The 57,206-nt window shown below is 53.4% G+C and carries 51 protein-coding genes, 1 tRNA gene and 2 pseudogenes (2 of these 54 running past the window's edge); 28 read left to right on the top strand and 26 right to left on the bottom strand.

The features are described 5' to 3' along the window. From ABU178_RS03345 to pepA, 3 genes are all read right to left on the bottom strand, one after another. A protein-coding gene (locus ABU178_RS03345) for a valine--tRNA ligase (protein ID WP_397211972.1) crosses the window boundary here: on the bottom strand, positions 1-2,727 show its 5' portion. 129 nt of this gene lie to the left of the window's left edge; the window shows 2,727 of its 2,856 coding nt (coding positions 1-2,727); it begins with the start codon at positions 2,725-2,727; its stop codon lies beyond the left edge, outside the window. A gap of 5 nt (positions 2,728-2,732) precedes the next feature. Beyond that, positions 2,733-3,191: a DNA polymerase III subunit chi gene (locus tag ABU178_RS03350; protein ID WP_397211974.1), complete on the bottom strand. Its 459-nt coding sequence runs from the start codon at positions 3,189-3,191 to the stop codon at positions 2,733-2,735. Positions 3,192-3,295: 104 nt separating this feature from the next. Next, on the bottom strand, positions 3,296-4,807 hold the full coding sequence (gene pepA, locus ABU178_RS03355; RefSeq protein WP_397211976.1) for a leucyl aminopeptidase: 1,512 nt from the start codon (positions 4,805-4,807) through the stop codon (positions 3,296-3,298). 268 nt (positions 4,808-5,075) lie between these two features. On the opposite strand from pepA, the gene lptF reads away from it, so the two are divergent. Both lptF and lptG read left to right on the top strand, forming a co-directional pair. Further along, positions 5,076-6,176 (top strand): LPS export ABC transporter permease LptF, encoded by a 1,101-nt coding sequence (lptF, locus tag ABU178_RS03360; RefSeq protein WP_397211978.1) that lies wholly within the window; start codon positions 5,076-5,078, stop codon positions 6,174-6,176. Continuing rightward, entirely contained in the window at positions 6,176-7,252 is a 1,077-nt protein-coding gene (gene lptG, locus ABU178_RS03365; protein ID WP_397211980.1) for an LPS export ABC transporter permease LptG, read from the top strand. The genes lptF and lptG overlap by 1 nt, the downstream gene beginning before the upstream one ends. A 69-nt stretch (positions 7,253-7,321) precedes the next feature. Here the strand turns inward: lptG and ABU178_RS03370 are convergent, their stop codons facing one another. Together ABU178_RS03370 and ABU178_RS03375 are read right to left on the bottom strand one after the other, a co-directional pair. Further along, positions 7,322-8,587, bottom strand: coding sequence for a DUF445 domain-containing protein (locus ABU178_RS03370; RefSeq protein WP_397211982.1), 1,266 nt, complete (start codon positions 8,585-8,587; stop codon positions 7,322-7,324). A gap of 39 nt (positions 8,588-8,626) precedes the next feature. Beyond that, the gene (locus tag ABU178_RS03375; RefSeq protein ID WP_397211984.1) at positions 8,627-10,129 is read right to left on the bottom strand and encodes a helicase HerA-like C-terminal domain-containing protein; all 1,503 of its coding nucleotides are present in this window, start codon (positions 10,127-10,129) and stop codon (positions 8,627-8,629) included. Between the two features lie 573 nt (positions 10,130-10,702). Here ABU178_RS03375 and ABU178_RS03380 point away from each other — a divergent pair. The 3 genes from ABU178_RS03380 to ABU178_RS03390 are packed head-to-tail and all read left to right on the top strand — an operon-like array spanning position 10,703 to position 14,514. Then, complete coding sequence (locus tag ABU178_RS03380; protein WP_397211986.1) at positions 10,703-11,428, top strand: gluconate 2-dehydrogenase subunit 3 family protein; 726 nt, start codon at positions 10,703-10,705, stop codon at positions 11,426-11,428. 40 nt (positions 11,429-11,468) lie between these two features. Further along, a complete protein-coding gene (locus ABU178_RS03385; protein ID WP_397211988.1) occupies positions 11,469-13,238 on the top strand; it encodes a GMC family oxidoreductase in 1,770 nt (589 codons plus the stop codon). Between the two features lie 4 nt (positions 13,239-13,242). Further along, the gene (locus ABU178_RS03390) at positions 13,243-14,514 is read left to right on the top strand and encodes a c-type cytochrome (protein WP_397211990.1); all 1,272 of its coding nucleotides are present in this window, start codon (positions 13,243-13,245) and stop codon (positions 14,512-14,514) included. Positions 14,515-14,616: 102 nt separating this feature from the next. Here the strand turns inward: ABU178_RS03390 and ABU178_RS03395 are convergent, their stop codons facing one another. Together ABU178_RS03395 and ABU178_RS03400 are read right to left on the bottom strand one after the other, a co-directional pair. Further along, positions 14,617-15,255 carry a hypothetical protein gene (locus tag ABU178_RS03395; protein ID WP_397211992.1) on the bottom strand — a complete coding sequence of 213 codons (639 nt, stop codon included), beginning with the start codon at positions 15,253-15,255 and terminating at the stop codon, positions 14,617-14,619. Between the two features lie 106 nt (positions 15,256-15,361). Next, complete coding sequence (locus ABU178_RS03400) at positions 15,362-16,486, bottom strand: GntR family transcriptional regulator (RefSeq protein ID WP_397211994.1); 1,125 nt, start codon at positions 16,484-16,486, stop codon at positions 15,362-15,364. Positions 16,487-16,900: 414 nt separating this feature from the next. Between ABU178_RS03400 and ABU178_RS03405 the strand changes: the two genes are divergently transcribed. Genes ABU178_RS03405 through mak form a run of 7 tightly spaced genes read left to right on the top strand, consistent with a single transcriptional unit; the run spans position 16,901 to position 23,478 of the window. After that, entirely contained in the window at positions 16,901-17,473 is a 573-nt protein-coding gene (locus tag ABU178_RS03405; protein WP_397211996.1) for an SIS domain-containing protein, read from the top strand. 17 nt (positions 17,474-17,490) lie between these two features. Further along, positions 17,491-17,964 (top strand): VOC family protein, encoded by a 474-nt coding sequence (locus tag ABU178_RS03410; RefSeq protein ID WP_397211998.1) that lies wholly within the window; start codon positions 17,491-17,493, stop codon positions 17,962-17,964. Between the two features lie 28 nt (positions 17,965-17,992). Then, positions 17,993-18,979, top strand: a complete 987-nt coding sequence (locus ABU178_RS03415) for an autoinducer 2 ABC transporter substrate-binding protein (RefSeq protein WP_397212000.1) — start codon at positions 17,993-17,995, stop codon at positions 18,977-18,979. A 49-nt stretch (positions 18,980-19,028) separates the two neighbouring features. Then, positions 19,029-20,507, top strand: coding sequence for a sugar ABC transporter ATP-binding protein (locus ABU178_RS03420; RefSeq protein ID WP_397212002.1), 1,479 nt, complete (start codon positions 19,029-19,031; stop codon positions 20,505-20,507). A gap of 21 nt (positions 20,508-20,528) precedes the next feature. Then, entirely contained in the window at positions 20,529-21,536 is a 1,008-nt protein-coding gene (locus ABU178_RS03425; protein ID WP_397212004.1) for an ABC transporter permease, read from the top strand. Between the two features lie 11 nt (positions 21,537-21,547). Then, complete coding sequence (locus ABU178_RS03430) at positions 21,548-22,570, top strand: ABC transporter permease (RefSeq protein ID WP_397212006.1); 1,023 nt, start codon at positions 21,548-21,550, stop codon at positions 22,568-22,570. Beyond that, positions 22,567-23,478, top strand: a complete 912-nt coding sequence (gene mak / locus ABU178_RS03435) for a fructokinase (RefSeq protein WP_397212008.1) — start codon at positions 22,567-22,569, stop codon at positions 23,476-23,478. Before ABU178_RS03430 ends, mak begins: the two co-directional genes overlap by 4 nt. 65 nt (positions 23,479-23,543) lie before the next feature. On the opposite strand, the gene ABU178_RS03440 is transcribed toward mak, so the two are convergent. Both ABU178_RS03440 and ABU178_RS03445 read right to left on the bottom strand, forming a co-directional pair. Continuing rightward, entirely contained in the window at positions 23,544-24,434 is an 891-nt protein-coding gene (locus ABU178_RS03440) for an Rpn family recombination-promoting nuclease/putative transposase (RefSeq protein WP_397212518.1), read from the bottom strand. Positions 24,435-24,618: 184 nt separating this feature from the next. Continuing rightward, positions 24,619-25,131 (bottom strand): DUF2501 domain-containing protein, encoded by a 513-nt coding sequence (locus ABU178_RS03445; RefSeq protein WP_397212010.1) that lies wholly within the window; start codon positions 25,129-25,131, stop codon positions 24,619-24,621. 618 nt (positions 25,132-25,749) lie between these two features. On the opposite strand from ABU178_RS03445, the gene ABU178_RS03450 reads away from it, so the two are divergent. From ABU178_RS03450 to ABU178_RS03465, 4 genes and pseudogenes are all read left to right on the top strand, one after another. After that, complete coding sequence (locus tag ABU178_RS03450; RefSeq protein ID WP_397212012.1) at positions 25,750-26,145, top strand: DUF2382 domain-containing protein; 396 nt, start codon at positions 25,750-25,752, stop codon at positions 26,143-26,145. Between the two features lie 26 nt (positions 26,146-26,171). Then, complete coding sequence (locus ABU178_RS03455; RefSeq protein WP_397212014.1) at positions 26,172-27,293, top strand: YsnF/AvaK domain-containing protein; 1,122 nt, start codon at positions 26,172-26,174, stop codon at positions 27,291-27,293. Between the two features lie 256 nt (positions 27,294-27,549). Continuing rightward, positions 27,550-27,634, top strand: a tRNA-Leu gene (locus ABU178_RS03460). Positions 27,635-27,834: 200 nt separating this feature from the next. Further along, a pseudogene (locus ABU178_RS03465) lies at positions 27,835-27,930 on the top strand (Arm DNA-binding domain-containing protein); the annotation flags it as partial. A gap of 52 nt (positions 27,931-27,982) precedes the next feature. On the opposite strand, the gene ABU178_RS03470 reads toward ABU178_RS03465, so the two are convergent. The 5 genes from ABU178_RS03470 to ABU178_RS03490 all read right to left on the bottom strand — a co-directional run bounded on the left by ABU178_RS03470 (position 27,983) and on the right by ABU178_RS03490 (position 38,579). After that, on the bottom strand, positions 27,983-31,192 hold the full coding sequence (locus ABU178_RS03470) for a type I restriction endonuclease subunit R (RefSeq protein ID WP_397212016.1): 3,210 nt from the start codon (positions 31,190-31,192) through the stop codon (positions 27,983-27,985). Positions 31,193-31,206: 14 nt separating this feature from the next. Continuing rightward, positions 31,207-32,442, bottom strand: coding sequence for a restriction endonuclease subunit S (locus ABU178_RS03475; RefSeq protein WP_397212018.1), 1,236 nt, complete (start codon positions 32,440-32,442; stop codon positions 31,207-31,209). Between the two features lies 1 nt (position 32,443). Continuing rightward, positions 32,444-35,035, bottom strand: a complete 2,592-nt coding sequence (locus ABU178_RS03480) for a type I restriction-modification system subunit M (protein ID WP_397212020.1) — start codon at positions 35,033-35,035, stop codon at positions 32,444-32,446. 189 nt (positions 35,036-35,224) lie between these two features. Continuing rightward, positions 35,225-36,511 (bottom strand): McrC family protein, encoded by a 1,287-nt coding sequence (locus tag ABU178_RS03485; protein ID WP_397212022.1) that lies wholly within the window; start codon positions 36,509-36,511, stop codon positions 35,225-35,227. Beyond that, positions 36,504-38,579 carry an McrB family protein gene (locus ABU178_RS03490; RefSeq protein ID WP_397212024.1) on the bottom strand — a complete coding sequence of 692 codons (2,076 nt, stop codon included), beginning with the start codon at positions 38,577-38,579 and terminating at the stop codon, positions 36,504-36,506. Before ABU178_RS03490 ends, ABU178_RS03485 begins: the two co-directional genes overlap by 8 nt. Positions 38,580-38,964: 385 nt before the next feature. On the opposite strand from ABU178_RS03490, the pseudogene ABU178_RS03495 reads away from it, so the two are divergent. The 10 genes and pseudogenes from ABU178_RS03495 to ABU178_RS03540 form a co-directional block, all read left to right on the top strand. Then, positions 38,965-39,156: pseudogene (locus ABU178_RS03495) on the top strand (recombinase family protein); the annotation flags it as partial. Positions 39,157-39,311: 155 nt separating this feature from the next. Next, the gene (locus ABU178_RS03500; protein ID WP_397212026.1) at positions 39,312-39,725 is read left to right on the top strand and encodes an ASCH domain-containing protein; all 414 of its coding nucleotides are present in this window, start codon (positions 39,312-39,314) and stop codon (positions 39,723-39,725) included. A gap of 278 nt (positions 39,726-40,003) precedes the next feature. Then, the gene (locus tag ABU178_RS03505) at positions 40,004-40,597 is read left to right on the top strand and encodes a DJ-1/PfpI family protein (RefSeq protein WP_397212028.1); all 594 of its coding nucleotides are present in this window, start codon (positions 40,004-40,006) and stop codon (positions 40,595-40,597) included. A 273-nt stretch (positions 40,598-40,870) separates the two neighbouring features. After that, positions 40,871-41,116, top strand: a complete 246-nt coding sequence (locus ABU178_RS03510; protein ID WP_397212030.1) for a DUF2543 family protein — start codon at positions 40,871-40,873, stop codon at positions 41,114-41,116. A gap of 164 nt (positions 41,117-41,280) precedes the next feature. Beyond that, a complete protein-coding gene (locus ABU178_RS03515; RefSeq protein ID WP_397212032.1) occupies positions 41,281-41,763 on the top strand; it encodes a cold-shock protein in 483 nt (160 codons plus the stop codon). Positions 41,764-41,868: 105 nt separating this feature from the next. Then, positions 41,869-42,408: a DUF2058 domain-containing protein gene (locus ABU178_RS03520; protein ID WP_397212034.1), complete on the top strand. Its 540-nt coding sequence runs from the start codon at positions 41,869-41,871 to the stop codon at positions 42,406-42,408. A 293-nt stretch (positions 42,409-42,701) separates the two neighbouring features. Further along, positions 42,702-43,466 (top strand): hypothetical protein, encoded by a 765-nt coding sequence (locus tag ABU178_RS03525; RefSeq protein WP_397212036.1) that lies wholly within the window; start codon positions 42,702-42,704, stop codon positions 43,464-43,466. Positions 43,467-43,490: 24 nt separating this feature from the next. Next, positions 43,491-43,760, top strand: a complete 270-nt coding sequence (locus ABU178_RS03530) for a hypothetical protein (RefSeq protein ID WP_397212038.1) — start codon at positions 43,491-43,493, stop codon at positions 43,758-43,760. Between the two features lies 1 nt (position 43,761). Continuing rightward, the gene (locus ABU178_RS03535) at positions 43,762-44,091 is read left to right on the top strand and encodes a hypothetical protein (RefSeq protein WP_397212040.1); all 330 of its coding nucleotides are present in this window, start codon (positions 43,762-43,764) and stop codon (positions 44,089-44,091) included. Between the two features lie 66 nt (positions 44,092-44,157). Next, positions 44,158-44,337 (top strand): hypothetical protein, encoded by a 180-nt coding sequence (locus ABU178_RS03540; RefSeq protein WP_397212042.1) that lies wholly within the window; start codon positions 44,158-44,160, stop codon positions 44,335-44,337. A gap of 79 nt (positions 44,338-44,416) precedes the next feature. On the opposite strand, the gene ABU178_RS03545 is transcribed toward ABU178_RS03540, so the two are convergent. Further along, the gene (locus ABU178_RS03545; protein ID WP_397212044.1) at positions 44,417-45,085 is read right to left on the bottom strand and encodes a YecA family protein; all 669 of its coding nucleotides are present in this window, start codon (positions 45,083-45,085) and stop codon (positions 44,417-44,419) included. 213 nt (positions 45,086-45,298) lie between these two features. Between ABU178_RS03545 and ABU178_RS03550 the strand changes: the two genes are divergently transcribed. Continuing rightward, the gene (locus ABU178_RS03550; RefSeq protein WP_397212046.1) at positions 45,299-45,739 is read left to right on the top strand and encodes an RcnB family protein; all 441 of its coding nucleotides are present in this window, start codon (positions 45,299-45,301) and stop codon (positions 45,737-45,739) included. Between the two features lie 91 nt (positions 45,740-45,830). On the opposite strand, the gene ABU178_RS03555 is transcribed toward ABU178_RS03550, so the two are convergent. The 6 genes from ABU178_RS03555 to ABU178_RS03580 form a co-directional block, all read right to left on the bottom strand. Continuing rightward, entirely contained in the window at positions 45,831-46,910 is a 1,080-nt protein-coding gene (locus ABU178_RS03555) for an ABC transporter ATP-binding protein (protein WP_397212048.1), read from the bottom strand. Between the two features lie 22 nt (positions 46,911-46,932). Continuing rightward, positions 46,933-47,772 (bottom strand): carbohydrate ABC transporter permease, encoded by an 840-nt coding sequence (locus tag ABU178_RS03560; RefSeq protein ID WP_397212050.1) that lies wholly within the window; start codon positions 47,770-47,772, stop codon positions 46,933-46,935. Continuing rightward, a complete protein-coding gene (locus tag ABU178_RS03565) occupies positions 47,762-48,673 on the bottom strand; it encodes a carbohydrate ABC transporter permease (protein WP_397212052.1) in 912 nt (303 codons plus the stop codon). The genes ABU178_RS03560 and ABU178_RS03565 overlap by 11 nt, the downstream gene beginning before the upstream one ends. 9 nt (positions 48,674-48,682) lie before the next feature. After that, the gene (locus ABU178_RS03570) at positions 48,683-49,924 is read right to left on the bottom strand and encodes an extracellular solute-binding protein (RefSeq protein ID WP_397212054.1); all 1,242 of its coding nucleotides are present in this window, start codon (positions 49,922-49,924) and stop codon (positions 48,683-48,685) included. Positions 49,925-50,044: 120 nt separating this feature from the next. Next, positions 50,045-50,971 (bottom strand): ROK family protein, encoded by a 927-nt coding sequence (locus tag ABU178_RS03575; RefSeq protein ID WP_397212056.1) that lies wholly within the window; start codon positions 50,969-50,971, stop codon positions 50,045-50,047. Next, the gene (locus ABU178_RS03580; RefSeq protein WP_397212058.1) at positions 50,968-51,984 is read right to left on the bottom strand and encodes an SIS domain-containing protein; all 1,017 of its coding nucleotides are present in this window, start codon (positions 51,982-51,984) and stop codon (positions 50,968-50,970) included. Before ABU178_RS03580 ends, ABU178_RS03575 begins: the two co-directional genes overlap by 4 nt. Positions 51,985-52,163: 179 nt before the next feature. On the opposite strand from ABU178_RS03580, the gene ABU178_RS03585 reads away from it, so the two are divergent. After that, complete coding sequence (locus ABU178_RS03585) at positions 52,164-52,943, top strand: DeoR/GlpR family DNA-binding transcription regulator (protein ID WP_397212060.1); 780 nt, start codon at positions 52,164-52,166, stop codon at positions 52,941-52,943. 32 nt (positions 52,944-52,975) lie between these two features. Here ABU178_RS03585 and ABU178_RS03590 read toward each other — a convergent pair whose 3' ends face one another. The 5 genes from ABU178_RS03590 to ABU178_RS03610 all read right to left on the bottom strand — a co-directional run. Continuing rightward, positions 52,976-54,094 carry an NAD(P)/FAD-dependent oxidoreductase gene (locus ABU178_RS03590; protein ID WP_397212062.1) on the bottom strand — a complete coding sequence of 373 codons (1,119 nt, stop codon included), beginning with the start codon at positions 54,092-54,094 and terminating at the stop codon, positions 52,976-52,978. Positions 54,095-54,132: 38 nt separating this feature from the next. Then, complete coding sequence (locus ABU178_RS03595) at positions 54,133-55,209, bottom strand: Gfo/Idh/MocA family protein (RefSeq protein WP_397212064.1); 1,077 nt, start codon at positions 55,207-55,209, stop codon at positions 54,133-54,135. Next, the gene (locus ABU178_RS03600) at positions 55,209-55,982 is read right to left on the bottom strand and encodes an amino acid ABC transporter ATP-binding protein (protein WP_397212066.1); all 774 of its coding nucleotides are present in this window, start codon (positions 55,980-55,982) and stop codon (positions 55,209-55,211) included. Before ABU178_RS03600 ends, ABU178_RS03595 begins: the two co-directional genes overlap by 1 nt. Before the next feature lie 2 nt (positions 55,983-55,984). Beyond that, the gene (locus ABU178_RS03605; protein ID WP_397212068.1) at positions 55,985-56,803 is read right to left on the bottom strand and encodes an amino acid ABC transporter permease; all 819 of its coding nucleotides are present in this window, start codon (positions 56,801-56,803) and stop codon (positions 55,985-55,987) included. 77 nt (positions 56,804-56,880) lie between these two features. Further along, positions 56,881-57,206 carry the 3' end of an ABC transporter substrate-binding protein gene (locus tag ABU178_RS03610; RefSeq protein WP_397212070.1) on the bottom strand. The gene runs 496 nt beyond the window's last position, so 326 of the gene's 822 nt are visible here — the last part of the coding sequence; its start codon lies off the right edge, out of view — the gene reads right to left on this strand; the stop codon is at positions 56,881-56,883.

Genomic DNA, 57,206 nt, shown 5'->3' on the forward strand with positions numbered 1-57,206 from the left:
CTTGGCCTGAATTTTTTCAATCTCTACGTCGAGCTTGCCCAGCTCTTTCGCCAGACGATCCAGCTCAGCTTCCTTATCCACCAGACCCGCCATCGGAATCAGCAGCTCGGCGCCTTCCACAATCTTGGTGACGGAAATCGGACCTTTCTCACCGGCAGGCAGCACCGTCAGGCTCTCCAGACGCGCCAGACGCGCCAGGAAGTTGCGGTTCTCCTCGACACGACGCTGGGCTTCCGGCGAAGCGTTGCGCAGCAGCACGTCCAGCGGCTTGCTCAGCGCGATGTTCATTTCAGCACGAATATTACGTACCGCCACGATCGCCTGCTTCATCCACTCGATATCCGCCTGCGCTGCCGCATCCTCTTTCGCCACGTCGTACTGCGGGAAAGGTTGCAGCATGATGGTGTCGTCGCTGATGTTTTTCAGTGCCTTCACGCGCTGCCAGATGGTTTCGGTGATGAACGGGATGATCGGATGCGCCAGGCGCAGCAGCGCTTCCAGCACCGATACCAGCGTGTGACGCGTGCCGCGCAGTTCCGCTTCGCTGCCGCTGGTCATGACCGGCTTGGTCAGCTCCAGATACCAGTCGCAGAACTGGTTCCAGGTGAAGTCATATAGCAGGTTCGCTGCGATATCGAAACGGTAGCTGTCCAGCGCTTCGCGATACGCTTTCACCGTGCTGTTGAACTCGGTCAGGATCCAGCGATCCGCCAGCGACAGCGTCATTTCGCCGCCGTTCTGACCGCAATCCTGATCTTCGGTGTTCATCAGCACAAAACGGCTGGCGTTCCACAGCTTGTTACAGAAGTTGCGGTAACCTTCCAGACGCTTCATATCCCAGTTAATGTCGCGACCGGTTGACGCCAGCGCCGCCAGAGTAAAGCGCAGCGCATCGGTGCCTGACGGCTCAATGCCGTTCGGGAACTGCTTTTCGGTGCGCTTGCGGATTTTTTCCGCCAGCTGCGGCTGCATCATGTTGCCGGTACGTTTCTCCAGCAGCGCTTCCAGAGAAATGCCGTCGACCATATCCAGCGGATCGATGACGTTACCCTTGGATTTCGACATCTTCTGGCCTTCTTCATCGCGGATCAGGCCGGTCATGTAAACGGTTTTAAACGGCACCTGCGGCTTGCCGTTTTCGTCCTTCATGAAGTGCATGGTCAGCATGATCATGCGCGCAATCCAGAAGAAAATGATGTCGAAGCCGCTCACCAGCACGCTGGTGGGATGGAAGGTGCGCAGCGCCTCGGTGTTTTCCGGCCAGCCCAGCGTGGAAAAAGTCCACAAACCGGAGGAGAACCAGGTGTCGAGCACGTCGTCATCCTGACGCAGCGCCACATCGGCGGCCAGATTGTTCTCGGCACGCACTTCCTCTTCGTTACGACCTACATAGACGTTGCCGTCGTTGTCGTACCAGGCCGGAATGCGATGGCCCCACCAGAGCTGACGGGAGATACACCAGTCCTGAATATCGCGCATCCAGGAGAAGTACATGTTTTCATACTGCTTCGGCACAAACTGAATGTCGCCGTTTTCTACCGCTTCTACTGCCACTTTCGCCAGCGGCGCGGTGCGGACATACCACTGATCGGTCAGCATCGGCTCGATCACTACGCCGCCGCGATCGCCGTAAGGAACGGTGAGGTCGTGCGGTTTGATCTCGTCCAGCAGGCCCAGCTCGTCAACGGCGGCAACAATCGCCTTACGTGCGGCAAAGCGCTCCATTTTCTGGAACTGCGCCGGGATCTCGTCGGAACAGGCGTCGGTTTCAATACCGTTGGTATCGTAAACCTGGGCGCGCTCGCGGATATCGCCGTCAAAGGTCAGAATGTTGATCATCGGCAGCTGGTGACGACGACCCACTTCGTAGTCGTTGAAGTCGTGCGCCGGGGTGATCTTCACACAGCCGGTGCCTTTTTCCATATCGGCATGCTCGTCGCCGACGATGGGAATGCGGCGATTCACCAGCGGCAGGATCACTTCTTTGCCGATCAGATCTTTGTAGCGCGGATCTTCCGGGTTAACCGCTACGCCGGTATCGCCCAGCAGGGTTTCCGGACGGGTGGTGGCGACCACCAGATAATCTTTGCCGTCGGCGGTTTTCGCGCCGTCCGCCAGCGGATAGCGGATATGCCACATCGAGCCTTTCGACTCGCGGTTTTCCACTTCCAGGTCGGAGATGGCGGTGCGCAGCTTGGGATCCCAGTTCACCAGACGTTTGCCACGGTAGATCAGGTTCTCTTTATAGAGGCGAACAAAGACTTCTTTCACCGCGTTGGAGAGACCTTCATCCATGGTGAAGCGCTCGCGCTCCCAGTCCACGGAGTTGCCCAGACGGCGCATCTGACGGGTAATAGTGCCGCCTGATTCCGCCTTCCACTGCCAGATTTTGTCGATAAAGGCGTCGCGGCCATAATCCTGGCGCGTCTTGCCCTCTTCAGCAGCGATTTTACGCTCAACTACCATCTGGGTAGCGATACCGGCATGGTCGGTACCCGCCTGCCATAGGGTATTTTTCCCCTGCATACGCTGGTAGCGGATCATGGTATCCATGATGGTTTGCTGGAAGGCGTGACCCATATGCAAGCTGCCGGTGACGTTCGGCGGCGGGATCATGATGCAGAAGCTTTCCTGGCTGGTATCGCCATTGGGTTGAAAGTAGCCCTGCTTTTCCCAGTGCTCGTAAAGCGGCTGCTCGATATCTTGCGGGTTATATGTCTTTTCCATTTTTGCTATGTCGTTTGCGGCTGAGGCGGCGTTGCCGTATTCAATTGGAAACCGACGCTGCGATAGGCTTTATAGCGGTCGCGCGCCAGCTGTTTTTGAGATTCTTCGAACGGGACGAAGTCTATCACTTCATGGAAAGCAGTAGCAAAATCTGCAAACTGCGGCAGCAGGCTGATCAGCAGATCGCGCGGCGCGTTGCCGCGGCGCTGCGGCCAGGCCAGTTCTACCGGCGCGCCGTAGCGCGGACCTTCACCTGCCAGATTGTGCGGGACAAACGCGTTGGCCGGACGCTGCCAGAGCGCTTCATCCAGCCGAATCGCCTGCTGTTCATCCTGGCAGGCGATCAGAATACGTTTGCCCGCGCGCCAGCGCGCTTCGGCCAGATCGCACACCAGCGCTTCCACGGCGTTCAGGCCGTCTGCGTGCGTATCATGATCGAGCAGATAAAAGGTGGCGTTTTTCATGTCGGTGCCTGAAGTGAAAAAAGAGACCAGATTCGTCTCTTATTATGCCGGATCGCACAAAGAAAATCCGCCCCGGATGCGGAGCGGAGCGTTGCGCGGCTGAATCAGTCGTCGCCGTTCAGTCCGGCGCGGTTCAGCAGGAACTGCGACAGCATCGGTACCGGACGCCCGGTCGCGCCTTTCGCTTTGCCGGAACGCCAGGCCGTACCGGCAATATCGAGATGCGCCCAGTTATATTTGCGGGCGAAGCGCGCCAGGAAGCAGGCGGCGGTAATCGCGCCGCCCGGACGGCCACCAATGTTCGCCATATCGGCAAAGTTGGACTCCAGCTGCTCCTGATACTCATCCGCCATCGGCAGACGCCAGGCGCGATCGCCAGACTGCTCAGAGGCGCCGATCAGCTCGTGCGCCAGCGGATTGTGGTTCGACAGCAGGCCGCTGACGTGATGGCCCAGCGCGATCACGCAGGCACCGGTCAGGGTCGCGACATCAATCACCACTTCCGGTTCGAAGCGCTCAACGTAGGTCAGCGCATCGCACAGCACCAGACGGCCTTCCGCATCGGTGTTCAGCACTTCAACCGTCTGGCCGGACATGGTGGTGAGCACATCGCCGGGACGCATGGCGCGACCATCGGGCATATTTTCACAGCCCGCCAGCACGCCCACCACGTTCAGCGGCAGATTCAGCTCGGCGACCATACGCATCACGCCATACACGGACGCCGCGCCGCACATATCGTACTTCATCTCATCCATCGCTTCCGCCGGCTTGATAGAGATGCCGCCGGAGTCGAAGGTCAATCCTTTGCCCACCAGCACAATCGGGTGCGCTTCCGCATCGGGATTGCCTTTGTACTCAATTACCGACATCAGCGACTCGTTCTGCGAACCGGCGCCCACCGCCAGATAGGCGTTCATGCCCAGCTCTTTCATCTGCTGTTCGCCGATGACACGCGTGGTAATATTTTTGCTGTACTCATCCGCCAGCTGACGCGCCTGTGAGGCGAGATAGGCGGCGTTACAGATATTGGGCGGCATATTGCTGAGATCTTTCGCCGCCTTCACGCCAGCGGCCACGGCCAGACCGTGCTGAATGGCGCGCTCGCCGCTGGTGAGTTCACGACGCGTCGGCACGTTAAACACCAGCTTGCGCAGCGGACGTCGCGGCTCAGTTTTGTTGCTTTTCAGCTGATCGAAGTTGTAAAGCGCCTCTTTTGAGGTTTCCACCGCCTGACGTACTTTCCAGTAGGTATTGCGGCCTTTGACATGCAGCTCGGTCAGAAAGCAGACCGCTTCCATCGAGCCGGTATCATTCAGCGTGTTAATGGTTTTCTGGATGACCTGCTTGTACTGACGCTCATCCAGCTCGCGCTCTTTGCCGCAGCCAATCAGCAGAATGCGCTCTGACAGAATGTTCGGGACGTGATGCAGCAGCAGCGTCTGGCCCACTTTGCCTTCCAGCTCCCCACGGCGCAGCAGGGCGCTGATATAGCCGTCGCTGATTTTGTCCAGCTGTTCGGCAATCGGTGACAGCCGGCGCGGCTCGAAGACGCCCACAACAATGCAGGCGCTGCGTTGTTTTTCCGGGCTACCGCTTTTTACACTGAACTCCATGCACTCTCCTGAATCTTAAAGACAACGGCGTCTGCTGTCGCTAGAATGTAGCGCGCTCGTAACCCATTATTTAACCGTAATGCCATGACTTTTGGCCATCGGACGTCATAATGAGTCAGGGTGGCAATGTGTTGTTTTTTCACCACCCTAACGCGTTTGTCATACAATTTTAGCTGCGATGACCGCCATTGATGAAGAAAAATGGCGAATAAGCGTTGAAACTATCGATTTTCCTGCAAAAAGACAAGTTTTCACAGGCGTACTAAGCGTGATCATCATTAGATATCTGGTCCGGGAAACGCTCAAAAGCCAGCTGGCTATCCTGTTTATCCTGCTATTAATCTTCTTTTGTCAGAAGTTAGTCAGGATCTTAGGAGCAGCAGTGGATGGTGAGATCCCAACAAATTTAGTTCTGACCCTGTTAGGGCTCGGTGTGCCGGAAATGGCACAACTTATACTGCCGCTCAGCCTGTTTTTGGCGATCCTGATGACTCTGGGACGGCTGTACACTGAAAGTGAAATCACCGTGATGCATGCCTGCGGCCTGAGCAAGGGCGTATTGGTCAAGGCGGCGATGGTGCTGATGCTGCTCACCTCGGTTGTGGCCGCGGTGAACGTGATCTGGCTGGGTCCCTGGTCGTCACGCTATCAGGACGAGGTAACGCAGAACGCGCGGGCCAACCCAGGCGCTGCGGCGCTGGCGGCCGGGCAGTTCCAGACATCCAGCGACGGCAACACGGTGCTGTTCCTTGAGGATGTGAAGGGCAACCAGTTCGGCAACGTTTTTCTGGCGCAGCTGCGTCCCCGAGGCAATGCCCGTCCGTCAGTGGTGCTGGCGGACAGCGGCCACATGCAGCAGCGTCCCGACGGCTCGCAGGTGGTCACCCTGGATAAAGGCACGCGCTTTGAGGGCACCGCGCTGCTGCGCGACTTCCGCATTACCGACTTCGTGAATTATCAGGCGGTGGTCGGCTACCGGGAGGCGACGCTGGATCCGAACGATGCCGAACAGTCTGATCTCGTTCCGCTCTGGCAGAACAACACGCCCGCTTTCCGCGCGGAGCTGCACTGGCGTTTCACGCTGATCTTCTCGGTGCTGGTGATGGCGCTGATGGTGGTGCCGCTCAGCGTGGTGAACCCGCGTCAGGGCCGCGTGCTGTCGATGCTGCCAGCCATGTTGCTTTATCTGATCTTCTTCCTGCTGCAAAGCTCGTTGAAGTCGAATGCGTCAAAAGGCCGCCTCGACCCGGCGATCTGGATGTGGGTAGTCAATATCAGCTATCTGCTGCTGGCTGTGGCGCTGAACCTGTGGGATACAGTGCCGATGCGGCGGCTGCGCGCCCGTTTTAGCCGTGGAGGATCGGTCTGATGTTTGGTGTTCTTGACCGTTATATCGGCAAAACCATTTTCAATACCATTGTGCTGACGTTGTTCATGCTGGTGTCGCTGTCGGGCATTATCAAATTCGTCGATCAGCTGCGTAAAACCGGGCAGGGCGCCTATTCGGTAGTGGATGCCGGTTATTACACCCTGCTCAGCGTGCCAAAAGATATCGAGATCTTCTTTCCTATGGCAGCGCTGCTCGGCGCGCTGCTTGGTCTGGGCACACTGGCGCAGCGCAGCGAACTGGTGGTGATGCAGGCATCGGGCTTTACCCGTATGCAGGTGGCGCTGGCGGTGATGAAAACCGCGATTCCGCTGGTGCTGCTGACCATGCTGATCGGCGAATTCGTCGCGCCTAAGGGCGAGCAGATGGCACGTAACTACCGTGCGCAGCAGCTTTACGGCGGCGCGCTGGTGTCGACGCAGAATGGTCTGTGGGCGAAGGATGGCAATAACTTCATCTACATTGAACGCATCAGAGGCGATGACCAGCTGGATGGCGTCAGCATCTACAACTTTAGCGATCAGCGTCGTCTGCTCAGCGTACGCTATGCCGCCACCGCCAAATGGAACGCGGCGCAGAAGCGCTGGACGCTATCGCAGGTGGATGAGTCCGATCTGAAAGATGCGAAGCAGATTAGCGGTTCGCAGAGCCTGAGCGGCGAGTGGAAAACCAACCTGACGCCGGACAAGCTTGGCGTGGTGGCGCTGGATCCCGATGCGCTGTCGATCAGCGGCCTCTACAACTACAGCAAATATCTTGAGCAGAGCGGCCAGGAGTCAGGCCGTTACCGTCTCAATATGTGGGGCAAGATTTTCCAGCCGCTGTCAGTGGCGGTGATGATGCTGATGGCGCTGTCGTTTATCTTTGGCCCGCTGCGCAGCGTCTCGATGGGCATGCGCGTGGTGACCGGCATCAGCTTCGGCTTTCTGTTCTACGTGCTGGATCAGATCTTCGGCCCGCTCAGCCTGGTGTATGGGATACCGCCGGTGCTCGGCGCGATATTGCCCAGCGCCCTGTTCTTCGCCATCAGCGTGTTTATGCTGCTGAAGCGACGCTAATCAAGCTCAAATGAAATAAACCCCGAAAGTTGGATAGTCAGCGATTCGGGGTTTATTGCTTTTATCATCTCAGAACAACCCCGGCAGTTGCGACAGCAGATAAAGAATCAGCCCGATGGTGCCGCCTACCAGCGTGCCGTTGATGCGGATAAACTGTAAATCCTTGCCAATGTTCAGCTCGATCTGCTGCGACATATCACGCGCGTCCCAGCTTTTCACCGTGTCGCTGATATGGCGCGTCAGGAAACTGGAAAACTCCGGCGCCACGCTGCGCGCTGCCTCTTCCAGATGCTGATTCAGCGAGTTGCGTAACGCTTCGTCCGCCGCCAGATTCTCCCCCAGCCAGAGCGCCGCCAGCCGTACCTTATCCTGCACTTTTGACTCCTCGCTGTTGAGATCCTGTTTCAGCCAGGCGCGCAGATCCTGCCACAGCTCGCCAATATAGCGATTCAGCGACTCATCCTCTTTCAGCCAGGATTTGATTGTCTCGGCGCGCTCCGCCATCTCCGGATCGCTTTTCAGTCTGACAATCAGCCGCTCCACCGCGCGGTTAAAGCCGAGGCGCAACTCATGCCCCTGATCGACCGCCACCTCATCCAGAATAGAATCCACGGCGTTCGCCACCAGATCGGCGCTGTGCTCGCCCAGCCACTCGGTAGGCAGCATTTTGGCTTTCATCGGATGTTCGCGCTTCAGCCAGCGCACGATCTGCCGGGCGATGAAGGTGCGCGTGTCGGGCTTGTGCAGGATATGCAGCAGCTGCTCCACGGCGGCATCCAGCAGCTCCTGATGACGATTATTTTTCGTCAGGCTCTCCAGCATCAGCGCGCCCGACTGGGTAAGATCGACCTTATCGATAGCGCGGTGCACGGCGCGACGGATAAGGCGCTGAATACGTTCATCGTCAGTGAGATCAAGGAAACCGCGCATCACCTGCAACAGGTGGTGGCCCACACGGTCGGCATTGCCGGGCCTGTTGAGCCAGCTTGCCAGCATCTGCGAAGGGTCGTGACGACGAATCAACGCCAGCAGCGAATCGGTATCAAGAAACTTCTCCTGTACAAAGCGGCCAAGGTTATCGCCGATACGATCTTTGTTGCGCGGGATAATGGCGGTATGGCGTGAGATAAAGGGAACCGGCACGCGCCGGAACAGCGCCACCACGGCAAACCAGTCCGCCAGCGCGCCGACCATCGCCGCTTCGGCAATTGCCTTAATGCCGCTAACCCAGAAGTTAGCTGGCAGAAACAGCGTGATAATAAAGATGGCGGCCGCAACCAGCAGTAACAACAGCGCCAGACGTTTGGTCCGTTTCAGTTCGGTTATTTTATCCATCGACTCAGTGTAGCTCCTCCGGGTAAAGCGACTTCCTGTTTAACGCTTGCGTCCGCCGAACAGGCTGCCCAGTACGCCGCGCACAAGCTGGCTGGCGATCTGACGCGTAGCGCTTTTCGCCATGGTTTGCACCACGCCGTCGCGCTTGCCGCCGCGTGGGCCGGTGCTGCCAAACAGAATATCCTTCAGCCCGCCAAGGATCGCGCTGTCGACCGCAACCTTATCGCCTTTCGCCGCAGGGGCGTTGGCCTGTTCGCTGGTCGCCTGCACTCCTTGCTGTAGTTTTTCAAATGCCGATTCGCGGTCCAGCGCCTCATCATATTTACCATAGAGCGGGGAGTGATTGATCAGGCCGTTGCGTTCATCGGCGCTGAGCGGCCCCATACGTGAGCCGGGCGCAATCACCATGGCGCGCTGCACAATGCCGGGAGTGCCTTTCTCATCGAGAACCGAAATCAGCGCTTCGCCGGTTCCCAGCTCCTGCAACGCGCTGAGGGTATCGAAAGCGGGATTGGCGCGCATCGTCTCCGCCGCCGTTTTTAACGCCTTCTGATCTTTGGGCGTAAAGGCGCGCAACGCGTGCTGGATGCGATTGCCTAACTGACCGAGCACGCTGTCGGGCACATCAGCGGGGTTCTGGGTAACGAACCAGACGCCGACGCCTTTGGAGCGGATCAGGCGAATCACCTGTTCTATCTTATCGAGCAGCACCGGCGGCGCATCGTCAAACAGCAGATGCGCCTCGTCGAAGAAGAACACCAGCTTCGGCTTTTCCAAATCGCCCGCTTCCGGCAGCTGTTCATAGAGCTCGGCAAGTAGCCACAGCAGGCTGGTGGCATAAAGCTTCGGCATCTGCCAGAGTTTCTCCGCCGATAAGATAGTGATCCAGCCGCGACCCTGCTCATCAGTGCGCATCCAGTCTTTAATGTCGAGCATAGGTTCGCCAAAAAAGTGCTGCGCACCTTGTTGCTCCATCGCCAGCAGGCTGCGCTGAATCGCCCCGACCGATGCGCTGCTAATGTTTCCGTATTGCGTCTGAAAAGCTTTGGCGTTGTCGCCGATATATTGTGTCATGGCGCGCAAATCTTTGAGATCGAGCAGCAGCAGACCCTGATCGTCAGCGATGCGGAAAATGATTTGCAGCACGCCGCTCTGGATCTCGTTGAGGTTCAGCAGGCGCGCCAGCAGCAGCGGGCCGAGATCGGAGACAGTGGCGCGTAATGGATGGCCTTTTTCGCCGAATATATCCCACAGCATCGCGGGGTTTTGCTGCGGCTGCCACTGGGTTACGCCTATTTTTTGCAGGCGCGCCAGCAGCTTGTCTGAACTTTCCCCTCGCGCTGCGACGCCGCTCAGATCGCCTTTTACATCGGCCATAAACACCGGCACGCCAATTTGTGAAAAGGATTCGGCCAGCTTTTGCAGCGTTACGGTTTTACCGGTGCCGGTCGCGCCGGTAATCAGGCCGTGGCGGTTAGCCATTTGAGGTAACAGATGCAGCTGCACATCGGGCGTTTGGGCAATCAGCAGTGGGGCGCTCATAACAATCTTCCGTTGTGATCAAGGAGAAGGATTGTTCCAAGGATAGCAAGCCGCGCCGCGCGCCGCGTGCAGACCAGGCTGAAAAAGCCTGACACACAGCTTGCCTGTTTTTTCACGGACTTTATTTGCAGCCATTATTACGCTGCAATTTTCATCATAATGAGAATACAGCTCACGCAAATATTTCGCCTGTTAACAGTATATATTTGTCTTTTGTTTTTATATGGTTAATTTAATGTTAAATTAGGGCGTATTCTACTTGTATGGAAGCATGATTTATTTTCATTGATTAATGAATGGGACTATTTCTTTCAGAAATTAAATTCAGCGCTTCTTTTGGTAAATTAAGTTAAAACCTCACATTTCTACGGGAAAATCCCGACTTTCGCCTGTCTGGGTTTCTTACCATTCCGTAACCATTAAGTAACACAATGATATTTTTTCACTAAGAAATATCTTTAATTTTATTTTTACCTTTTGAAATATTTGTATCCCTAAGATTGCCAGGTTGTATACCGATAACCTGGATAATTAACAAAATAATTACCATAAAGATGTGAGAGTCGTACGGCTATGCTTTTACAAAAACCAACCTCAAGACGTAAGTTTTTACTGGGGTCTTTAATGGCGCTGCCATTAAGCGACCTGGTATTTAAGGGATTAACCGCGGCGCAGGCAGCGGAAATGGCAGCACCGGAACTGACCGATTATAAACCTGGCTTTTTCAGCGCTGACGAGTGGCAGTTTATCCTTGCCGCTACCGACCGCCTTATTCCCGCCGGAGGAAAAGGTAAAGCGCCGGGCGCACTGGAAACCAACGTACCGATCTTTATTGACCAGCAGCTGCACAGCGATTTCGGTCAGGAGATCTACATGCAGGGGCCGTTCGACGTTCACGCGCCGGCTACCATGGGATACCAGATCCCTTACTACCCGCAGCAGATTTACAAGCTCGGCATCAAGCTGGTGAACCAGTGGAGCCAGGGCACCCATCAGAAACCGTTCCATCAGCTGTCGCAGCAGGAAAAAGATGATGCGCTGACGCAGATGAACAAGAACGGTATCGACTTCGCCGCCCTCGGCGAGAACAACATGAAAGCCTCGCATTTCTTCAGTCAGCTGCTTTCCGATACCAAACACGGCTACCTGGCCGACCCGATGTACGGCGGTAACAAAGGCATGAAAGCGTGGATCGCCATCGGCTTTCCCGGCGCGCGTGCCAGCTACATGGAATGGGTAAAACAGCACAACATTCCTTACCCGCTGGGTCCGGTAAGCGTTAAGGGTGAGCGCGCCTGAGTGCGCGACATTCCGAACAGGTATTTGAGACAGGATTAACATGGCACAGATTACAAAAAAAGAAGTCGACGTCGTCGTCTGCGGCCTCGGCTGGGCAGGCTCGTTGATGAGCATCGAGCTGGCGATGGCAGGGCTGGAGGTGCGTGCGCTGGAGCGTGGCGCTGACCGCGGTTATGACGATTTTGCTTACCCGAAACCGGCTGACGAATACGCTTACGCGGTGCGTAACAAAGTGTTTGCTACCCCGGCAGAAGCGGCGGTCACCGTGCGTTACAACAGCAGCCAGACCGCGCTGCCGACGCGCAAATGGGGCGCCTTTGCGCCGGGCACCGGCGTGGGCGGCGCAGGCCTGCACTGGACGGCAGTACTGCTGCGTCCGACGCCGACCGACATCAAGCTGAAAACCTATGTGGACGAGGCGTATAAGCCGGGCATTCTGCAGGAAGATATGCGCGTGATGGACTTCCCGTTCACCTGGGAAGAGATCGAGCCTTATTACTACAAATTCGAGCTGATCTGCGGCCAGTCCGGCAACACCGGCAACCTGCGCGGTCAGATTCTGGAAGGTGGCGACCCGTTTGAAGGCCCGCGTTCCGAGCCTTACCCGCTGCCGCCTCTGGAAGATACCCTGAACACCGCCATGTTTGCGGAAGCGGCGAAGAAGCTCGGTTACCATCCGTTCCCGAACCCGTCAGCCTGTGTATCGCGCGCCTGGACCAACCCGTATGGCAACCAGATTGCGCCCTGTAACTACTGCGGCTATTGCAGTAAGTACCCTTGCCTGAACTACTCGAAAGCCTCACCGCAGACGGCTGTGATGGATGCGCTGAAGCGCATGCCGAACTTCTCTTATGAAGTGCATGCAGAAGTGATCAAAGTGCTGCTGCACGACGATAAGAAAACCGCGAAAGGGGTGATCTATATCGACGAGAATGGCGACGAGTGCTTCCAGCCAGCGAAAATTGTGGTGCTGAGCAGCTTCCAGCTTTATAACGTGCGCCTGATGCTGCTCTCCGGTATCGGCAAGCCGTACAACCCGATCACCGAAGAGGGTGTGGTAGGACGTAACTACGCGTTCCTCTCCAATGGCGGCGCGACGCTGTTCTTCAAAGACAAGAACTTCAACCCGTTTGCGACTGCTGGCGCAACCGGCCAGATGTTCAACGACATTTCTCCGGGCAACTTTGATGGCCCGTCGCTGGGCTTCCTCGGCGGCGCGAAGATCCACAGTTCTCAGTCCACCGGCACGCCGATCGGCACCTCGCTGCCAAAAGGCACGCCGACCTGGGGCGCAGGATGGAAAGAGGGGATGGAAGAGTGGTACGGCCACTCCATGAAGATCAGCATCACCACTACCTGTCAGTCTTACCGTGACATCTACCTCGATCTCGATCCGCACTACACCGATCACCACGGTCTGCCTTTGCTGCGCATGACCTTTAACTGGAAAGAGAACGAGCTGAAGTTACAGCAACATCTGAAAGGGATCGTCGGCGACATCGCCAAAGAGCTGAACCCGGACAGCATGAGCATGAGCTTCCTGCCGATGGGCGCAGACTTTGATCTGACCAAATATGTCTCTACCCACAATGTGGGCGGGGCGGTGATGGGCGATAACCCGAAAACCTCGGCGCTTAACAAATATCTGCAGAGCTGGGACGTGCATAACGTTTTTGTACCGGGCGGCAACGCCTTCCCGCAGAACTTCCAGGCGAACCCCACCGATACCATCGGTGCCATTACCCTGATGGCGGCACAGGCGATCAAAGATCGCTATCTGAAAAACCCCGGTCCACTGGTACAGGTGTAAGCGCATGAAAATGTTGAATCTTAAGCCTTTATTAATTGCGAACGCCTTGCTGCTGGCCAGCGGTTTTGCCCTGCAGGCACAGGCGGAAGATGAAGGTCAGCTGATTAAGCAGGGCGAGTACCTCTCGCGCCTCGGCGACTGTATGGCGTGTCACTCGCTGCCCAACAAGCCGGACTATTCCGGCGGTCTGGCGATTGATTCGAATCTTGGCACGATTTACTCGACCAACATCACGCCAGACAAAGAGCACGGCATTGGCAACTACAGCGAACAACAGTTCTCTGACGCGGTGCGCAAAGGGGTATTACCGGACGGCTCGCGCCTCTATCCGGCGATGCCTTACCCGGACTACGCCAAAATCAGCGATGCCGATATGCACGCGCTCTACGTCTACTTTATGAAGGGCGTGAAGCCGAGCGCGGAACAGCCGCCGGAAACCAAACTGAGCTTCCCGTTCAGCCAGCGCTGGGGCATGCGCTTCTGGAACTGGGCGTTCGCTTCTGACAAACCGTTCCAGCCTGTTGGCGGCGCGTCGGAAGAGGTGAACCGCGGCGCTTATATCGTTGAGAGCCTGGGTCACTGCGGCAGCTGCCATACGCCGCGCGGCATCGGCATGAACGAGAAGGCGCTCGACAGCGGCGACGATCAATTTCTTGCTGGCGGCAGCCTGAACGACTGGGACGTGCCGTCACTGCGTGGCTTGCCGCGCTGGAGCGAGCAGGAGATTGTCGATTACCTGCAAACCGGACGTAACGACAAAGCAGCAGTGGGCGGCGAGATGAAGTCGGTGATTGAGCACAGCAGCTCGCACATGACCGATGCCGATCTGAAAGCCGTGGCCGCTTACCTGAAGTTCCTTGGCGGCAACCCGCCGTTACAGGCGTATAACGTACAGGCGGCACAGGCCACGGAAGCGAAACTGACCGCGGCGAAGAACCTGACCACGGGCGAACGTCTTTACCTCGACAACTGCGGCGCCTGCCACTTTGTCACCGGTAAAGGCGCGCCGGGCGTCTTCCCGCAGCTGGATCAGGCGACCATCGTTAACGCCAACGATCCAACCGGTCTGATTCACACCATTCTGGAAGGCGCGCAGCAGCCCTCCACGGCGAAAGCGCCTTCCACACTGGCGATGCCGGGCTTTGGTCAGCGTCTGAGCGATGACGAAGTGGCGCAGCTGGCCACCTTCGTGCGTCAGGGCTGGAACAACAGCGCAGCGGCAGTCACCAAAGAGCAGGTGGCTGACGTACGCAAATCGCTGAAGCACGGCGAGTAAAGGCCATAAAGCAGAAGGGGCGATCGTTCGCCCCTTTTTTCTTCGCCACTCTTTACCTTCCTGCCAGATTGCCATCATTCCGGCCTGGTTTCTGCCTCGCGATCAGTGCTTTGGCTGCTCCAGCGCATCGATCACGTCCGGGAAAAATTCCTGAAACAGCTCCGGCGTCATCAGTTCGGGATAGATCATCAGGTGCTCGCGGATCAGCTCGTGCAGTTCGTTCATACGTCGGTCGACAATCTCGCTGATGCTGAGACCTTTGTTGCGGTACATATGCAGCGTCTCAGCCGACAACAAACTTTCCTCTTCCTCTTCGTTGGCATCTTCAAACGCTTCCAGTTCGTCAAGCAGGGCAAACAGCGCTTCAAGCTGTGGCGTACGTGACACGTAACGTTCAGGATTTTCGCTTTGCAGATAGCGGATCATCGCTTTCACCGGCGTCCCGTCCGGCGTAGACGGAGGCGTGGCGGCGAACCAGCTGATCAGCTCATGGAAGGTGATCTGGAAAACATGGTAATTCTTGTCCGCCAGCTCATCGGCCAGCATGGCCGCAGTATCGTTTTCAATCAGGCAGATATGGGTAGTGGCAGGCGTAAAGGCCGCCAGCCAGGCCTCAATCTCGTCGGTGATCGCTTCGTCATAGGCAAAAGTATGTTTGTTGAAAGTGCCGTCAGGCTGATGGACGCCAACCTGAACCAGGTCCGGATCGAAGTAAATGCCGATATAGGTGATGCCTTTCATGTTGTCCATCCTGTATGTGCGAAAAGGTCACTATAGCTCTGCCGACAGAAGATAAACAGTTCAGCCCGGATGAGACGGAAAAAAGCCAGGCGTTCGGCCTGGGGTTTCAGGCCGGGAGTCGCGTGCCGCAAGAGGCGCGCACAATCAGCTCACCGGGCGAAGTGAGATGGCGCGCGCTATCCTGCGGAAACTGCAAGCGGTTCAGCATCGTCAGCACTGCGTTGCGCGCGATGTCGCTAAAAGGCTGTTTATAGGTAGTAAGCGGAATGCCGAGCAGCGCGGAGTATTCGTTATCATCAAAGCCCACCACGTTGACCTTTACCCCCTGCTGGGCGCACACCGCCAGCAGCTTCATGGCGGTGAAGTCGTTGGCGCAGACGATATCCTGCGCGCCGTTGTTAAGTAACTGCACCACAAACGGCATATCGTTCAGCTCGCCTTCATGTTCCCATGCGGCGTTTGGCGTGAGTCCCGCCTCCAGCAGCGCCAGCCGGTAGCCCATCAGACGCATGCTCACGGTGTTGGCGGAAAAGCGTTCACAGAGAAAATCGATGCGCCTGGGCTGCTGATGCAGCAGATGGCGCGTGACCTCCATGCCCGCCGCCACGTTATCAATGCCGATCAAATCCCAGCGGCTGCGCGCGGGCCAGCAGGCGACATCGCTGTCTAGCAGCACCACGCCGATACCGTAGCGATCCAGCTTGCTGAGAATCAGCTGGTTAATCCCGGCGGCGAAAGGGTGAAACTCGATCGGAATAAAGAAAACGCCTTTTACGCTGCTGCGCAGGTAGCGTTCGATCACATTGTCGATTTTGCTGATGATGGCCTGGCGCGTCGCACCCGCGCCGAGCGTCATCACGCCATTCCAGACCAGATCGAAATTGAAGCTTTGCGAGAGGGTAGCGATTGATTTAAAGATCTGCTCAAACAGAAAGCCGCTTTCGTTGGCTTCCATACGCGGCGACAGGATCCCCAGCGCCAGCGGCTCCTCAAGGGCGGCGGGCCGCGGTTCGCTGGCAAAAGTCACGTAGTGCCCCGAGCCTTGCGTGCTGCTGATGAAACCCTGCTCGCGCAGGCGGGTCAGGGCGCGTGACAGCGTAGGGCGCGATACCGCGAACTCGGCGCACAGGTTCACTTCAGTGGGCAAACGCTCGCCCTGAGTGTAGAACCCGGTGCGAATCCGTTGTTCAAGATCCTGATAGATCCGCTCAAGCTTGCCCGATTTTGCCATGGTGAATGTTATCCTCTCCTTTGCGCCCATCCTTATCCGGCGTATTTCGGCCCCATCTTGCATAGATGACGCTGGAACACATTAAAAAAGATAATAAGTAAAATCAAGACGGCGGAATATTTAACTAATTTGTAAATTAATCGCTGGCTCGCCGCAGTAAGCCTGGCTTCTCTTCCCTCAATCTTCAACCGCAAGATAACGCAGCCTCCTGTCTCATCCTTGTGATCAAGCTCACTTATTCGCCATGATGTGACTAAGTAGTGATCGCATTGATCAATAAATGTGATCAAAACCAAAAGAAACAGGAAAAATGTTGCGTAAGGTAAGCCTCAGTTATCACACAGTTTACTTTACAAATTTGTAAAAAATAAATCCTGCTCTCTCCCGTCACAGACCCAAACTGAGGAGTTGCACATGTCACAATACCAGGCGCTCGTTGATAAAGTGATTAACGAAAACCGCGACACGCTGATGGCAGTCGATCCACAGCAGATTGAGCAGCTGATGGACGAAATCTGCCAGGCAAAAACTATTCAGCTCTATGCCATGGGGCGTATGCAGCTGTCGGTGCGCGGCTTCGCCATGCGCCTGAAACACATGGGCTTCGACAGCTATGTGGTCTACGACACGACCTCTCCGTATCTCGGCGAAGGCGATCTGCTGATTGTGCACTGTGCGGTAACCAACGTTGAGCTGAACATCATCAAGCTGGCGAAAGAAGCGGGCGCGCGCATTGTGCTGCTGACCGCTCATCCGGAGAACGAACATGGGCAATACGCTGACCTTGCGGTGCGCGTGCCCGGCCAGATTTTCGGCGGCGATCAGGAGATCCCCTCTATTCAGCCGATGTCCACGCTGCTGGAGCAGGCGCTGCTGCTATTCACCGATATCGTCACCATGATGCTGATTGAGAAGCGCCAGATTTCCATGGAGGCGATGAAAGCCAGCCATACCAATCTGGAAGGCTTGCCGCATAAATTTGCTTGATCCGGGAGAGTAAGACCATGAAAGACGGTGACATTATCCAAATCGCTCATCTGGTGTCCGATCTCGACGCCGCCATGCAGCATTACTGGGAAGCGTTCAACATCGGTCCCTGGGATGTCTATACCTACGGTCCGCATAACGTGAACGACTCGCGCTATCGCGGCCAGCCTGCCGAACATGTCTACCAAATCGCCGTCTGCTGGATCAACGGCGTACAAATGGAGCTGATGCAGCCGGTTTCCGGCTACAGCATTTATGACGAATACATCGAGAAGCACGGCTACGGTCTGCATCACATGAAGCTCTACTTTGCCGACTGCGACAAGGCGCTGGAAACCTACAAGGCGCGTGGTTATGAGGTGGTGCAGAGCGGCAATATCGGCGATGACGTCTTTTATTACCTCGATACCGAGGAACGTTTTCAGGGTGCAGTCATTGAGATTGGCAATGCCGGCTCAATTCCCGAACCAGAACGGCGCTACCCCGCCTGAACCTTCCCTGTACTAAGGATATAGCCTGATGAAAACGCGACACTCTTTGACGTTGGCGCTGCTGCTCGGCGTAACCACACTTTGTAGTTCTACCCTCAGCGTGGCGGCCGAACAGTACTCCATGGTCGGCATTCCAAAACTGCGCTCCGCCTGGTTTAACGACTATGAAACCGGCCTGAAAAAAGCGGCGAAGGATTTTGATATCGATGCTTACCAGCAGGCGCCAGCCTCGGCTGACGAAGCGCAGCAGGTGCGCATTATCGAGGACAGCATTACCCAAGGCGCCAACGCGCTGCTGGTGGTGCCCAACAACGCCAGCTCGGTGGAGCCGGTGTTTAACCGCGCGCGCCAGCAGAAAATCGTGGTGATCACCCATGAGTCCGTGAATCAGCCCGGCGCGGATTACGATGTGGAGATGATCGAAAACGATAAGTTTGGTCGCTACATGATGGACGAGTTTGCCAAACACGCCGGCGGCAAAGGGGAGTTTGCTATTTATGTCGGCTCGCTCACCGTACCGGCGCACAACGTCTGGGCGGATGCGGCGATTAAAGAGATGAAAGAGAAGTATCCGGAGATGAAGCTGGTGGCCGATCGCTTCCCGGTCAGCGAGGATCGCAATGCGGCGCGCCAGAAAACCCTCGAACTGCTCTCTACTTATCCCGACCTGAAAGGCGTGCTGGCGTTTGGCAGCCAGGGCGCGCCGGGCGCCGCTCAGGCGCTGCGTGAAAAAGGACTGGTGGGCAAACTCACCGTTATTGGCACTACCTCGCCGAAAGAGAGCGCCGCTTTCCTGAAAGATGGCTCCATTACCGAATCGATTCTCTGGAGTCCGGGCGAAGCCTCCTATGCCATGGCCTATGTCGCGAAAATGGTGCTGGACGGCAAAAAGGATCAGATCAAACAGGGACTGGAAATACCGGGGCTGGGTAAGCCAGCTATCAATGGACAGAACATCATTTTTGATAAGCCGCTGACGGTGACCAAAGAGAATATGGGTCAGTATAACTTTTGACAGCGACTCCCTCCTCCCGCTGGCGGGAGGAGGATAAGAGGAGGGCATTATGCAATTTCTTGCCGTCGATAAGATCACCAAAAAATTTGGCGGCGTCACTGCGCTAAACGACGTCAGCTTTGATATCAATGAAGGTGAAGTCCATGGGCTGGTAGGGGAAAACGGCTGCGGTAAATCGACGCTGATGAAAATTATCGCCGGGGTGCTGGAACGGGATCGCGGCACGCTGACCATCAAAAATCAGCCGATGCAGCGCTATAACGCTATCGAAGCGGTAAGGCAGGGGATCGGCATTATCTATCAGGATCTGTCGCTGTTTCCTAACCTGACGGTGTTGGAAAATATCTATATCAGCCAGATGCTAAATGATAAAACGTCGCTGGTGCGCGCCAGCGCTTATCGCGATAAGGTTGAACGTATTCTCGACCAGCTTGGTATTCGCCTCGATCTCAACGCTACCGTGGATGAATTGCCCATCGCTAAACAGCAACTGGTGGCGATTGCCCGCGCGCTGGTCAATGAATCGAAATTGATTATTCTTGATGAGCCCACCACCGCGCTGACGCGCAGCGAAATCAACAACCTGTTCACCATTCTGCGCCAGCTGAAAAGCCAGGGCATCGCCTTTATTTTTATCAGCCACAAGCTCAATGAGCTGCTGGAGATCGGCGATCGCGTCACCGTGATGCGCGACGGCAAGGTGATCGACTGTAAGCCCACCGGGCAGCTCACCAGCGCGGATATCGAGGCGATGATGCTGGGCTACGCCTTAACCTACGAAACGCGTGCCTCCTGCGCCACCAGCGAGGTGCTGCTCAGCGTACGCAACCTGAGCAAGCGCAACAGCTTCCAGGATATCAGCTTCGACCTGCATAAAGGGGAAGTGTTGGGTATTGCCGGACTGCTCGGCGCCGGGCGCACCGAGCTGGCGATGGCATTGTTTGGCGTGGAACCGGCGCAGAGCGGCGAGGTACGCCTGAACGGGCGGACGGTGCGGCTGAACACCATCAATGATGCGGTAAAGCAGGGCATCGCCTACGTACCGGAAGATCGGCTGGCGCAGGGGCTGGTAATGGAGCAGAGCATCGCCGCCAATGCCGCTATCTGCACCCTCGATCACTATCTTTCGCCGCTGCGCCTGCTGAACGGCAGCAAAATGCGCGCCACCGTAGAAGCACTGCTCAAGGGCATGCAGGTGAAATATGGCAGTCAGGACCAGCCGATTCGGATGCTCTCCGGCGGCAATCAGCAGAAGGTGGTGCTGGCGAAGTGGCTGGCGATGAAGCCACAGGTGTTTATCCTCGACAGCCCGACGGTGGGCATCGACGTGGGCGCAAAAAGCTACATCTACCAGACGGTAAAGGCGAAAGCGGAAGAGGGGATGGGGATCATTTTTATCTCCGACGAGCTGCCTGAACTGCTGGCGAACTGCGATCGCATCATTATGATGCGGCGCGGCAGGTTGGGCAAAAGCTGGCGAAGCGATGAGATCGATAACGATGCACTGCAACATGAACTGGAGCTGTGACGTTCGCCTGAGGAGGCTGCCATGGATTTCATGAAATACCTGAAGGCCAGGGAGACGCTGCTGCTGGTGATGATCGTGGTGCTGTCGATCGTCATTACCAGCATTAACCCCACCTTTATGACCTTCGATAATCTTACCGGCCTGCTGAAGTCCTGGACGGTGCTGGGGATTTTTGCCCTCGGCGTGCTGCTGGTGCTGCTGTCGGGCGGCTTTGACGTCTCTTTTACCGCCATCGCTCAGGTGGTGCAGTACGTGGTGGTGTTCTGGTTTTTGCAGCTGGGACTGGACAATATCTGGCTGGCGATTCTGTGCAGCCTGGTGCTGGGCGCGCTGATGGGGCTGCTGAACGGGGTGATTATTTACTATTTCAAAATCACCGCCATTATCGTCACCATCGCCACCAACAGCCTGTTCTATGGCGCGCTCTATGTGGTAACGCAGGGCGATCTGATCTACGACATTCCCCCCTCGCTGCTGAGCCTGGCGGAGATAAAAATTTTCCCGTTGCAGGCGGCGAATGGCGCCTGGTACGGCCTGAGCCTGATTACCTGCCTGTGGTTCCTGCTGGCGATTTTTCTCCATCTGTTCCTGAAGCATACCGTGCTGGGACGCAGTATTTATGCCGTGGGCGGCAATCCGCTGTCGGCGGAGCGCGTCGGCTTTAATCTGCGGCGCACCACGCTGTTTATCTATACCTTCGTCGGTGCCATCTCCGGCTTTGCCAGCATTATTCAGGTATCGATTGTCCAGACGGTGATCCCGAACTCCATTGTTGGCTCCGAGCTACAGGTGATCGCCGCCGTGGTGCTGGGCGGCGCTTCCGTCACCGGCGGGCGCGGCAGCGTTCCCGGCACGCTGCTTGGCGTGCTGCTGTTTGCCATTCTCAGCAACAGCCTGACGCTGCTGAAAGTTTCTCCTTACTACTACAACGTGTTTACCGGGCTGGTGATCCTGTTCAGCGTGGTGCTTAACGCGCTACAGCTGCTGCGCCAGAAACGCGCGCAGGTAAGGGTGCTGGTGGAACAATGAGGAGCAAAACCATGAAAACCTATACGCCTGCGCGGCTGCGGCTTACCGCGGTAGTGGCAGAGAACCTGTCGCTCTACCTGGTGTTGATCGGCGTGTTTGTGCTGATGTTTGTATTAAACGGCGAGAAGTTTATCCGCAGCCAGAATCTGATCTCGATGGCCTATCAGTTGCCGATCGTTGGCCTGCTGGCGATCGGCATGATGATTTCCATGCTCTCCGGCGGGATTAACCTCTCGATTATCGCCACCGCCAACCTGAACGGCATTATTATCGCCCTGTGTCTGCAACAGTTTTCGGCGCAGGGCATGAAGCTGGCCAGCATTGAACTGGTGCTGCTGGCGGTGCTGCTGGGGTTTCTCACCTGCGTGCTGGTGGGGGTGGTGAACGGGCTGCTGATCTCGCTGCTGAAGATCCCCGATATTCTGGTGACGCTCGGCACCATGACCCTGATCGCCGGGCTGAACGTAGTGTTTACCCGGGGCTACACCCTTTCTGGTTTTCCCGACACTCTGCTGAATATCGGTAACGGCGTCAGCTTTGGCGTGCCCAACGCGCTGCTCCTGTTTATCGTCGCCAGCGTAATCGCCTCCATCATCCTGAACAAAACGCGCTTTGGCTTCAGCCTCTACATGATGGGATCGAACCCCACGGCAGCGCAGTACGCCAACGTCAGTCTGGTGAAGATCACCGTAATGCAGTATATCTTCTCCTCTGCCTTTGCCGCACTCACCTCGCTGGTGATGGTAGGGCAGTTAAATTCGGTAAAGGCCAGCTACGCCGACTCTTATTTGCTGGTAGCGGTACTGGCCGCTTTTCTGGGCAAGGTGAGTCCGTTTGGCGGCTTTGGCCGCGTTTCCGGCGTGGTGCTGGCGGTGATTATTTTGCAGATGATCTCCAGCGGCCTTAACCTGCTGCGCCTCGATCCCTTTACGATCACCGCCACCTGGGGGGCGATCATTATCGGCATCGTGGTGTTTCGCGGGATCTTTTCACAGCTTAAAGCGCATTTTGCCAGCAGGAGGAACGCGTCATGATGATCGGTATCGATTTAGGTGGCACCAAAACTGAGGTCATCGCACTCGATGACCAGGGGAAAGAGCTTTTTCGCCACCGCGTCGGCACGCCTAAAAATGATTACGACGGCACGCTGCGTACCATTGCCGATCTGGTGCTATTGGCCGAGCGGGAGACGGGTCAGCACGGCAGCGTCGGCATCGGCATTCCGGGTACAGTATCAGGACTGACGCAGCGGGTGAAAAACGCTAACTCGGTATGGCTTAACGGCCAGCCGATGCATCAGGATCTGGAGATCCTGCTGGGACGTCCGATCGCGATCGCTAATGATGCTAACTGCCTCGCCATCTCGGAAGCGGCTGACGGCGCAGGCGCAGGCGTGAAAGTGGTGTTTGCGGTGATTATCGGCACCGGCTGCGGCGGCGGCATCGCGGTAAATACCGGCGTCTATAGTGGTGATAACGGCGTATGCGGCGAGTGGGGACATAATCCTTTACCCTGGCCAGATCGGGAGGAGCAGCGTTACGCCGATGAGGTGCCCTGTTACTGCGGCAAGCGCGGCTGTAATGAACTGTTTATTTCCGGCACCGGCTTCGAGATCACCTATAAACGGTTGAGCGGCGAGGCGTTAAAGGGGCATGAGATTATGGCGCTGGCCGATCGCGGCGACGCCACGGCGCAGCAGGCGCTGCATCTTTATGAATCACGCCTGGCGAAGGCGCTGGCAGGCGTGGTGAATATCCTCGATCCCGGCGTTATCGTGCTGGGCGGCGGGATGAGCAACGTCAGCCGTCTCTACCAGACGCTGCCCGCGCTGCTGCCGCAGTGGGTATTCGGCGGGGAATGCAATACGCCGATTCGTCAGGCGATACATGGCGATTCCAGCGGCGTACGCGGCGCGGCCTGGCTGCCGCGCTTACAGCTGTAGCGCCGCCTTAATCATCTGTGCGCCTGCCCGGCGCGCAGAATGTGTTGTCAGCTGAGAGACGTTTTTCAGTGCTGAATTTTTGCCAGTTCTTCTTTTGTCAGTCCGGTGGTTTCCATCACAACGACAGGTTCCACACCTTTGCGCAGCAACGCCTGGGCAATTTCCATTCGGGCGCTCTGCTTACCTTCAAGACGCGCTTTCTGTTCCAGTCTTTCTGCAATAGTCATAAACACCTCTCTGTGTTGCGGCAATCGACGCGCCAGCGTCTGTAAAAAAAGCTCTGGTCGAGCGCTGTCGCCGTTCTGCATTACCCAATGCATTAATGCGTCACGCTGTTCGGACGTATTGTATTCCGCTGACATGAGCTTAACTAGCGGATCCGTTAACTCCGCCAGATCGCGTCTGTGGACATGCTTGAACATCAGCTCCAGTATAGCCATTGCCCGGTGCTGCATAATCACGTCATCTGACATTGCGCCCACGTCGATCAGCGGAAAAGCGTTGCTGTAGAGCTGGCGCGCCAGATCCGGCTCGCTGAACAGATCGAGCCAGTTCAGCGTACAGGGCCAGGGCGAGGCACGGCCATGACAGAACAGCAGCGGGATCACTAGCGGCAGCTGCGTATGCCCTGCGTCCAGATGGCGTTGCATCGCCGCGATGGCATAGCGCATCAGCCGAAAAGCCATATGTTTGTCCGGGCTGCTCTGATGTTCAATCAGGGTATAAACGTAGCTGTCACCCCGCGCGGTTTTCAGCGAGTAAAGCACGTCGGCAAAGTAAGGACGCAGATCTTCCTCAATAAAAGAGCACGACTCCAGCCGGAGCGTATCAAGGTTGCACACCTTAAGCAGTCCGGGCGGCAGATGAAAGGTGAGAAAATCCTGCGCCGTGGCCGTATGGGTCAGAAAGGTTTTAAACAGTCCGTCATGGGGAACGGGCGAAAAGTGAGTCTCCATCATCATCCCTGACGTGAAAATAAGTTGCAGCACCTTACCACAGCAGAAATGAACAAACATTAGTCAGTCCCGTTACCGGTTTTACTCACTAATGCCCCAACGTTAACGTGCCGGGTACGTTGTACACCGGCACGTTAATCGTTATGGATTCTTCAAACAATCCGCAATCATTGCTGCAACCTTATCAGGAGATAAAGTTTTTACCTTGCTTCAGCACCACGTTGCACGCTTTGGTCTTCAGCTTTTCGCCTATCTGAGTATTACCCAGGCTTTGCAGATTAAGCTGCTGGCCGTTGCCGGTGTTCAGCAGACCCGCGATCCCCTGCTGGTAATCGGTTTTCTGATCCTGTGCGGTTTCGCTGCTCAGGCCGAGTTTGCTCAGTACCTGATCTTTCACCGACTGCACATTGTTTTTCACCACGTTATGCTCAACGCAATATTGCATCACGCCCGCCGCATTGGTCATGCTGGTAGAGCTTACCGCTTTGTCGCCGCCGTTCAGCAGGCCGGTCAGCGATGAGAGCGACATCCCGCCGTTCTGCTGCGCGCCGCCCGCCGTGGTACTGTTGTTCTGCTGGCTGAGCTGCGTTGCCGCGCTGTTTAGCTGATCCTGCCAGCTTGCCGCTGATGCGCTACCGGCTACCAGCGCCGCTGCGACTCCCCATCCCCAAATCATGCGTTGTGTCGCTTTATTCATGTCAACCTCGGTTATTACGTACTCGATCATTATCAGCCTTGCTTAAGAGAAGTCTGAGTGGATAAAGTTCCGGTATTGATTTAGCTTAGCGCCTGCTTTGAGATTATTCTGTATCGCTCCGCTACCAGTTCAGGATTTAATTCGGCTTCGTTTGTTTGTTATCTGCAAAATATCAGTGTCTTATCCGACTCGATTAATAAAAAATTTTACTCTGAAACATTATTTAATATTTATTCATTGGGCGGTAAAAACTATTTTTTCTTATCCTGGGAAAAGTAAAGATGCGTGGGGGATTTCTGAACGAATCCCTGGCCGCCGCTGGATTAGGTGGGCATAAATTGAAGTCACTGTATCTTAATAATTGTTGTTTTTTATCAGGGTTTTAGCATTGATTTCTTTCGCGGATAATAAATTATCAACAGCCGAAAATAGCCTGGAGAAGCGCAATGACTTTTTGGTTAAATATTTCCGCTGCGCTTAAAAAATTATTATTTCTGCCTGACAAGCTGTGGTTTTTAGCTACCATTAATCACTGTGTAACGTACTTATGGCGAATATTTATTTCAGCAAGAACGTTGAGAAAAATATTCTATTATTAACCGGGAAACGGGAGAAATTATGGCCGGTCAGCCGGAACACAATACAGCTGCGGAAGAAGTGCTCAAGCTTGCAGAAGAGCAGGTGACGTTGAGTAAGCAGAAGGTTGTGGATGGCCGCGTCACCGTGACCCGATTCACGTCAGAGCATGACGAAGTGATCAATACGCTGCTCAACAAGGAAAAAGTTGAAGTGGAGCATGTGGCAAAAGCGCAGCGCGTGGAGTCAATGCCGGACATTCGGGAAGAAGACGGTGTATTGATTGTCCCGGTCGTAGAAGAAGAAGTTGAAGTAATACGCAAGCTGGTACTTAAGGAAGAGTTGCACATTCGAAAGGTACAAGAGTCCGTGCCTTTTCAGGAGGTGGTAACACGACGTAAACAGCATGTGAAAGTGGAGAAAGACGACGATCGGTAATTAACCAATAAAGAGAGGAATTTATCATGGCACATGAAAAAATCGTAACCCTGTTCGATTCTGCAATGCAGGCTGAAGCCGCGAAAAGAAATCTCACAAAAGCTGGTTTTCCCGATCGGGACATTAGTTTGATTAGTGGTGATCGTTTGCAGTCAGAAGGTAAAGCAATCCGTCATCCAAGCATCTGGCAGCGTCTGTTTGGCGACACGGTAGATAAAGACCAGGCAGATGTTTATAGCAAAGCAATGGATAAAGGCGGTGTGGTACTGACGCTGCGTACCGAGGAAGAGAATCTGGCTAAAGCGATGACCATTCTTCATTCCCATGACTCGGTAGATATGCCAGAAAGGATGAAAAGTTCTCTTACCGATCCGTCAGAGCGCGAACTGATGACGGGTGAAAGAGAGGCGTCCGTAACCAATCGTAATTTTGCCGGTGAAACCGATGACCGTTACGAAGAGCCGGTGCGTACTTCTCTGACCGGTGATGAGACGGAAGATGAGATCTTGCGTCTGGCGGAAGAGCAGATCGAAGTAGGTAAACGTCTGGTAAGCGAAGGTTCGACTCGTGTACGTCGTTATACCGTTACCGATCAGGTTTCCGAAGATGTATCTCTGCATGAGCAGCACGCCGACGTATTCCGTCGCGCCATTGATGAGCCAGCTTATTTGGGCGAAGTCGACTGGACCGAGAAAACCGTTGAGATTGCCGAATCGCATGAGCAGCCGGTAATCAACAAGACGGCACGTGTGAAAGAAGAGGTTGTGGTGCGTACTGATACCAATGAACGCACTGAGACCGTGAATGATACCGTACGTCGTCAGGAAGTGGATATTGACCGAACCACGCCAGAGATGAACGAGCGTGCACTGTCGCCGACCGGCACTAATGCCAATCTCGGCAGAAGCGGTATGAATCAAAATACCCTGAACAGCGGCGTAAATACTTCTGTTAATGATGATGTTACTGCGAAACCGGCAGCAGCAGCCTCAACCACAGGCGTCAACACTACGGGAAATACCACTGCCGCAGCGCAAACGCGTGATGGCAAACCGAGCATGACTGACAAAGTCAGCAATAAAGTCGGTGAAGCGAAAGATAAAGTAGAAGATAAGCTGAAACAGCGTGACTACGACCATACCCACTGATCCCGGGTAAATGAGCGGCTTTGATTCACAACGCCAGGATGGGCCAGCCGAAAGGCTGGCCCTGTTGCGTTTGGGGCAGGGAAGGTTTGGGTTAGGGCGTTAAAGCGCGAGTTACAAGCTGATGAGATTGGTGCATTGCGCTTCCTGAAGTGCTGCCCGCTGGTTTTTTCATCGGTTAGCGCACAAGCCCATCAATTGGGGTTGCGCAGCTTGCCCTTAACGGTATAATCCACAACGTTTTCCGCATCCCTTCCGTGCCGGAGTGGCGAAATCGGTAGACGCAGTTGATTCAAAATCAACCGTAGAAATACGTGCCGGTTCGAGTCCGGCCTTCGGCACCATACGATGCAAATAAGTCGCTTAAGGGCGGCTTTTTTTGTGTCTGAAATCCAGTATCCACAAGTTTTTGCTCCGCTTTTTCACACACCTGACGTTAATCTAAGTTAACCCATATCAACATGCTTATGATTATAGAACCGAGTATATATGCTGGTTCGGTAATGCTTATATACTCATGGTAGCCTATGGAAGGAATACCATCATGTCCCTGACTGATACCAAGGTGCGTTCGGCAAAACCAGAAGAAAAGGAATACTCGTTAGTAGATGGAGATGGCATGTTTTTGTTGATACATCCTAAAAAAGAGTCCTCAGCGTAAGTGTAACAGGACTTACGCTGAGGGGCGTCCATTACGTCACGACATCAACAACATCACCGTCACTTAAGAAATCATCCGTTTGTGCAAAAATAAACTGCTTTAAAAATTGATCAATACGTATATTCAACTTAAATGGAGGTAAGATTACGCCGTCTTGTTTTTCAAAATAGATCTTGGCTTTTGCCTTATCTACCGAATCTTTTAATGCGTCGAAGCGACCAAACTCGTTGAGATTCTTATCATTAACACTATCAGCCACTAATGCGATGATTAGCCCTTTATCTAAACCAAGAGCATTAACAACTGCGTTTAATTGTGCATTTTCAGCGTTATCTTTGTAGGTGTTGATGTAGTCTCTAAAAGTATGGCCTTCAATTAACTGCGCATCGCCGCGCTGCAAGTCGTGCAAGAAGAGTTTTGCGTACTTTTGCTCATTTTGGGTGAGCGATGCAAACGACTTGTGCAGCTCATTTAATGTGGTTTCAATGCTCGTAGAGTCTTGGTGTATGTGCAGCTCTTTTAAAAATTTATCAAAGCGGCTGTTCATATAGTCAGCATCGATTTTACCGGTATCTATTTCAGTTAAATAACCACTGATATCAAAAGGCACATCGTCGCCACTTGCACTACCGCTATCACTTTTGCCTACCAATTCTTTGTAACGCAGGACCAGGCCCAGGTAAGTTTGTTCGTCTATGGTCAGCATTACTTCATGTTCTACATCATTTTCAGTAAAGGAATAGACTGATTGTTCCCAATGCAAACCTTGTACTTTAGCCGCTTCCAGATGTTGGCTAAAGGTGTTAAATAATTTGGCGAATTGAGCACAGGCTTCTATATCGTCTGGCAGTTTTTCAAAGTTCTCAACACCCGTACTGACAAACAGCTCGGTAATTTCCACTACTAATTCATTCATGGCTTTAAGATTGCTTTCTAACCTATCAACAAATAAACCGATAGGTCTGTCGCCGGAATACAGTTTTACCGCATCGTTAATGTGCTGCTCCATGGTGTGTGGATATCGGTAATAACGGATGATGCCGTGGGGTTTGTCGGGACCAAACAAGCGATTGGTGCGTGAGAACGCTTGAATAATGTTTTGGTATCTAATCACCTTGTCTAAATACAAGGTATTAAGCCATTTAGAGTCAAAGCCAGTAAGCATTTGATCTACAACAATCAGTAAATCTAATTGCTTTGAAGGCTCGGTATGAATGCGCTCGTAGGGATTTTTATGGGCAAGGCGTGCCGCTAAATCTTTTTTAAAGGCTGCATGGCGGGCAAAATCAAAATCCTGGCCATAACGCGCGTTATAGTCGACCATAATTTCTTCCAGGCCATCGCCTTTAAAGGTGGGGCCACGGTCGCCACTGCCGTCGTTATCAATGTTCGGGTCAAACAGGGCCGATACTTTAATTTCAGGTTTAGCGGCTTTTAAATGACGATAATAGTCAATGGCTTCGGCAATACTGTTAGTAGCCAAGATGGCGTGGAATTTATTGCCTTGGCTGAGTACATACCATTTATGCAGAATATCTTCCACCACTTTGGTTTGGTGAGTATCGCTTAAATATTGGCTTTTAGGCACATAGTCTTCAACGCCTTTGTGGTACTTGCCTGTGGCGTCTTTATGGCCAGCCATAGGTACATCTTTCATAAAGTGGTTAAACTTTTTCTTTTTGGCTGGGTTATCCATGGCCTCCATCACCGTGTTGGCTTTGGCTTGTTCTAACGCTACCGCTTGTCTTAGATCACTGTCTCTAAACGTTGGAACTTTGTAAGGGTCGAAGCCCAGCACGTTGCCATCGCGTATGCCATCGGCGATGCTATAGCGGTGTAGCTCGTTGCCAAATACGGTACTGGTGGTATTGCCGTTTTTTTCGTTTTCTTCTTGAATTGGCGTACCGGTAAACCCAAAAAATAAGGCGCGCGGAAAGGTACGTTTAATAATAATCAGCATGTCGCCAAAGGTAGAGCGGTGCGCCTCATCGACAATAAACACCAAACGCTTAGCGCGAATTTTTTCAATATCCGCAGAGTTTGTAGCCGCGCCTTCATCGCCTACCGCTTCAAAAATATTACTCATTTTTTGAATGGAGCTAACAATTAACGTATCGGTGGGGGCGGTGCTTTTTAATTTCGTAATGAGTACATGGGTATTTTCTGTGGCTTGTACGTCTTCTCCATCGCCAGCAAAATTGCGATATTCTGCGAGCGACTGAGTACCCAGCTCAATCCTGTCCATTAAAAAAATCACTTTATCGGCATCTTTGGATTGTGCGATCAACTGCGCCGATTTAAAGCTGGTCATGGTTTTACCCGAACCCGTGGTATGCCACACATAACCACCGAGGCGATCAGGGTTATTGGCAGCGCTACCCAGTTGTTGCCAGTTGGTTTTGGCCACTTTGTCAGATATCGCATTGGCGGCGTAATACTGATAACTGCGCATTACCTTAAGTACGCCGTCGGTATCGTCGGCGACGGTATAAAAGCCAATCAATTGGTGCGCCATAGGGATGGAAAGTAAGGTAGAGGCAATGTCTTTCCAGTGGTTCATGGGTTCGTTATTAAAATCGGCCCAGTTAAACTGATAGTCGGGGTTAAACTTGCCGTCTAGCCCTGGGTTGGCAAAGTATTTGGCCTCGTCAGGCTCCATAGCTACAAACACTTGGATGAGCGAAAACAGGCCGCTAAATACGCCTTCTTTGCTGTACTTTTCAATTTGGTTTACGGCCTGGCTAACGGGAATGCCGCTGCGCTTTAGCTCTACATGGATTACCGGCATCCCGTTAATCAGTAATAGCACATCACCACGTCGGTCATTACGTAAAGGGCTGCCGCGTTCAAATTTGGGTTGCTGCACAATTTGATAACGGCTTTGGCCGGCGGCGATTTCCTGGCGATCGTATATTTTTAAGCTGACTTCTTTGCCCATATGCAAGGTATCAGCTGGGTTATCGCGCTTAATCGCCACGGTTTTGCCGTTAATTAAGCCGTTGAGCTTGAGCGGGGTTTTAAGCTCTTTGATTTGCTCAATAATTTGCTGCATTTCAGTCGTGGTAAGCGGAACATCGTTTAAGCGATCCCGCTGACGATTGTTTTCAAACAAAATGTTTGCCCAGTTTTGCAGTAAATCCGCTTCGGTTTTATTTTTGAGTATCTCTGTTTCCCAGCCCTTATGGGTCAGTACTTCAATAAAAGCCTGCTCAAATTGCGCTTCGGTTTTAAAGGTGATCATGATGGCGCTCCCTGTTAGACAAACATTTTACTTAAGCAGGCCTGCTTGATGTTATTGAGTTTGGTGATTTGTTGTTGGTGTTGGTTGATTAGGTTATCGAGCTTTTGGAAGTAGTTACCGATGGCGGTTTGTTCGACCAAATTAGTGGGTATAGAAACGTTTAAGTTGGCTAAAACTTTTTGACTTACCCCTTTAGCAGTCCCACCACTAGATAGTGCAGAAAGCTCTCGAAACACTTTAGAACTCCTTAGTAACACTGCTAGGAAATCTTCCACAACAATCTCTGATTTAACTATAAAAGCGATTGTTCTCTGGCTTAAGATGTATTTATCAGTATTCGGAACCTGAGCTACATTGCCCATTGGCGCTTCTGTAGTAAAAAGTACTTGCCCCTGATGGAGTTCAGAACCACTCATCCATTTATCATACAGTTCTTGATCACCAAAATGCGGATCAATTGAAAAATCAATATAGCCTTGCTTAACATTTAAAGCCGACAGCGCTCTGTATCCTGAAGGGCTCCAATCTAAGCCTAGCTTTTTAGGAGTGCGGCCTCGAAAGTCAATAATCCGTTCAATGCTATCGAGTAAGCTGGCCTCTTCCCACTCCCCACTAAACCCTTTAAAGCGGATTTCTGGTATGGTTTCGCCTTGTTTGGGGAACATCTTTTCCAGCATGGATTTTTTAATGTTGCTGAGCTTGTCATGCTTTTGTTGGTGTTGATTGATAAGCGCATCAAGCTTTTGGAAGTAGTTACCGATTTGAGTTTGTTCTGCCTCGTTCTTTGGATAACTTACCCCTATAGTAGCCAAGGTCGAAGCATTAATCGCTGGGTAGCTTGTACCTGTACAATTATTTAGCACGCTTTTAACAAATAAGTCTCTTTGAACAAGGTTTAGCAAGAAATTGCCGTTAAAATAAGGCCGTAATTGGGCATAGCCAGTTGAAAATACATAATCATTTTCAACACAATGAAATAGGTAGTTATTTTTTTGGTACGGCCTTACTGTTTGATAAAAAACATCGCCTTTTTGGGCGAGGCGTTGTGCTCTCGAAGGTGCACTATTTCTTGATTCAATTTTGTACCCTATTAATGACGTTCCTTTAACAGACTCTAAATCCACATACTTAAAGCTCTCAGGCAACTCGGATTTTGGATTAAATAGTGCAAGTTCAGAAAGCTCCGAGTTTTTCCACCCCCCGCTAAAACTTTTAAACCGAATTTCTGGCACCTTGTTATCCGCACTCATCTTATTCACCCTTCAATAAGTTGGTGAGCTCTGCCAAGCCTTGCATATCAAACTCATTACCCGTGAGTTCACCCATCATTTCCGCCAGTTCTCGCTCGGTGGTTTTGATCTCATTAGCCACTTTCGAGTAAGTGACGGCGTATTTATCGGCAAGGGCTTGCACCTGGCTAGTCAATTGCCTAATCACGGCGTTTGGCATGGCGGCAAGTTCTGTGCTCAATGGCGCAATCCATTTAAGGTGCAGCAGGTTGTTCACCTGTTCATCGGTTAAGGCTTCGATGGTCGTTTTGGTTTTTAAGTGCAGGGCCGTGGCGGCGTCTTTAACCGCTTTTTTAAGGGCTTTTTCATCATCTATTAATTCGTTCGCGCGAATGATTTTGGCTTCATAGCTGTCTTCGGCAAATTTAACTTTGCTGTCTTTTTGTTCTTTCAGGAAGGCCTTGGCGGCTTTGCTTAATTCGGCATTGGCAAAGCCGTCTTTGCATTCTTTGACCGTATCTTGTTCTTTTTCTTCTTCGCTCAGGGATTCTAAAATCTCTTCCAGCTTGCTGGCGATTTCTGCCAGGCGGGTTTCTTTAGCAGCCAGGGCTTGTAAATCATCACGTAAGTAAGTTTGTTGCACTAAATCAAAGGGCAGTATGTGACCTTTCCAACCTTCTTGTACTTCGGTCTCTTGGTCCTTTTTTTTCTTTATAACAATATTAGGGTCAACTTGTCTGGTGGCGGCAAAGCCTTCTGTTTGCATCATTTCTAGATCGGCGCTGATGATTTGCCATTGGTTGTTCAGAAATTGGTAAGCCTGGTATTTGTCGATTAAGGCAATCGGGGCTAAACGAGCAAATATCTCGGCACTTAATACCGCCTCTTGTTGGTTACGCTGTACGTTTTGCCAGTTTTGTATTAACTGGGTGTTTAGCTGGTCATCAAAGTCATTGAAGGCTTGGTTGTAGGCGCTGATAAACGCTATCACTTGCGGATGCCCGCTAATACTGGCATTGACGTCTTGCTTGTCAATGGTCAGCTCACTGTAAGCGGCGGATTTTGGCGTAAACAGAGTATCGTGCAACTGCGGGAAAGCTTGCCAAAAATGACGCAGCTCGGCAATTTCGCTATTGGGGATACCGCCGAGCATGGTGGCGTGTAAATCCCAGCTTTGTGCCGCCGCAGAGGAATCTACATAGCGCGGTATGTTGAGGTTGTAACCGTTGTCGCGCAGGGTTTGTTTTCTCACCAGCTGCGAGAACTTGTCGATACTTTCGCGGTTAATCACCGCATCAGTAATGCGCTTGATGTCGCTGGCTTGCAGTTTGTTGTTTTTGCCTTCTTTCATAAAGTGTTTGGAGGCATCGACCACCAATACATCGGTGTTTTGGCGTTTTTGCTTGAGTACCAAAATTACAGTGGGAATGCCGGTGCCAAAAAAGATATTGGCCGGTAAACCGATAACAGTATCAATGTGATTTTGCTCAATGAGTTGCTTGCGAATTTCACCTTCTTCACCGCCACGGAATAAGACACCATGAGGCAGCACAATAGCCATAATGCCATCGGGTTTTAGGTGATAGAGATCGTGCAGCAAAAAAGCAAAATCGGCTTTGGTTTTAGGTGCCAGGCCAAAACGTGAATAGCGTGGATCGCTGTCTTTAAAGCTGGGGTCCCAGTTTTGTGAATAAGGCGGGTTGGAAACCACAGCATCGACATGTAAGGCGTAGTACGAGCCTTGTGGATCGCTTTCATCAAAATACGGCCAATCGTCTTCTAGGGTGTCGCCGTTACGGGTTTTAATATTGCTGGCTTTGATACCTCGCATGATGAGGTTCATACGGGTTAGGTTGTAGGTGTTGGCTTTTAACTCTTGGGCGAAATAGGTGATGCTGTCTTTATTTTTAGCATATTTCTCGACCGCCTCACCGATATTGATCAGCAACGAACCAGAGCCGGAAGTGGGGTCGTAAATTTTGATGGTATCTTTGTGTTTTAACTCATGGGCGATGATGTTCGACATGAGTACCGAGACTTCATGAGGGGTGTAAAACTCACCGGCTTTTTTACCCGCATTGGCGGCAAATTTTTCAATCAGGTATTCGTAAATGTAGCCCAGGACGTCATACCCTAGATTACTGTTCATGGGGATGCTTTTGATCAGGTGTAGCAAGTCGCTGATGGCTTTGGTGCGTTTGCCAGCACTTTCACCCAGTTTGCTTAAACCTGTTTCTAAGGTAGTAAAAATGCCTTCAAACAGTTTTTTGTAAGTTGGCGAAATCAAACGGCTAAAGGCGGAGAGCGCATCTCGCACGTTAGACTCATCAAATTCGGATGTTGGATCAATCCATGTAGAGAACAGATTATCGTAGGCAATAAAGTAGCCCAGGTTGTCTTGAACGTATTTAACGGTGTCGGCGTCTTCTTCATTGAGGGCTTTGATGTCTTCGGGCGTCATACCCTGTCTGGTGACAAACTGCACCAGCTGGTCGCTTAGGTACTTGTAGAAGATGAAACCGAGTATGTAATCTTTGTATTCGTTGGCTTCAATTTTAGAACGCATCTGGTTGGCAGATTCCCAGATTTTTGCCGCAAGCTGTTGTTTATTCACTATGAGTCCTGTTAAAAGCAATTCTTTTTCGAAAAGGGCTATTTTAGGGTTTTGATTGTACGTTTGATGAGAGCTCCTTGCTAGCGGCAAGGCTTTACGAGTCTGTAGTATCGATTCCTGCCAAGCTTGCCAACTTCATCTGAGACAGCTTCGATGTTTTGGATTGGCCCACACCAAATGTCTTAGTAACTATATATTGGACACATCACTTGCCCACACCATCCTCTCCCCACGCTTTGCTGAAATCCGGTATGGCACAACCCATAATTTTAAGGTGTCCGAGAAAGCAAAGTGCTGCTGTATCGGTTGGTTAAAGTCGTCGTGCGCAGGGTAGATCAAGTACATTTCACCAGTCCCATCAAGATATTTTTGGCCGTAGGCAAACATTTGATAGAAGTCAGATTGCGCTAGTCCATACAGTGATTTTTTTTGTGGGTTGTTATCCACCAGCTTCCATTTCGTATCCATCACCATTTTGGTTTGAATAGGTTGGCGTGATTGAATCAACAAGTCTGGGCGAAGCTTAAAGCAGTCGTGAAGTCCATGCTTAACAAGGGAATAAGTGGAAACCTGTGGCTGAACTTTAAGGTGAGGAGGAAGCTCGTAGGGGAGGGTTTGTGCAACAAATGACTCAAATACCGCTTCCATAGGGAACAAGAGTGATATTGCTTTGGTATTTCCCTGCAAGGCACTCGGGCTCATTCCACTCAGGATCAATTGCGCCCAGGCCATTGGCTCGTTGTAATGAGCCATACCACGCTCTAGGCGTAAGCTGCTTATATCACTCTCAATATCCCGGCTAAGTGGGATACCGTCAAAAGCAAAGCGCAGCTCGTAAAGCCAGCGCTGATTCTCTGATGACAACTTCAGTCTAAGAAGCTTATCTAGCGCGGAGTGTAAGAGCCGATTGGCTGCACAATCCGGCATGTAGTTATCATAATCGACACAAAACTTATGACGACTCACCACGTTGTGCCGCAACTGTGCAGAAAGCATCAGTTTGCCCTTCATAAAAGCCAGATTACCTTGCTCGCTCACATAGTCGGAGCGTAAACCTTGTTTAAGCAATTGGCTGACGCTAAGCAAAAACTGACTGATAAAAATCTCAAGCAAAGGCACGCGCTGAGCCTGCAGAGTTGCTTGTTGGGTTTGAATATGTCGAAACCCAGGCAGATGGCTTAGCATCGTCAGCAATGTTTCACGCGCATTAGCAGCTGTGAGGTTTTTACCAACCTTGGGCAGTATCTCAAGCTGGAAACCGTGAGGTGTGGAAAGCATCCCCGCGTAGTTTTGCACCTGAAGCAATTTGAAACCTGCGCGAGAGGTGAGTTTAAGAAACTGGCTTCCTTGAATACTGTTTAGGCTAAGCTCTTCTAAATAATCAAAGACCTGTTGAGGGACAAGCTTTGCGCCAACTGAAGCCGCTTTTCCACTCCCTAATAGGTCATATTCAAAAACAGAAATCACTTCACCCATGGTTTACAGCCTGTTCATCAAGGGCGGTCTGCTGTGGCTGATAAATAGCGCGGTAAGCCTGCGGCATATTCCAGATCTCTTGATCGAATGCTTCTAGCTCATAAGCTGTCGATTGCTGACCATGACGTCGTAAAGCATGATTGTTACCAAAAAGCGTATCCAAATCGTCGGTTTTCTCAATTACGAACTGTAGGTTGTCGTCTTGCTTTTGGTTGTCTGCCAGTACCAGCCTTATCTTATTCCAGTCATCGAAAAAGTATTCCTGTAAAAGCGGAATGATCTTTTTCTGGAATGCGATCTTCAATTGTTTAAACGCAGCTTCTTCATCACCGGCATCGAGTGCATTTTTTACTGGCATAAAGAACGCATGTCCCAGAGTATGTTCACGATCGTAAAGCGCTTCGATGCGGCTATTGAGTTTCTCTAACAACGGCTCGAGCTCTATGCCTTTCACCTTAGCTCCACTCAGTAAAGAGAGATCAGGCATCATCTCGACAAAGTCAAAGCGACGGCGCAAAGCCGTGTCCATCAGAGCTAAAGAACGGTCTGCGGTATTCATGGCTCCGATGATGTCGACATTGGCGGGTACGCTGAAGTGATCACCGCTATAAGACAGTTGCAGGCTCATTGCATTGGACATACCCGTACGCTTGTCTACTTCAATGAGTGAGATTAGTTCACCAAAGATCTTGGATATGTTTCCGCGATTGATCTCATCAATCAAAATGGCGTAACGATGTGCTGGATCGGCATTGGCACGCTGACACAGCCGAATAAAGATACCCGGCTCAATAGGGTAAGAGATATTGCCACTCTCGTCAGAGCGAGCGCGGATACCTTCAATAAATTCTTCATAACCGTAAGATTGGTGGAAAGTAACCACTGCAAATCGCTGTATGGCTTCGGCAGATTTAGGCCCGTGTTTAAGTTCGGCGTAGAGCTCTACCAAATTCTCCACTTGCTCGAGTTGTGAATCAACGAGCAACCATTCGCTATTATCTGTTTTGTTAAATACTGCAGGTTCACGCCGATTCTTATAATCAACGGTTAACGACTCGGGAACTGTATAGGATTGCAAAGCCGCCCAGGCAGTATTCGATAGGTTGCCATTACGACCGTTTAATAATGCCTTACGTTGAAACCACGTATGTTCAATAATTTGGCGAACTCTTGCTCTTTTTCCAAGATCGAGCAGTACTAGGGTTATGACCTGCATCCAGTTCAACGATTCAAGGCGAGAATCCAGCCAGGCATCAAGATCGGCTGGCACAGCATGAGATGTGTACTCTTTCATCTTTTGCTGCAACGTGAAGGTCTTGCCAGTGCCTGGTGGACCAAAGTAGATCACATTAGTGGGTGAATGTGAGAGAGGCTTAATTACTGTAAGCTCACTACTGGCTGTTGATGTGTTGCTAGGCACTTTCTCTTGTATTTGTTCACTATCTCGTTCACGGAGCAATTCATAAAGATGCCAGATAGCCATATTCACGTAATAAGGATTTGTGTTAGGAGATTGGGCGTGTATGGCTTGTTTCAACTCATAGTTTTTCTGTAACCAATTTCCGGTCAGTACCAAACCTAGGTGGTAGTGCTGATTTAGGAATTCTGCCACTTTATTAAAAGCATTCTCATCCACAGTACTGGTGTAGTTCTCTGGCGAGAACGCGGCAAAGACACGATTTCTCAAACTCCAATACATACGTTTCAGCAGTCCGGTCTCTTTGGCCTGCTTTAGAGCATCGCCAACATATTGGTAAGTGACTTCATTCGGCTGCAGTCGAATACGCTCGGTAAGTTCTCTAAGCCGTGGGAGACTTTGCTGATATTCGGCTAAAGATGGGACACCCTGACGAATACTGGCAATGCCGTTATCACGTTCATACCAAAGCCGTTTGACTAAATCATCCGTTTCAGGCCCAGCAAAAGTTGAGATTTGGTGTAGCAGAGTCGTAAATTCACTGTATCGCTTACTCCATTTGGAAGTGGCGTAATTTTTATCCTTAGCTAAGGTCTCAATCATATCAGTGAGAGTCAGCTTGCCTGCTTCAATTTTTCCCACAAAATCCATCGTGACTTTTCCTCTATTGTAACAATGCTTACCAGGACGCTAGTGTGCTGTTTTATAATGTATATTACCAATCATGCAATTGTAACCAAGCGCCATAAATAAGATTTTCAATGCACAATACATATTTTCACAAGGATAATTTTGTGCTCTCGAACGGTTTTTTGGCACATTCACCTTCAGTCTTGGTTCTTGTATTCTTTTATCACACAGAGGTGATGTCGTTATCAGCGGAGTATGGGTAGTACGAGTATTAGTGCAGGGCATGCCATCTTTTAAGTTAGCAAGGCTTAATGGCTTGGAGTTGGAAGAGAAAAGGGGGGAGGTAGCTCCCACACCTCTAGAAAAGGATTGAACAACTTAGTTAGAAAGCGAAAAATTACTCTTACAGCAAGATACAGAGAATCAGCGTCTGGAGCTTAATCAGGCTGGGAAGACTTTTAACTTCTGGTTTGCCGATGTGGTGAGTGGGAAACTCCCTGCTATGCAGCACAAAGCATTCTCTGGGTTGCTGGGTAAGATCAGGGACGATGAAACGCTGGTAGTTGAAAAAATCAATCGTCTGGAGCGTAATGCAATACGTTGGGCTGATCCTCTAAAATCACCCCACAAGCCCGTGGAGCGATTATCGAGAATCAGTGTCAGCGTGAATACAACGTTTCCAGAACGACTCTAGCTGTAATCGTCACCCTATGTTAAAACATAAACTCTGAATTGCAGAGGGTAGATAATTAAATGATAAGCAAAGATATCCTTACGGCTAAATATCCTACTGCCGTTTATGTGGCTTTTGGCGATTCACCTGAGTTAGCAGATGAATTAGCAGAGTTAATCGCATCCGGAGTAAAAACGGGGTCATGTGGCTCGTTAGCGGGTTGTATAGAAGATAATGCTTATCCGATTATTGGCGCTTACAGAATCGTGGAAAATGGCTCAGGAATTCCGGTATGCGTTATCAGAACAACGCGTCTTCAATTGCTCCGTTTTTCTGAGGTGACAGAGGAGTTAGCCCGGAAGGAAGGTGAGGGAGACTTAAGCCTGGATTACTGGAAAAAAGAACATCAGCGCTTTTTTGAAGGTGAAGGAAATTTTACCGAAGATATGGAACTGGTATTTGAAGAGTTTTCACTTATTGAGAAAATTCAATGAAGGTAAAATTATTAGCGGAAATTGAGAAGGGGAATACCTATTCTCTGATCACTCAAATGAAGCCGCAATGACTTCCCCTGGCACAGTGGCGAAACGGAGAACCCGACAGTAAGCAAACCGATATTATTAACTCACGGTTGTACCTGATATCGGAGAGCAGGTCAGCGGGAAAAGGCCACTGGCCCACTGTAAAAGTGAGTGAAAGAAGTGATAGTGTAAACGGAGCGAAAAAATATTGTCTCCGAGATCGCTTAACCTCTAATAAGGATTAACTTTATATGACTGATAATATTGGTATTTATCTGTTTAATAATGTTGAAATACTCGATTTTTGTGGGCCTTATGAGGTGTTTACATGTGCATCCAGAGTACACGGCGGCGATATACCCTTATTTAATGTCTTCACTCTCTCTGAATCGTTAAGTCCAGTTCGTACCAGAGCGGGGCTAAAAGTGATGCCTGAGTTTTCTTTATCAGACCATCCGGAAATGGATTGTCTGATTATCCCTGGAGGCGTAGTCAGCGATGAGATGTACAAGAAAAAAATTATCCAGTGGATTTATGAACAATCAAAAAAAGTAAAGATAACCAGTTCAGTATGCACCGGATCTTTCCTGCTGGCTCAGACGGGTATGCTGGACGGGAAATCAGCAACCACGCACTGGGAAGATATTCCTGACTTGCGTTCTATGTTTCCTCAAGTCCTGGTAAAAGAAGGATTACGTTGGGTAGATGAAGGGAATATTGTGTCATCAGCGGGTATCTCAGCAGGCATCGACATGAGCCTACACCTGGTTGAACGTCTACATGGAAGAGCTCTCGCGGAGAGAACAGCTAAACAACTTGAATTCGACTGGACTGAAAACGTTTAGCCTCTCAATTTGACAACAACCAGATGCGCTTCGGCGACCGCTGCTATGATCTCTTCCTGATTTGTATGCAGGGATCGCCTGCGGTCAGGCCAGGCCGCGCTGCATAAGCCACACGATAAACACGAAACCGGTTCTGGCCGGTTTTTTTACGTCTGTTATCTCAGCGGTTTTCTGGCAGCTCTCGGAGTTGAGGTTAGTGCGTTAAAATGTCATTCTCGATGTCAGACAACGCCGACAGCAACAGGCGCAGACGTTAACCTCTGAGGCTCACTTATGAACAATGAAGTACCGATTAAATATTATGACATCGTGGATGAGTATTCGACGGAAACAGCAAAGCCGGTAAGCGAGTCGGAACGTGAACCTCTGGCGCGCTATTTCCAGCTGCTGATTGCCCGCTTAATGGATAACGAAGAAATCAGCGAGAATGCGCAGAAAGAAATAGCCAGTGAAGCGGGTATCGACGAGACGCGCATTGATGAGATAGCTATGTTCCTGAATCAATGGGGCAATGAATAGCGCCGGGTTGCTTCAGTTGTTCAGGACACATTGTTGCCGCCGTCACCGCCTCGCATAGCAGAAATTTATCATCCAGACTTAAACCAAAGACGTAGTCTGGGCAGGCATTGTGCTTTACACTGCGCGCTGAAAAACTGAGTAGAAAAACGACTAAACAGGCGGTAATGGCGATGAACGGAACGATCACAACCTGGTTTAAAGATAAAGGTTTTGGCTTTATCAAAGATGAAAACGGCGATAACCGTTATTTTCATGTGATTAAGGTCGCCAACCCTGAGCTGATTAAGAAAGATGCGGCGGTGACTTTCGAACCCACCACGAATAACAAGGGCTTATCAGCTTATGCTGTGAAAGTCGCACCGGAAAGCAAATACATCTATATCGCGGGCGAGCGCCTTAAGCTCACCTCGATCAAATCTTACCTGGTTTACAGCGAAGAAGTCCCTGCCGATACCCGCATTGATAAAGAAAATGCGGTGCTGTCTGTGGGGGTACTGATGAGCAGTATCAGGCCGAAATCTGCCGCTAAGCCAGGGGAAATGCGTTCGCTGAAAAAACTGGCGATCACTACCTTCCAGGGAACGACGTTAATCTTCTCGGAAGATGAAATAGACGTGGATGCCACGGTGAAACTGCTTAAGGTCTGAAATCATTCGGACTGACCCTGTGCCGAAATCCTGCGCCATCATAAGCAGAATTTCGGCATCGCTTACTGACTTCAATACGTTGCAACAACTGGCTTAGAAACGAAAATGACAAAACTCACCTTACAAGAGCAGATGCTAAAAGCGGGTTTAGTGACCAGCAAAAAAATGGCCAAAGTCCAGAGAACCACTAAGAAATCACGCGTTCAGGCGCGTGAGGCAAGAGCGGCTGTGGAAGAAAACAAAAATGCACAACTTGAGCGTGATAAACAGCTAAACGAAGAAAAAAAACAAGCTGCTTTGTCTAAAGAGTATAAAGCTCAGGTGAAGCAGCTTATTGAAATGAACAGAATCAACATTTCAAAAGGCGATATTGGTTTTAACTTCACAGATAATAATTTAATTAAAAAAATAGTTGTCGATAAGCTTACTCAAGCTCAGCTGATTAGTGGTCGTCTCGCTATTGCTCGTTTGGTTGTTGATAACAATGGCGAGAGTGAATACGCGATTATCCCAGCGAGCGTAGCCGATAAAATTGCGCAGCGAGATGCGAACAGTATCGTATTAAATAGCGCGCTTAGTCAGGAAGAGCAAGACGAAGACGATCCCTATGCCGATTTTAAAGTGCCCGATGATTTGATGTGGTAATTAACATTTTGCCGATACTGAGGGATAAAAACTCCCTCAGAGCTCTTTTAAAGCAACCCGAAAAACCTGCATGGGAAGGGAGTTGCGGCTGCACGACAGAGATAATCCTTCCGATTTTTTAAGTTAACAACGCTATGCAACATATAACGAAAATGGCTGAAAATATTATGCCATGAGGTTCGCTCAGGAAAATGGCGACCTAATCGATGCAGCATAAATGTTGATGAAAATCATTTTATCCTTCTTTTTTACATGGTAGGTTTTTGCTCAGTTTTATCCATAAGGAGATGGGTATGAGTATCAGGCTGCCAGGACATAACCTCTACTACTTGCCAGAAGATAACCTCGCCCCTAAGCAATATGAACGCATTCTTTACCCTTCTTTAGCCTGGTCGCGAATTTGTGAGAAATATGAGTTTTATGACGGCCAGAATACTGACTTTCAGCTTATCAATATGCGAGAACGCTCATATTACAGAAACCTCTATCAACTCGGTTCGCATGGGCATAATGAAAAATCCCGGATGAAAAGAATGGTGTTCAGTGGTGATATCGTCATGCTTAGCGATATGCATAGTCTTGGTAATCTTTTCTACATTAATGATGAAGGTAAGCTGATTTGCAGTAATTCCTACGCCTTTTCTTTTAGTGGTGCCAATAAAATTATTTGTGCATATGACCGTGCAGTAAATCGTAAAGATTATCAACGAACGGGCGGCATGCCACGCCCGACAGGGCGGCAAATAAGGGGAAGGGGCGCCCAGTCGGAAAGTTACGGGACGATTAACAGCAAGGCGGCAGGACGCCTGCTGGCTGCTGGTGGCATTTACAACCAGAATCCACAAATGTTTGCAGATACGGCCAGAAAGTTGGGTGGCGAAGCGGCGGCAGGCTTTGATCAAGTTTTAAATGAGCAAACAGCCGGAGTTGCTATAGCGATATCTTCTGTTCTATCAGGAGCTAAACGTGCAGGAACAACGCATTTACTTGAAGAAGCTGGAAATTTAAAAAAAACGCATGGCGGTGCAGAAAGAGCTGAAAAATTTGCTAAGAATTGATCTGAGGAAGATCTGAATACAGCAGTGAAAAAGTTTGCAGGTAGCGAACCCATCATTTCGATAACGGATAAAGGGAAGCGTATCTACGCCAATCCGAGTACCGGGGTTCAGGTTGTGGAAGATATGAATGGAAAATATTTTAGGATTTATAATCCATCGATTGCGGGAAAACGAGCTTATCTGGATCTTGAAGGCAATGTGCCGAATAATAAAACTCTTGAAAACGGTAATCTTGCTGGCAGGAGCCAAAGTGAGTATAACGAAGTTACGCATTTCAAAATCAAGGGAGAATAAAATGAAGTTAATTACAGTGCCTGTAAGCCATGAAGCAATGAAACGCCTTGATTTTGATGAGTGTATGAGTGATGACTTGTTGGAACTAAAACTTGATGAAGCTGATTTTGAAAGTTTATGGGATTCAGGCGTGTTTAAAAAAATAAATGAATTTGTTGGGGTAAATATAGATGTTTATGAAGACGAAGTTTTGACCGGGTTAAGCGATTTAGCAAAAGCAAAAGAAGCTGTTGAAAATTTCTCGGGCAATTGCGAGGAGCCTGTTAAAAAATTATCTTTCATGCTTGATAAAGCCATAGAGTTTAAAACAGGCGTGTTTTTCTTTTTCTAAAGCTTCGTTATTGTGCCAGTGATTACCAATAGTGAATTCCGCTGCTGCTGATGGCATCTGAATTTTATGTGGAGGCTGAACGGCGTGGAGAAGGGGGCGGACGGTTATGTGTTTGACGACATCGAAACGCGCCCGGAAACGGCTCGCTTAAGCAGCCAGTGCGGCTTTGCTTCTACGGAAGAGGGGCAACGCGCTGACGGAAGAACAGCAGCGGGCCAAGAGCGTACTGGTGAAGGCGATCGCTGAGCAGGCCTGGAAGTAGCGATATTCTCTGCATCCCGCCAGACTTCAGGCGGGATGCGATACCGCAGGGAGGCTTAAAAAATCAGTGCAGGCAGCACTGTTTGTACTTTTTACCGCTGCCGCAGGGACAGGGATCGTTGCGGCCCGGCTTCGCGTCAGCAATAACCGGCTGTTGCGGCACAGGCACCGCTTCCGGCTGCGCAATCCAGTAATCGTGCAGCGCCAGCGCGGCAGGGCGGATCGCCTCAATGCTCTCTTCCATCTCTTCAGCGGAAAGCTGTTCCAGTAGTGCGAAATTCTCTTCTTTGCCGTGCAGGGCGATGGCGTCCAGCGCGGGCTGTAAATCATCAGGCAGCGTCGACCAGTCCGTCAGCGCCACACCACGCATATAGCCGAAGCACCACTCTTCCACTACGGTGAACTCCTGGCCTTCCATCTCGCGCACGCCAAACAGCGGATCGAACTGCTCGGGGAACTCTGCCAGTCGATCGGCGATATCGTTCATATGTTGGAAGCACAGCGCCATAAAGCGGTTCATTTCACGCTCGTTGCTCCACTTCGGAATGCGATTTTTGCCGCCCCAGAGCGCAATCAGCCACTCGCTCGGCTCAATCATCGCGGGGCCGGAAAGCACGGCGGTGAGCAGACCATCCAGCTCAGCGACATCCACTATCGCGTCGTCATTCCCGTGCTTCTCCAGCATATCTTCAAGCCATTCCAGCTCTTTTTCGGTTAATGGACCTTCTTTCATTTTGTTGCCTCCCCGGCGTTACGTTGCTAAAACCGCAGCAGTGTATACCTTTATCAGGCTTCGGCCACTGTAATGAGGTGTTTTGTTGCGATTCGCCCGATCTTCTCCTGCCCATCAGAAAATCCCTGGCGCACGCGCGGAACACCGGCCCGTTAAGATTGTCTTTACACTGAATGCCGGGTAAAAAGAACATTATTTCAAACGGGAAATACTATGCGCAGCACTAAAGTTGTACGCTTTTCAACAGGATTACTTATGGGGGCGCTTTGCCTGATCTCTCAGGCGCAAGCGGAGGATACACAGAGCAACGTGCCGCAGCCGCCGCAGATTGAGCAGCCTGCCGCGCAGCCGCAGGCGCCTTCAGATGCAACGTCGCCAGCCGCGTCGGCGCCGTCTGATGCCGCACCCGCCTCGCCGCCAAACTACGATCTCGACACCGTGGTTATCGACTACAAAGAGCATAAGATTGGCGATACCGTTCCGCCGGAATATCTCACCAAGACCTATACCATTACTGAATGGCAAAAACGTAATCTCACGGCGCCGGAAGAGAACAGCCACTGGACCTATGTCGGCGGCAACTATTTGCTGATCACCAACGACACCGGTAAAATCCTCAAGGCGGAATCGGGCGATATCTTCTTTCGTCATTAATCGCCAGCCTGAACAGAAACGCCGCCGCACTGATAGCCCGGCGGCGTTTTTATGTCCGGCGCGGCTTCTGTTACCTCGCCGGGCTGTCTGCTTACAGCCGCTCTCCGCTCGCTTTATCGAACAGATGCATCTTCTCCGCGTCAATCGCCAGCGGCAGCATGTCGCCTGACTGCGACATAATCCGGCCGTTCAGCTGGACGTGCAGCGGATAGCCCTGCCAGTCGAGGTGCAGCAGGCTCGATTCGCCGGTCACTTCCACCAGACGCACGGTAGCGTCAGCGTTCGCCGCATCGACATCGAGGCGGAAATCGTGCGGACGCACGCCAACAATCACCGGCTGGCTGCCCTGACGCGCCGCCGCCTCGTGCCAGCGTTGTGGCAGCGGTAGCCAGAGCGCGCCGCAGGCGATGCCGCGCACGCCATCGCGCGTGGCAAGCTCACCCTCCAGCAGGTTCATTGGCGGCGAGCCGATAAAGCGCGCCACAAAGGTGTTTGCCGGATTATCGTAAATCTCCAGCGGGCTGCCCTGCTGCACAATCACCCCTTCGCGCATCACCACAATCTGGTCCGCCAGCGTCATCGCCTCGACCTGATCGTGCGTCACGTAAACCATGGTGGTTTTAAAGCGCTGATGCAGCGACTTGATCTCGGCGCGCAGCTCCATGCGCAGCTGGGCGTCAAGGTTCGAGAGCGGCTCATCAAACAGAAACACCTGCGGATTGCGCACCATGGCGCGGCCCATCGCCACGCGCTGGCGCTGTCCGCCGGAGAGGGCGCGCGGATAACGGTTCAGCAGCTTGTCGATGCCGAGGATGCCGGCGATACGCGCAATTTTGCTCTGCTGTTCGTCGCGTTTGATCTTCTTTACCTGCATATGAAACGCCAGGTTTTCCGCCACGGTGAGGTGCGGATAAAGCGCATAGCTCTGAAACACCATGGCGATATCGCGATCGGCGGGATCGAGATCGTTAATCTGCCGATTGTCCATCAGGATGGAACCATCGGAGACGCTATCCAGCCCGGCCAGCAGACGCAGCAGCGTCGACTTGCCGCAGCCGGAAGGACCGACCAGCACGGTAAAGCTGCCATCGGGAATGGTTAAATCGAGCGGTTGCAGCACGGTCTGTTTGCCATAGCGGCGGGAAACTTTTACCAGTTCAACTCTTGCCATAATGTTTATATCCCAAAAAAATCTAACCTTTGCTGCCGCCGCTGGCGAGGCCGCTGACCAGCGACTTCTGCAACCAGATAGCAATCAACAGCGGTGGCACAGACGCCAGAATGCCCACGGCGGCAATCAGACCGTCGTCGGTCGCGCGTCCGGCGGTAAAACCGGCGATAGTGACCGGCAGCGTTTGCGCCTCAATATTGCTGGTGTAGAGCAGGGCGTAGAAGAATTCATCCCAGGCGAGCAGCCAGCCAAACAGCGCGGACGCGCCCAGCACCGGCTTCGCCAGCGGCAGGGTAATGCGCAGCAGCACCTGCCAGAAGCGCAGGCCGTCCAGCCGCGCCGCCTGCTCAATATCCTGCGGCAGCGTGTCGAACTGGTTTTTCAGCATCCAGGTGAGAAACGGCAGGATCAGCGAACAGTAGACCAGCACCAGCCCGAGATGGGTGTTCAGCAGGCTGAGCTGTTGCAGCACAAAGTAGAGCGGCAGCACAAACGCCACCGGCGGCACCATGTAGATCGCCAGGCTGGCGAACAGCCAGCCGTCACGGCCAGGGTAGCGTGAAAAGCTGAAGGCGGCGGGGATCGCCAGCAGCAGCGATACCAGCGTCGCGCCGCAGGCCACCAGCAGGCTGTTCAGCAACGCGTGCAGAAACAGCTCGCCCGGCTGGCCAGGTTCCAGCGACACCAGGCGCAGATAGCGGCTGAAATCCCACTGGCGCGGCAGCCACTCCAGCGGCACGCGCGTGAGATCCGCCGTTGAGCTGACGCTCATCAAAAACAGCCACACCATCGGCGCGAGGATCGAGATCGCCACCAGCAGCGCGGCGAGGTAGCGCAGGATGAGTCGGATTTTACGTTTCACTGGCTTTACTCCGGCGGCGCTGGCGCAGCAGCATTAACATATAAAGCGCGATCAGCACGCTGCACATCAGCGTCATCAAGATGGCGTAGGCCGCGCCGCTGCCGGCGCGCAGATAGCTGAACGACTCCTGATAGACAAAGAAGCTCAGGGTTTTAGTGCTGTCCACCGGGCCGCCGCGCGTCATCACATAGATGATGTCGAAGATCTTAAAGGCGTCGATGGTACGCAGCACCAGCGCCACGCTGAGCGGACCGGCAATAGCGGGCAGCGTAATGGCGCGAAAGCGTCGCCACGCCGGTGCGCCATCCAGCCGCGCCGCTTCATAGAGATCCTCGGGAATCGACTGCATTGCCGCCAGTACCAGCAGCGTTACCAGCGGATAGTTCTTCCAGATATCCGCCAGCATCACCGCGTTCAGCGCCGATTCCGGCGTGCCGAGCCAGCTGCGATAGTGATCCAGCAGGCCGAGCTGCGTCAGCAGGGCGTTGATGCTACCGTAGTCAGGGTTGAAGTTAAGCCGCCACATCATGGCGTTCACGATGGTCGGCAGCGCCCACGGCAGGATCACCAGCACGCGCAGAATATTACGCCCGTAAAAGCGCTGATTCAGCAGCAGCGCCACCAGCACGCCGATCACCCCTTCGATCAGCACCGACACCACGGTGAAGTAAAGCGTGCGGCCAATAGCGGCCTGAAAATCGGGATCGGTCAGCGCGTAGATATAGTTCTCAAGGCCGATCCAGGCCGGACCTTCGCCGCCACTGCCGATCAGCGCCGCATCGGTAAAGCTGAGCCAGATGGTGCGAAACAGCGGCCAGGCGGTGAGCAGAAACATCACCAGCAGCATGGGTGCCAGCAGCACCCATGCCTGACGATGCTCACGTTGTTGCAAACTGAGCATAACTCTTCCTTACCTCAGACGTGCCGCGCTTTTGGTCAGCGTCTGCATGCCCGCTTCCGGCGTCTCCTGACCCTGCAGAATCTGTTGCAGATGCTGCTGCAGCATGTTCGACAGACGTGAATAATCCGGAATAATCGGACGCATCAGCATAACGTTCAGCGCTTTGTCCGCCGCGTCGATCAACGCTTCCTGATCCTTGCGCACCGCCGGATCCTGATAGGAAGATTTCCAGATCGGCAAACTCAGGCGTGCATACTTGTTCTGCACCGGCTGCGAGGTGAGGTAGCTGATGTACTGCCAGGCCTGATCGGGATGGCTGCTGGTTTGCGTTACGCCCAGCCCCATAGAGCCGTTCATGGAAGCCACCTCCCCCGGCGCATCGCCCGGCGCGGCGATAATCCCGACGTCGCCCGCCACCTTGCTCTGTTTCGGATCGTTCGCCATGTTGTACATGTAGGTCCAGTTCAGGGCGAAAGCGGCGTCGCCGTTGGAGAATACCTTGCGCACATCCTCTTCCAGATATTCACGGGAGTTCGGGTTGGTGACGCCTTTATCCAGCGAATCCTTCATAAAGGAGACCGCCTTCAGCGCGCCTGCATTGGTGAAGTCGAGCTTGCCGTTGGTAGTAAAATCGCCCTTGAACGCCGATACCATGGTGGTGTAGTCGCACACCAGCGCTTCCGCCTGCGACCAGCTCCAGACCAGCGGATATTTCACAATCCCTTTCTGCTTCAGGATCTGCGACTGCTCCATGACCTGCTGCCAGGTTTGCGGCGGGGTCGTGATGCCCGCTTTCGCCAGCATCGCTTTGTTGTAGTAAAGATATTTGGTATCAAGGATCCACGGCATGCCGTACTGCTTATCTTTCCAGGTCACGGTGGTCAGCGCCCCGGCAAAGATTTTGCTCTTCAGTTCCGGCGTAAAGTCGCTGGTGACATCCTTCAGCATGTTGAATTTGCTGAACTCCGCCGGCCACATATCATCAAACAGCACCACATCGTAGCCGTTGCTGCCTGCGCCACGCGCCGCGACGATTTTGTCGTGCAGCGCTTCGTAAGGAACAAATTCCAGATTGATGTGAATATCCGGGTGCGCCTTTTCAAAATCAGCGGTCATCGCGCGAACATCGCTTTCGCTATAGGCCGCCTGCGACATAAACAGCGCGCTCAGTTCGGTGGCCGCCGAGGCGTAGCCGGAAATCAGCAGCGCCGTCAGGCAGCCGGTGAGTTGCAGGGTGACTCGTCTCTTCATTCTGACTCTCCAACAGGTGAGAAAGTGGCAGGCTGGCGGAATGCCGCACCGGCCGTTGCCCCGCACCGCAGCGCGTGGGTCGCATCATGTTATGTGTGCTGATAACGCAAACCGCGTCGTTTAAGCGGGATCCCTGAGTGTGGGCAACAGCGCCGCCCCAAGCGCGCCCGCTGCGTCGCCCAGTGCGGATTGAACAATCTGGCCTTGCAGCGCATAGCCGCTGGCGCGTTGCAGCGCAGCCTGCATCCCGTCGTTAAACAACGGCAGCAGACGCGCGGCGCTGCCGCTCAGCACGGTGACATCCGGGCCGTACAGCGTCAGCAGGGTACCGAGGCCGCGACCCACGCGCTCGCCATAGTGATACAGCAGCGCGGCGATACGTTCATCCTGCTGGCTGGCGGCGGTTAATGTTTCCGGGGTGATCTGCGGCCAGGCGAGATCGGGCAGCAGCGCGCGCAGCGCCTGTTGCAGCCAGCCGCGCGAGGCGGCCATCTCCCAGCAGCCGGTTGCGCCGCAGTAGCAGCGATCGTCGCCTCCGACCGGAATATGACCCGCTTCGGGATGGCGCCCGTCAATGGTCCGCCAGGGCTGGCCCTGATTCAGCAAGGCCACGCCGATGCCGGTGCCGAGTGTCACCATCAACATGCGCTGGCTCTGCTGGCCCGCGCCCGCCTGATACTCGCCCAGCGCGGCCACCACCGCATCGTTATCGATCGCTGTCGGGACGCCCAGCTGCTGCGCCATCTCCGCCAGCAGCGGAAAGCCGGAAAAGCAGGCGAGGGTATCGTCGTTTTCGATAATGCCGGTGTGGTTATTCACCGGCCCGCTGGCACCAATGCCGAGGCTTTCAATCGCCGCATCAGCGGGGCATAAGCTGCGCAGCTGCGTGACCAGTTCCGGCGCGCGCTGCGCCTGCGGCAGCGCGGCGAAATGGGCAGTGGGCAACGTCGCGGCGGCCACTTCGCGTAGATCCTCCAGCAAAATAAGACGCGTGCCGGTGCCGCCCATATCGATCCCCGCGCGCAGCAGGCGCTTCGGCTGACTCATAGCGTAACCGTGATCTTTTTGCCGTAGAGGAATTCGCCCGGCACCATACCGTTGCCGCGCGCCAGCGTTACCGTCAGCTGCTGTACGTAAAGCATGGCGACAATCAGGCGCAGCAGTTCGTGCTGCGGCGTTTCCAGCAGTTCGCTACCGGCGTAGGCCGTGGGCGCGACGCTGATAACGCGCGTGCCGTTAGCCAGCAGATCGCCCGCCAGCTGGATCAGCGTGGGTTCGCTGCCGTCGCCGAACAGCAGAGCGGTCATCTCAGCGCCGGAAGTCTCCATCGGGCCGTGGCGGAACTCGCCGCCGATAAAGCCTTCCGCGCTCACTTTCGAGGACTCTTTGGTGATCAGCGCGCCGGTCATCGCAGTGGCCGCATCCGCGCCCATGCCGATCATCGCCAGACGCGGTTTGGCGTGGCGGAAAAAATCATCTGCGAGGGTCTGCGCCAGCGGCAGCGTCTGCACGCGCGCCGCAACCAGATCGGCGTGGGCATGCAGCAGATCCAGCAGCGGCTGCTCCGACTCGCCGGTCAGCGCGGCGAGCACGCGGTAGCTGGCGACCAGGGTGTTGAGATAGCTTTTGGCGCTAACGGTGGCTTCGTCGCCGCTGCGCAGCTCCACCAGAATATCGGCGCGGCGCGCCAGCGTGCTGTCCGCATCATTGGTGACGCCAATCAGCGTGCGCGGGCGGGTGATGGCATCAATCAGTTTTACCACCTCGCCGCTCATGCCAGATTGCGAGGTCATCCACAGCAGCGTGTCGGCGGTAATCAGATTCGGCATATCCAGCAGACGGCCCGCGTCGATGCGCCACACCGGCAGGCCACGGGCAATCAGCGCGCGCTCAATCGGGACCAGGGCGTAATCGGAGGAACCCATACCCGCCAGCACGATACGATCGTAGGCGTGCAGATCCAGCTCATACAGTTCCGCAGGCAGGGCGTAGTTCAGCTGCTCGCTAAGGGCATCGGGCTGCTGAAGGATATCTTTTTCATACTCACTCTGAGTAGTCATGACAATTTCCTGTATCGGTGTTTTAATCAACATACATTGCACGCTTTCGTGCAGTCAATGCCCGTTTCCATGTGAAAATCTTATGACCCTAGCCCGTTGACCCTAAGTTTAGTTAAGGTTTAAGGTGCATGAGGTGACAGCGTGCGGCAAAAAAGGCAAAATGCGCACGAATTTGTGCAATGAGAGGGAGTAAAGCAGTGAGCGCAGCGGAGCGACGTAAACAGATAGTGGCGATGATTACGGAACAGGGGTATCTGAATGCCAGCGAACTCTCGGCCCATTTTGGCGTCGACAGCTCGACGATTCGGCGCGATCTCTCGTTGCTGGAAAAAGAGGGGCAGGTGATGCGTACCCACGGCGGCCTGCTGCCGGTCTCCTCCTCCAGCCACGCCGACACCCCTTACAGCGTGCGTCGTCAGATGAACGGCGCGGCCAAAAGCGCCATCGCCCGCTACGCCGCCAGTCTGGTGCAGGATGGCCAGTCGCTGATCCTGGATAACGGCTCCAGCGTGTTTGAACTGGCGCTGGCGCTGAAAGAGAAGAAAAACCTGACGGTACTGACCAACGATCTTTATACCGCTTTCACCCTCAGTCACTATCCGGGAATTACGCTGCACGTCACCGGCGGCCTGATGCTGGAAAATGTCTATACGCTGGTGGGACAGGACACCATTGATAAGATTGACAGCATGCATGTGGATTGGGCTTTTCTCGGTGCGGAAGGGGTACATCCCGAGCGCGGGCTGACCAACATCAATACCGTGGAGATCCCGGTCAAGCAGGCAATGATCCGCGCCGCCGAGCGTACCGTGGTGCTGGCGGACAGCAGTAAAATCGGCTATCGCGCCCTTTCTCACGTCTGCGATCTCTCGGCGATCGATCGGGTGATCACCGACAGCCGTCTGTCAGCGAAACAGCGCGCCTTATGGGATGATAAGCTGACGCTGGCGCCGCTGTGAAAGGGCGCCCGCCATCATAGCGGGCGCGCCTGTTAGCCGAAGCGTTCCGCGCGGAAGCCAGACAGCATAGGATGCTTCTCGCCGCTGACGATCTCGCCCGCCAGCAGCTCGCCGACAATCAGGGCCAGCGTGGCGCCGGAGTGGGTAAAGGCGACAAAGCAGCCCGGCACCTTCTCCAGCTCGCCCAACACCGGATTACCGTCGCCGGGAATTGGCTTCAGCCCGATCTTCCAACCCTGCGCCGTCAGCGGCTCGTCGCTGGCGATCAGCTTGCCTGCTTCCTGCATCAGGGTTTGCACCACGCTCTCGGCGATGGTGTAGCTGCCGTCCGGCTGCTTGACGATATCCTCTTCGTACCAGTCGTGATCCACCGCCAGCGTGCTGCCGGGGTTCGGGCGCACGGCGGCGCGCGGGGTATTCATCACCACTTTCAGACCATGGGCGCTGGGTTTGCTGGTCACCAGCATGGAAACCGGCGAGCCGTTGGGGATGTTAACGCCAAGCGGCGCCACCACGTCCGGCGTCCAGGGACCGCAGGCCACCAGTACGGCGTCGGCGCGGAACTCACCCGCCTTTTCGCTACGAATGCCGCAGGCGCGCTGGCCCTCGGTTAACACGCTGGCTTTACCGGCATGTTCCACGATCTTCACGTCCAGCGCGTGCAGCTGCTGCGCCAGAAATTCAATCAGATGCGGCAGGCTGACCCAGCCTTCGCCGGGGTTATAAATTGCCGTCTCCGCTACTGCCTGCGGGTTAACGTGTTCATCTACCTTCGCCACGCTCTGCGGATCCACCAGCAACGAGTCGTAGCCGTGCGCTTTTTCATAAGCGTGGCGCGCGCGCGTACCTGCCACGTCGTTGGCTGGCCAGAACAGACCGCCGTCAAAGCGCAGCCAGTCGCGCGTGGGATCCTGGGCGAACAGCGTGCGATAGCGATCGACGCCCGCCATGCGCAGCACATGATATTCCAGCGAACGTTCGCCAGCGGAGTTAAGCCACGACAGCGAACGGCCGGAAGCACCGGAACAGAGTTCCGCCTCGGTCACCAGCGTGACCGCCGCGCCCAGCTTCGCCAGGTGCAGCGCGGTGGAAACGCCCAGCGCGCCGCCGCCTAACACCACAACCGTTTTGCTTTCAGGTTTTACAGACATCATTCTTTTCCTTGCAATCAGGGGAAAGGGAACGCCGTTCAGGCGTTGCGCACCTTAAAGCGCGCATGGAGATCGTTAATCAGGCGCAGTACGGTCAGCGCTTCACGCGCATCAACCGGCGGTGCGCCGCCATCCAGCAGCGCATGGGCCAACTGCTGGTAAAAAGCGGGATAGTCGCCGCGCTCGGCAGCCACGGCGCGCGTCTCATCACCCTCGCCGAGGGTGCCCCACAGCGCCTCGGGCGTGACGCCATAAGCCGCATCGCCAGGCAGCATGCCCGACGCCAGCAAAGGCTCCTGGTTATCCAGTCCCCAGCTGGTGAACGCGGCACGGCTGCCAAGCAGATGAAAGCGCGGCGCCGGACGCGCCGCCATACCGTTCATCCACAGGCGCGAACGCACGCCGTTTTCATGCAGCAGCGAGACAAACGTCGCTTCGTCGCTGTCGGAAAGGTCAGGGGAGGAGTAGCGCGTCAGTTCTGCCGAGGCCTCAGTGACCGGGCCAAACAGCTGAATCGCCTGATCGATCAAATGGCTGCCCAGATCCAGCAGCAGGCCGCCGCCTTCTGCCAGGGTGACGCGGTCGCGCCAGTTGCCGAAGCCCTCCGGTCGCCACCACTCAAAACGCGATTCAAAAGTACGTACCTGGCCCAGCGCCTCATCGGCCAGCAGACGTTTCAGGGTGAGGAAATCGCCGTCCCAGCGGCGGTTGTGAAATACCGTCAGCAGGGTGTTGGCCCGCTCGGCATCGGCGATCATCTGTTCCGCCTCGTTAGCGTTGGCGGCAAAAGGTTTATCCACCACCAGATGAATGCCGCGTGCGCTGGCGTCACGCGCCTGCTGTGCATGCAGCCCCGGCGGCGTTGCCAGCACGATCAGATCGATCTGCAGATCGCCGCTGTCGATCTGCTGCAACAGGCTGGCCCAGTCAGCGAGGATTCGCGCCTGCGGATAGCGCTGCTGCGCCGACTGAATGCGCGCCGCATCGCGGGTAACAATCACCTCAAGCTGAAAGTGCGCGTTGTGAGCCAGCAGCGGCGCGTGAAACACCTGACCTGCGATGCCAAAGCCCACCAGCGCGGTGCGGATGGGAGCGGATAACGTTTTATGAGCCATCAAAGCACCTCTGAAAGAAATCGTTGCAGACGCGGCGACTGGGGACGATCGAAAATGGCATCCGGTGGGCCAACCTCGACGATTTCGCCTTCATCCATAAATACCACCTGATCGGCCACCCGACGGGCAAAGCCCATTTCATGCGTCACCACTACCATGGTCATGCCGCGACGGCAAAGATCCGCCATCAGCGTCAGTACTCCTTTTACCAGCTCAGGATCCAGCGCTGAGGTCGCCTCATCAAACAGCATCACTTCCGGATCCATCGCCAGCGCGCGGGCGATAGCGACGCGCTGCTGCTGGCCGCCGGAAAGATCGCGCGGCCGGTGATCGGCGCGCTGGCTCAGGCCGACTTCGTTCAGCCGCTGTTGCGCAATCGTCATCGCTTTGCCCTTCGACATTCCTTTGACTTTCCACGGTGCCAGCGCCACGTTCTCCAGCGCACTGTGATCGGGGAACAGATTGAAATGCTGAAACACCATGCCGATGCGCAGCCGCAGCGCGTCGGGCTTGTCGCGCAGCACCGATTTGCCCGCCAGCAGCACGTCGCCCGATTTTGGCTCATGCAGGCGGTTGATGCCGCGCAGCAGTGTGGATTTGCCCGAGCCGGATGGGCCGATCACGCAGGTGGTGGTGCCGGGCGCGATACTCAATGACACCTTGCGCAGCACTTCAATCGGCCCGTAGGCCAGGGTTAAATCGCGCAGCTCCAGGCTGGCGCCATGATATTCCAGCGTTTCGCCCTGTTCCGGCAGCATCGTCTGTTGACTCATGATTATTGCCCTCGCCCGGTAATCAGCGGATTGACCTGGCCGCCGCTAAGCGTGGCCGACTTTTGCTGCTGCACTTCATCCACCTCTTTCAACCCGCTCTGTGGCGCGGTCATACGGCGACGTCCGGTGCGGTAACGCACATCTACATAGTTCACCGCATGAGTGAGCGGCACGGTGATCACCAGATAGAACAGACCTGCCAGCATTAGCGGCGACAGGTTGCCGGTGAGCACGGCGGCGTCCTGACCGACGCGAAACAGCTCGCGCTGGTTGGTCATCAGGCCGAGCAGGTAGACCAGCGAAGAGTCTTTGATAATGGCGATAAACTGGTTAACGATGGCGGGCAGCACGCGGCGAATGCCCTGAGGAATAATCACCAGGCGCATGGCGCGGCTGTAGCTCATGCCGAGCGCGCGGCAGGCTTCCATCTGTCCTTTTTCCACGCTCTGAATGCCGGAGCGGAAAATCTCGCCCATATAGGCGCTGGCGATCAGGCTCAGAGCAAAAATGCCCAGCGGATAGGGCGTCGGCCCGAACAGCTGATAGCTGAAGCGCGCCAGACCCTGACCAATCAACAGAATGGTCAGAATCGAGGGCAGGCCGCGAAACAGGTCGGTATAAAGGCGCGCCGGCAGGCGAAACCAGCGTGACGGCGAAATGCCCATCAGCGCCAGGATCAGGCCAAACAGCGTGCCGAGAAGCGTTGCCGCCAGCGAAATAATCACCGTATTTACGAGGCCGGTGCCCAGCAGTTGCGGCAGCACCTGTAGCATTGACGGGATGTCAAAGAAGGTGCGGGAGAGAATAGTTAACAGATCCATAGCCGTGTCTCATCTGTTGCGGGTGATGAGGCGCGCTCATCACCTGTGGAGCAGTCTGAACGCGTGCGTTCGCGGAATTACTGGCCGCCAGGCAGGTATTGCTTTGGCATCGGCGAGCCGGGAAACCATTTTTCGTACAGCTGTTTCCAGGTGCCATCCTGCATTGCCGCTTTGATCGCCTTATCCAGCGCCGCTTTGAACGCGGGCTTGTCTTTGGCGATGGCGACGCCAGCCGGGGCGTCAAAGGAGGGGATGTCCGCCGCGCTGACCAGCTTAAAGCGTTCGGCATAGCTTTTTGCCGCCTCGTAATCGAGGAACACCGCGTCCAGCGTGCCGTTGTTCAGCCCGGAAATCGCGGCGTTGTTATCGGGGAAGCGCACCACGTCGGTCTGGGTGAAGTGTT

The sequence above is a fragment of the Pantoea osteomyelitidis genome (assembly GCF_044342975.1).
In the GTDB taxonomy this organism is placed as follows: domain Bacteria; phylum Pseudomonadota; class Gammaproteobacteria; order Enterobacterales; family Enterobacteriaceae; genus Pantoea; species Pantoea osteomyelitidis.

What these genes read in the sequence shown, in the direction of transcription:
- ABU178_RS03350 (WP_397211974.1), bottom strand. Translation starts at nt 3,191, where the DNA reads ATGAAAAACGCCACCTTTTATCTGCTCGATCATGATACGCACGCAGAC.
- pepA (WP_397211976.1), bottom strand. Translation starts at nt 4,807, where the DNA reads ATGGAGTTCAGTGTAAAAAGCGGTAGCCCGGAAAAACAACGCAGCGCC.
- lptG (WP_397211980.1), top strand. Translation starts at nt 6,176, where the DNA reads ATGTTTGGTGTTCTTGACCGTTATATCGGCAAAACCATTTTCAATACC.
- ABU178_RS03370 (WP_397211982.1), bottom strand. Translation starts at nt 8,587, where the DNA reads ATGGATAAAATAACCGAACTGAAACGGACCAAACGTCTGGCGCTGTTG.
- ABU178_RS03375 (WP_397211984.1), bottom strand. Translation starts at nt 10,129, where the DNA reads ATGAGCGCCCCACTGCTGATTGCCCAAACGCCCGATGTGCAGCTGCAT.
- ABU178_RS03380 (WP_397211986.1), top strand. Translation starts at nt 10,703, where the DNA reads ATGCTTTTACAAAAACCAACCTCAAGACGTAAGTTTTTACTGGGGTCT.
- ABU178_RS03385 (WP_397211988.1), top strand. Translation starts at nt 11,469, where the DNA reads ATGGCACAGATTACAAAAAAAGAAGTCGACGTCGTCGTCTGCGGCCTC.
- ABU178_RS03390 (WP_397211990.1), top strand. Translation starts at nt 13,243, where the DNA reads ATGAAAATGTTGAATCTTAAGCCTTTATTAATTGCGAACGCCTTGCTG.
- ABU178_RS03395 (WP_397211992.1), bottom strand. Translation starts at nt 15,255, where the DNA reads ATGAAAGGCATCACCTATATCGGCATTTACTTCGATCCGGACCTGGTT.
- ABU178_RS03400 (WP_397211994.1), bottom strand. Translation starts at nt 16,486, where the DNA reads ATGGCAAAATCGGGCAAGCTTGAGCGGATCTATCAGGATCTTGAACAA.
- ABU178_RS03405 (WP_397211996.1), top strand. Translation starts at nt 16,901, where the DNA reads ATGTCACAATACCAGGCGCTCGTTGATAAAGTGATTAACGAAAACCGC.
- ABU178_RS03410 (WP_397211998.1), top strand. Translation starts at nt 17,491, where the DNA reads ATGAAAGACGGTGACATTATCCAAATCGCTCATCTGGTGTCCGATCTC.
- ABU178_RS03415 (WP_397212000.1), top strand. Translation starts at nt 17,993, where the DNA reads ATGAAAACGCGACACTCTTTGACGTTGGCGCTGCTGCTCGGCGTAACC.
- ABU178_RS03420 (WP_397212002.1), top strand. Translation starts at nt 19,029, where the DNA reads ATGCAATTTCTTGCCGTCGATAAGATCACCAAAAAATTTGGCGGCGTC.
- ABU178_RS03425 (WP_397212004.1), top strand. Translation starts at nt 20,529, where the DNA reads ATGGATTTCATGAAATACCTGAAGGCCAGGGAGACGCTGCTGCTGGTG.
- ABU178_RS03430 (WP_397212006.1), top strand. Translation starts at nt 21,548, where the DNA reads ATGAAAACCTATACGCCTGCGCGGCTGCGGCTTACCGCGGTAGTGGCA.
- mak (WP_397212008.1), top strand. Translation starts at nt 22,567, where the DNA reads ATGATGATCGGTATCGATTTAGGTGGCACCAAAACTGAGGTCATCGCA.
- ABU178_RS03440 (WP_397212518.1), bottom strand. Translation starts at nt 24,434, where the DNA reads ATGGAGACTCACTTTTCGCCCGTTCCCCATGACGGACTGTTTAAAACC.
- ABU178_RS03445 (WP_397212010.1), bottom strand. Translation starts at nt 25,131, where the DNA reads ATGAATAAAGCGACACAACGCATGATTTGGGGATGGGGAGTCGCAGCG.
- ABU178_RS03450 (WP_397212012.1), top strand. Translation starts at nt 25,750, where the DNA reads ATGGCCGGTCAGCCGGAACACAATACAGCTGCGGAAGAAGTGCTCAAG.
- ABU178_RS03455 (WP_397212014.1), top strand. Translation starts at nt 26,172, where the DNA reads ATGGCACATGAAAAAATCGTAACCCTGTTCGATTCTGCAATGCAGGCT.
- ABU178_RS03470 (WP_397212016.1), bottom strand. Translation starts at nt 31,192, where the DNA reads ATGATCACCTTTAAAACCGAAGCGCAATTTGAGCAGGCTTTTATTGAA.
- ABU178_RS03475 (WP_397212018.1), bottom strand. Translation starts at nt 32,442, where the DNA reads ATGAGTGCGGATAACAAGGTGCCAGAAATTCGGTTTAAAAGTTTTAGC.
- ABU178_RS03485 (WP_397212022.1), bottom strand. Translation starts at nt 36,511, where the DNA reads ATGGGTGAAGTGATTTCTGTTTTTGAATATGACCTATTAGGGAGTGGA.
- ABU178_RS03490 (WP_397212024.1), bottom strand. Translation starts at nt 38,579, where the DNA reads ATGGATTTTGTGGGAAAAATTGAAGCAGGCAAGCTGACTCTCACTGAT.
- ABU178_RS03500 (WP_397212026.1), top strand. Translation starts at nt 39,312, where the DNA reads ATGATAAGCAAAGATATCCTTACGGCTAAATATCCTACTGCCGTTTAT.
- ABU178_RS03505 (WP_397212028.1), top strand. Translation starts at nt 40,004, where the DNA reads ATGACTGATAATATTGGTATTTATCTGTTTAATAATGTTGAAATACTC.
- ABU178_RS03510 (WP_397212030.1), top strand. Translation starts at nt 40,871, where the DNA reads ATGAACAATGAAGTACCGATTAAATATTATGACATCGTGGATGAGTAT.
- ABU178_RS03515 (WP_397212032.1), top strand. Translation starts at nt 41,281, where the DNA reads ATGGCGATGAACGGAACGATCACAACCTGGTTTAAAGATAAAGGTTTT.
- ABU178_RS03520 (WP_397212034.1), top strand. Translation starts at nt 41,869, where the DNA reads ATGACAAAACTCACCTTACAAGAGCAGATGCTAAAAGCGGGTTTAGTG.
- ABU178_RS03525 (WP_397212036.1), top strand. Translation starts at nt 42,702, where the DNA reads ATGAGTATCAGGCTGCCAGGACATAACCTCTACTACTTGCCAGAAGAT.
- ABU178_RS03535 (WP_397212040.1), top strand. Translation starts at nt 43,762, where the DNA reads ATGAAGTTAATTACAGTGCCTGTAAGCCATGAAGCAATGAAACGCCTT.
- ABU178_RS03540 (WP_397212042.1), top strand. Translation starts at nt 44,158, where the DNA reads ATGTGGAGGCTGAACGGCGTGGAGAAGGGGGCGGACGGTTATGTGTTT.
- ABU178_RS03545 (WP_397212044.1), bottom strand. Translation starts at nt 45,085, where the DNA reads ATGAAAGAAGGTCCATTAACCGAAAAAGAGCTGGAATGGCTTGAAGAT.
- ABU178_RS03550 (WP_397212046.1), top strand. Translation starts at nt 45,299, where the DNA reads ATGCGCAGCACTAAAGTTGTACGCTTTTCAACAGGATTACTTATGGGG.
- ABU178_RS03555 (WP_397212048.1), bottom strand. Translation starts at nt 46,910, where the DNA reads ATGGCAAGAGTTGAACTGGTAAAAGTTTCCCGCCGCTATGGCAAACAG.
- ABU178_RS03565 (WP_397212052.1), bottom strand. Translation starts at nt 48,673, where the DNA reads ATGCTCAGTTTGCAACAACGTGAGCATCGTCAGGCATGGGTGCTGCTG.
- ABU178_RS03570 (WP_397212054.1), bottom strand. Translation starts at nt 49,924, where the DNA reads ATGAAGAGACGAGTCACCCTGCAACTCACCGGCTGCCTGACGGCGCTG.
- ABU178_RS03575 (WP_397212056.1), bottom strand. Translation starts at nt 50,971, where the DNA reads ATGAGTCAGCCGAAGCGCCTGCTGCGCGCGGGGATCGATATGGGCGGC.
- ABU178_RS03580 (WP_397212058.1), bottom strand. Translation starts at nt 51,984, where the DNA reads ATGACTACTCAGAGTGAGTATGAAAAAGATATCCTTCAGCAGCCCGAT.
- ABU178_RS03585 (WP_397212060.1), top strand. Translation starts at nt 52,164, where the DNA reads ATGAGAGGGAGTAAAGCAGTGAGCGCAGCGGAGCGACGTAAACAGATA.
- ABU178_RS03590 (WP_397212062.1), bottom strand. Translation starts at nt 54,094, where the DNA reads ATGTCTGTAAAACCTGAAAGCAAAACGGTTGTGGTGTTAGGCGGCGGC.
- ABU178_RS03595 (WP_397212064.1), bottom strand. Translation starts at nt 55,209, where the DNA reads ATGGCTCATAAAACGTTATCCGCTCCCATCCGCACCGCGCTGGTGGGC.
- ABU178_RS03600 (WP_397212066.1), bottom strand. Translation starts at nt 55,982, where the DNA reads ATGAGTCAACAGACGATGCTGCCGGAACAGGGCGAAACGCTGGAATAT.
- ABU178_RS03605 (WP_397212068.1), bottom strand. Translation starts at nt 56,803, where the DNA reads ATGGATCTGTTAACTATTCTCTCCCGCACCTTCTTTGACATCCCGTCA.